Raw genomic sequence first — 57,671 nt, forward strand, 5'->3', positions numbered from 1 at the left:
TGAATGTACTTCTTCACTTGATTCCCAAAATGTAGCTGATAGAGATTCCCGCCGCCGAAATCAATTGGCGTCGAGGGAGCCATTATCCTTCAGACTGAGCATTGTGAAACGGAAATGCTGGTTTTAATTTCGCAGGCCCAGTACATATAGGTCCAAACACTACTTTGTCGTGGAATCCCTTTTGCGCTACGCCCCGCAAGTCCTGCCGAATCGGCAGGAACAAACCAGAAATGATCGGCCATATCTTTAAAGAGACCGAGTAGTAGTGGCATTTGACTTGCTATATGGGAGTAAGGGTAAGACGCGAGGGGAGTGAGTTGGCGGGAACACGCGTTCCGCCGGGTGGAGAAATCGGGCGGAGAAATGAAGGAAGTGGAGGGGCGGAGAAGAATTTCCCGCGCCCCAAATTCTGAGTCCAGACTTTTTAGTTTTGCGGAGGTGGACCACCGCGCATCATCATGCCGGGGCCGCCTTGGCCGCCGAACCCCTGGCCGGGGGCCATGCCCATGAATCCGCCGCGACCGCCGAGGACCGCTGTATCCAGCAAGCCGAACTGCATAAGTGCACCGGCGCTGGGCGCGAGCTTCAAGGCAGCTTCGATTGCGATAACTTTATCGCGCTGCGTGGCGGTCAGCAGAGCCAGTGAGCCAATGTGGTAGGCCTCGTTCTCCTGCTGGATCATCTGGGTCAGCGCGTCCTGGCGCAGGGTGATGGAGCCGATCTTGACGGGATCGGCGCCGGAGGCCTGCATGATGGCGCGCTTGCTCTGCTCCAGAGTGCGATTCTCGTCGCTGTACTCCTTGAGCTTGGCCTGGTGCGCGTCGCGCAGCTCGGTCATCTCGGCGAACTGACGGTCGCTGAGATCGAGGACAGTCTTAATGGCGTCTTGGATGCGCTGCTGCCCGCGCTGCTGTGGCGCGCCGGTAGGCGGCTGCTGCGCCCAACCCGCGGCGGCCAGCGTCAGCACCAGCGCCAGCGCTGCGGATAAAATGTGTTCTGTCGCCTTCATGTTATTAGCTCCCATTGGTTCATCAAAATGGACCGGCGGTCGCACGTCCTGGCAACTGAAAACAAGTGGAAACCAGCCGTGTACGTGAACATTAGACGCGACCGCCACGCCAACCGTTGCTTGATCGCTCGACTACTACACGATCGGCAAACATAAACATGGCGTGGGCGGACACACGACTACTATCTTCATTATGAACCCTATGGCCCATGGAAAGTTGCGGAAAGAGTGAGAATCGCGAGCGCGATCAATCGGCATGGGGGGAGCCGATCAGACGACGGGAGATGGCCTCGGCCTCCGCGCCCTTGCCCTGCGCGCGGTAGAGGTAAGAGAGCAACATCAGACGCTTGGTAATTTTGGGATGTACCGGGCCGTATTTCTCTTCCACCAACGCGAGAGATTTCAAATACAGCGGCTCGGCATCGCTGTAGCGCTTCTGATCCGTAAACAGTCCCGCCAGATTGTTCAGAATGCTGGCCACTTCGCCCTGGTCAGCCTGGCCCGCTACCTCCGCGGCGGCGACTTCGAGAGCCTGCCGGTAGAACTTCTCGGCGGCGGCGAACTTAGCCTGCGAATGATAGAGTACCGCCAGCTTGTTCAGCATTCCCGCCGTGCGCGGCAAGGACTCCAGCATAGCCAGCGAATCCTGCTCCGGCAGCAAAATGACCAGTGCGTCGGGACGGCTGACGGAGGAAAATTGTGAGGAGAGCCAATGCAGAGGGCTGGTGGTAACGGTGAGTTCCTGTTTGCCGCCGGATTTGCCGGAATCAGAGGATGCGTCCAGCGGATCGCCGGCTTGCTTCAGCACCAGGATGTGGATGTCGTTGCAGGCTTCCACCAGCAACTTGCGAATTAAACCGGTGCCCGCCGCGCCGATGCGGGCGTCGGACAACACCAAATCAAAACGCGGGGTTCCCACTTGGCCCGCTTGGCGCAACTGTTGCATGGCGGAGTGCAGGGTGGCGGCCTCGGCGCAACTGTGGCCAGCCATCTCCAGCACCAGCGCCAGGCCCTGTCGCTCAACCGGGTGATTACCCAAAACAAGAATCCGCGCCACGACTGATTCCCCCCACACATTTGCTATGTGAGTCCAAGATACAAGAGAGATCGATTGAAATTCCTATCACGCCCAGAGGTGGGTAGCGGGTCCGATGAATATTTGGGAGGAAGGCCGTTTCAGCGAACGTAGAGTTTCTTGACGTACTCGGCAACCTCAGCGTTCAGGTCCGCGTAGGACAGCCGCAGCACGGTGCGCAGCGCCGCCTCCAGCGTCTGGCCATCGCGCAGGGCTTTGAGCAGCTCGGGAATCTGGTGCTCGCCGTATTTTTCGCGGATCATCTCCACGGTGGCCACGGACTGGCCATAGGCGACGATCGCGGTCGCCGAATTAAAGCGCGTGAAGCCGCCCTCCAGCGCCTGCATGGGCAGTTGCCGCGAGGCGGCGAAGATCCTCGACAGTGAACGGGCGTACTCGCTCGACCCTCTCCCCGACTCGGCCTCCGCGATGCCCTCATTCAACCATACCGGGCAGTTTCCCTGGACAAACAGATGGACGAAGGAATGCACTAACTCGTGCTTCAGCACCCGGGACAGCTCGGCGGTCATGCTGGTCAAGCCCTGCACGGGGACGCGAATCTTGCCGTCGTTCAGAGCCCCGGCCCAGCTCGGGGCCTGGGTGATGTCCTGGAACTGCTGGGCGGAATAGAGGATCACCGAGACCGGCTCGCGCGGCGTGAAGTTGAGCGAAATTTCGAGCGCGGTGTAATGTTGCTCCAGGGTCTCCAGCACCTGCTTGCCAAAGCGCTCCGACTCACCCGTGCCTTCCCACTTCAGCATGAAGTGATAGCTCTCCGCATCGCGTTGACCGCCCTCGACGGCGGCCTCCTTCTCCACTTGGTCCATCAACGCGCGCAACTGCGCATCCGGCCTCAGAGCATAAGCCTGCTTCCAATAGTAGTTGGCTTTTTCGGCGCTCTCGGAGTAGTAGGCGGCGTAGCCCAGATAGGCGAGTATCTCCCACGATTCGGGATGATTGGCCTGCGCCACCAACAGATGCTCGCGCGCCTCGGAGTAGTTGCGACCAAGCAAGTCGATCTGCGCGGCCAGCAGGAGCGCCGTGCGATCCTGCGAGGAAAATACCAGCGCCTGCTCGGCCAATTTATTGGCCACCGCCGTGCGCCGCTGCCGGACTTCATACGCCGCCGCCAGCAGGTGCGCGTTCAGCGCGCTCTGGCGCTGCACGTCGCCGCTCCACGCCTCGCGCGCCAGATCGGAGAGCAGTCGCTCATTGATGGCGCCATTGAGCAGGATGGTATTGTCATTGCCCGTGGGCAGCCATAGCGTCATCGGCAGTTGGTTAGTTATACGCGGCGATTGCGCATTGCCGAAGGCGGCGAACGATCTGGGACTGGATGAAGTCGCGCTGGGCCGCGGCGGCAGCGACCCGCCGCGCTCGATACGTTCCACCTGCGTGCGCGGAATGGTAACCGAACCGTACGTGCCTTCGTAGGTGATTTTATCGCCCTGCTCGACGATGGATTCGGCCACAATGCGACTACCGTTCTTCAAGACGATGGTGTCGGCCCGGGCGGGCAGGACCATGAAGACAGGCTCGGCAATCAGAGCCGCCAGCAATAGCAGGGGCACGGCGGAAAGCGAGCTACCCAGCGACACCCCATGTTGCCGCCGGTTATTTTGGCATGAATGACGCAAGCGCGGAAGCCCCTCTCCCTGACCCTCAATCCCTGATGAGAATCAGGACGATCGCTCTACAGAAAGCATACCCCAATCTCCTCACCTCGCGAGGAAGAATCGGCTCCTGTGAACCGCGTCGGTAACGGCATCTGTCCGCTGACTGTTTGGTCCTTGACATCGCCGGGGAAAGCACGATAATGGGCGCGAGAAGTCATATTGTGTTGGGTCAGTAATTATCAGGAATCGCAAGGAGATGGGAGCAGGTTAGTCGGCGCGCTGCCGCTTTTCCCGCCCATAAGTACTCTCCTTCCAGCCATGTCCCTAGCGAGTTAAGCGAGAGTCAGGCGCGAGTTATTTAAGAATGCGAATTGAGTTCCGTACCGCTCCCAAAGGAGGGAATATGCGTCATCGGATTAACGTACTTCGGGTGATTAACGTACTTCGGCGCGGTGCATCAGCCTTGCTGCTGACGGCTTTGGCCACAGCACTGTTTTCCATGTCGCCCGCCTATAGCCAGTCCACCACGGCGAACGTTCTCGGCGTGGTGACGGATGATTCCGGCGCCGTGGTGCCCGGCGCGAACGTGGTGGCGACCAACACCCAGACCGGCGCCTCGCGCGCCGCCGTCACCGACACCGCGGGACGCTATCGCCTGCCGGGCTTGCAAGTGGGCGAATATAGAGTGGACGCCTCCTTCGCCGGCTTCAAGACCGTTACGCGCAGCGGCATCACCTTGGTCATCGGCCAGGACGCGGTGGTGGACATCGCCCTGCAAGTGGGCGCGGTTACCGAGATGGTGGAAGTAACCGGTGAAGTCCCTCTGCTGGAGACCACGACAGCGGTACTCGGCAGCGTGGTCGAGCAGAAACAGATTCTCGAGTTGCCGCTCAACGGGCGCAGCTTCACCGAACTGGCCACCTTGCAGGCCGGCGCGGTGGTCTCGCAGACCGGCGGCGTCAGCGTCTCGCAGGGCTATGGTTCAAAGATCAGCATCGGCGGCGGACGATTCACGTCGAACCTCTTTATGCTGGACGGCACGGTGTTGAATGACAGCTACAACTCGGCTGGCTCGGCCGCGGGCGGCGTGGTCTCCGGCGTCGAGGCCATTCGCGAATTCAAGGTGATCACCAACGCCTACAGCGCCGAGTACGGCCAGCACACCGGAGGCGTGATCAATGCCATCTCGAAGAGCGGCACGAACAACTTTCACGGCTCGGTGTACGACTTCCTCCGCAACGACAATCTCGACGCGCCGCGCTGGGAAGACAACGCCTTCAACCGCGGCGAGAAGCCGGAGTTCCGCCGCAATCAGTTCGGCGCAGCCATCGGCGGACCGATCAAGCATGACCAGACTTTCTTTTTTGCCAACTATGAGGGACTGCGCTCCAACCTCGGCAACATCTCCATTGTCGGCGTGCCCGATGCTCAGGCCCGGGCAGGCATTTTTAACGGCCAGAATTATGCTGGTACGGCGGGCTTCGCGGTGGTCAAGCCGTTGATTGATAAGCTGTGGCCGTTGCCTCCGGGAACCGGGCGTCCAGCGGCAGCCGGCGTGGTGGAATTTACACGCGTGGAAGATCAACCCTCCGAGCAGAATTACCTGACCGGCCGCGTGGATCACAAGCTGTCCGACAACGACTCCATCTTTGGCCGCTACACGGTTGACCGCGGCAGCACGCAGCCGTATGCCAGCATGAACGCCTTCTTCAACCAGTCCACGAGAAATCAATTCGTAACTTTCCAGTACGACAAGGTGGTCTCGCCCACGGTTCTAAACACCGTGAATCTCGGCTACACGCGCGCCCACACGGCCAGTCTTGGATTGATTGCGCCGGGCTTTGATCGCGTCAGCTTTACTGATTCCCCGTTCGGCATCGGCGTGGTTACTGTGGCCGGCGGCGTCCGCTCCACCGGCAGCGGCAACAGCGATCCGCGCACCTTCATTCTGAACAATTATCAGGTGAAGGACGACCTGAGCTGGTCGCACGGCAGCCACTCGATGAAAGTTGGATTCAGCGTCTCGCGGCTGGTGCACAATGACAATGCGCCGCGCCAGCCCTCCGGACAGTTTGATTTCCCCAACATGTCCGCGTTGCTGCGCAATGAGCCCAGTAACGCGCTGATCACTTTTAACGAAGACGCTTCGCGCTACATCCGCCAGAATGTCCTCGGCGCGTACTTCCAGGATGATATGCAGTTGAGTCCCACGCTGATGCTGAATACCGGCGTCCGCTGGGAGGCCTTCAGCCTGCCCCGCGAGCTTCGTGGCAAAGGGCACATCGCGCTGGAAGACAATTTCTACGCGCTGAATGCCGCCGGCACAAACGCTTTCGGACCGAGTGACATCGCCATCCAGAATTCGAACTTCACCTCCAACCCGTCGCTGAACAGCTTTTCGCCGCGCATCGGCCTGGCCTGGACACCCGGCAACGGCAAGACCACTTTCCGCGCCGGCACCGGCTTCTTCTTCGAGCCGCTGGTTTACTGGACCTATCGCATCACCATCCTGACCACCGCGCCTCTGGCCATCGAGAACCGCTTCCAGGATACCGACAGCACCAACGCCACCACTCCGGCGCTGGGCGGCGGCGCGGCGCTGATCGATTTCCCCAACGCCTACTTCTCGCAGAGGGCCGCCATTCAAGGCTCGTTGGCCGAACCGCGCTACGAATCCATTGACCCGACGCCGAATCATCCCTATTCCATCAAGTACAGCTTTGACATTCAGCATCAGTTGAGCAACTCGTTCCTGCTGCGCGTCGGCTATTCGGGCACGCACGGAGTGCATCAGGGCATCGTCTATGAGAACAACGGACGCCGCCCCGACATTCGCAATGACGGCGTACTGTCCTTCGTGGGCGCCAACGCCAATCAGAACACGCGCTTTGGACGTTCGCGCCATCGCGAGTTTTTCGGCAATCAGTTTTACAATTCGCTGCGTCTGGAAACCGAGCAGCGCGTGACCCGCGGCCTGCAATTCCGCATGGCTTACACCTGGGCGAAGAACATTGACGACGGCACGTCCATCACCGGCGGCACCGATTTTGACAGCGACGGCGCAGCGCGTTATTGGACGCTGCGCGAGCGCGGCCCCTCCGCGCTGGATACGCGCCATGCTTTCACCTTCAACTCTGTGTATCAACTGCCTGGTGAGAATGTAGGAGGCGTGGCGGGCAAAGTACTTGGCGGATGGAGCCTCAGCGGACTGATGCGCCTGTCCTCGGGCCAGCCTATTACTCCGGTGATGGGATTTGACCGCTCACGCACCGTGGTGGGCACGCGCTACCCCAGCCTCGCTTCAAGCGCCGACAACAATCCCACCAGCGGGACTTCGGCTGGCTGCGGCATCATCGCCCCCGGCACCACGCTGGGCACGCCGGACCGTTGGTTTGATCCGTGCGCCTTCGCAATGCCTGCCAACGGCTTCCTCGGCAACCTGGGTCGCAATACGGTTTCCGGTCCGGGAATCGCCACGGTGGATTTGGGCCTGTCGAAAAACTTCAAGCTGGCCATGCTCGGCGAATCAGGCGGCCTGAATTTCCGCGGCGAATTTTTCAACGTCCTGAATCGGCCCAACTTCGATACCCCGGGGGTGAGCCTGTACAACTCCGTCGGCGCCACTGTGAACGTGCCCTCGATTCTGCCCAATGCCGCGCGCGTAACCGGCACGGCCACCTCGGCGCGGCAGGTGCAGTTGGCGCTCAAGCTGGTCTTCTAACTGAACTCACCAACCAACCAAGAAGGCTCCCGACAACGGGAGCCTTCTTGCATTTTGTTTTGCTTTTGTTGTGATCCGAGCCGCGACAGTCATGGAGCGTCCACCATGCGGATGAACGCGCCCAGGTTGGTATCGCCGGAATGCAATATTGCGATTGGGCTTATCGTGAACGCCGACATTGTCGCGTTATCGAGCATGGTGGTCGCTCCATGACTGTCGCGGCTCGGATTAAATTAACTCGCGCCGTTGTCGACGCTGGCCCACAGGTACCACGAAGCGATGGAACGATACGGCTGCCAGCGCAGGCCGTGCCGCGCGACGGTGCTGAAGGCGGGCAGGGATTTGTATCCGTAGGCGCGCTGCACGGCTTTGCGGATGGCCAGATCGCCGGTCGAGAGCACGTCGGGGCGACCGAGCGTGAAGATCAGGAACATCTCGGAGGTCCAGCGGCCGATGCCCTTTACTTGGGTGAGATGCGTGATCACTTCCGCGTCCGCCATGCGCGAGACGCGGCGCAGCGGAAAGGAGCCGTCCTCCACGCGCTCGGCCAGATCGCGGATGTAGGATATTTTCTGACGCGACAGTCCCACCGCTCGCATCCGTTCTAAAGGCATGGCCAGAATCTGCTGTGTAGTGGGAAATCGGTGTGAGGGAAACAGTTCGCGGAAACGGCGCAGGATGGTTCCGGCGGCCTTGCCGCTCAATTGTTGATAGATGATGGCCTCAACCAGCGCGCGAAAGTAGTGGCTGCGCCCGGGCTTTCCGCTCTGAGTGAGGCCGAGCTGGCAGGGGCCGATCCTGGCGATCAGCCCCGCCATGACTTTGTCAGCGCGCGATAGCTCCGTGACGGCTTCGTCGAGCAGGCCTTCCATCCGAATGTTGCGCCGCGTGTCGAAGATCATATTCGTGACAGAGCCGCGTGACAGTGCCGCGCGCGTCAGCAAGCGGGCCAATGGAAAAACCAAACCCCGGCCGCGATGCTTTCTACACGCACGAACAGAACAGCAGATCGTAATCCAACCGTCCTCGTCCGGGGCGGTGTGTTCCGTCGGCCCGCTCGCTGACGCGCGCGGCACTGTCACGCGGCACTGTTAATTTATGGCGATGGTCACCGTATTGCTCACCTGGCCTTCGGCGGTGGTGATGGTCAGCGGGACGGCGGCGCCGAGCGTGGCGCCCGCCGGGACGCGCGCGTTCACTTGATACAAGCCTACAAACCCAGGCGCGAGTCCGGCGAAGTCGAGCGGCGCGACAACGCCGCCGATGCGCACGGTGGGATTGCCGGCCAGCACGGGTATCGACGTGCCATTCACGCCCGCGGGCAATCCGCTGGGCAGCGCGGGAGTAACCCGTCCCAGTCCAGAAGCAAAGATGATGACCACATCGCCGCGCCGGGCGGGCCGCGCTACGCTTAGGGGCACGCTGCCCGCTGGAGCCGCGAAGCTCGCATCGGGATTCTGTACAGCTCCCTGCCCGGAACCAGCCTGGTTCAGAGCGAAAATGCCTGGAGCGGACGGACTCAACGGAACGATCACCGTGTTGCCCGCCGCGCCCGGTCCGGCAAATACGGTGATATTGGCCGTGGCGCCCGTGGTCTCAAAGGGAATCATGGCGTTAATCTGGCCGGGGCCAGCAAAGAATAGCGGCGCGTAGCGGTCATTCACCATCACGCTGATCGACGACAGATCCGTCGGCAGAGGCGTGGCCACGGCGACATTGGATCGGGGCGCGAGATCCTGTGTGGCGGTGGAAAAGATGGACACGAACGCCCCCGGCGCGAGAGGGGTCCAAAATCCCGCTCCATCGCGTAGCGGCGTGGCCACCTGCGGATTGACGGTAATAACCGCGCCGCCCACCATGGTGGTAAATCCAGTGGCATTGGAGAGTGTCATGTTGGATGTTCCGGGCGCGGCGGTGGCGGGGATACTGATATCCTGCCCACGAACCGGCGTGCCACCCACCGTGGCTCTAAAAGTGGCGGCGGTGGGAATATCCGGAGTACTGAAGTTCAGGTTGGTGTCGGTGAGTCGCGTGGTCTCCGAAGCAACGATCGTGTGGAGCCTGCCGCGAGGCAAGAACAGGGGATCACCGGAGAGCCTTACCAGACCGTTAACCACTGCTCCCACGCGATCAAAGTTCAGCAGCGCCAGTGGCTGCGGCGGCAGCGCCAGAATGGCCAGGGCAGACTGACCAGCCACCAGATTCAGCGTGACGGGAGTGGTTTGCCCGCCAAAGAAGGTGCTGGAAAAATTAGCCACGCCAGCCTCATAGAACCCGCCGATATCCGCGAGAGCTACCGGGCCGTCGAGCGATTCGACCAGAACGCGGTAGCTACCCGACGGCAGTCCATCGATACGATAGTTTCCGGTTGCGTTGGTCAATTGCGAAGCCAACGGCGTGCCGCCCGGAACGCTCACCGCCACCACATGCGCCGACTGCACCGGCCCTCCCCCTGAATTGGTGATGGTCCCCGAGATGCTGGCCGTGGACGGCGCGAAGGTGGGCAGAGGATACAGCGCCGCCATGCTGATGGCGTCATCGGAGGATAGCTGACGGTTGGACACCGAGCCGACACGCGTTACCGAGGACTTCATAATTGACGCGCTGACGCCGCTGTGATCCAGGCCCAGCAGGTGGCCAATTTCATGCACGGCCACCGCGACGATATCGAAGGAGTTGGGACCAGCCACCGGCGAGAATACAAGGCCCGGAAAGGGCGTAGGATTAAATGCGATGTCAGAATCCACGATCTGCCCCGTGGACGCAATGAAGCGTGTCGCGGTGCTAGCCAGCACGCCCGGAGGGCTGTTGAATGTAGTGGGCGAGAAGCTCACATGGCTGATACCATCAGCCCCCGCCGCCGGATCGGGGCTGGCGGTCAGCCCCAGATCGCTGAAGTTGATCGCCGCGCCGGGTATCTGCGTCCAGACGCGGAAGGAATCGCGCACCACGCCGGCTACCACCAAGCGCTCCAGCTCTCCCGTAAATCCGGGCACTCCGTTGGGATTGATGATGAATCGCAATGACGTTCCCTGCGGCCAGCGTAGCGGCGTGCCCGCGCTGGTTACCAAGTTTGTGCCCGCCTGCAGATTCCTCGGCGCGAACAGAGTGAGGCCGACGAAGAAATTAATAACCAAAATGGCAGTCGCCATCAAGAACTTTGGTGATACGCGGGTGGGTGAAGAGTGAGTGGATACCGATGTGTTTGTATGTTGAGTCATGGTCATCTCCTGCTCCTCTTCTATTCGTTCGGCAGGGCCGGCTGCGTGCGGGCCACCGAGATTCGTATCTGATTCATCAGCAAATTCAGAGAGCGCTCCGAAAAAGTAACCTGCGAATTTTGCCGGAGGGCGGAGGCCTCCACGGAGCCAACCGAGTCCACCAGCGTATGCGCGGTCTGGCCCGCCGCCGCGGTGCCCAGCGGAATGGAGCGGGCGGCCACCTTGGCTCCGCTCGCCGGATCAGCCGCTACCGCCACAGTGCCCTGCTCGAAAGCAGTCACTTGATGCTGTCCCGCGGGGTCGGTCCAGACAAACAGAATCGCTTCCTGGCCCACCTGGAACTTTGGCACGGAGGCGATGGACATGCCTTCGTCGCCGATCTCCCCGCCGGGTTCGCGCAACTCGAACGAGCCGCCCAGTCCGCCCTTCAGATATCGCAAAGGCTGCACGCTATAAATGGTGTAGATCATGCGATGCGCGGAGTCCCACTCCACGCGCTTGGCGATAACGGCGCCATAGACCACGGTCTGCGACGCGCCCGTCAGGTCATCCATATACATGGGGGCCATTACCGTGGCGTGTTGCGGCACGGGGAAGGCCAGCAAGAGAATTCCCAGCAAAAATATCACATGTGTTCTCATCATGCTTTTCTCCAATACTTGAAGGATCGGCTTGCCGTTGTTAAACCTATGTTGAACCTATGTTGAATAAAATAACAGCATCCAGGATGCGCTGGCCAGGGGGGAGCACCAAACTTATCACAGTGGCCACAATTTGTTGCCAACCAACTGAATGTCTGTTCTTCTTTTGACACGCACAGGACTGCCCCGGCGCGCCGTGGGAGCAAGCCATCTGCTCGATTCATTGAAAAGTCTGCTGGATGGTGTAACTGAGCCACAACCGATAGGGAGAGATCGCGGCTCGGTTACGGTCCGCCGTCAATCATTTGGCTCTAGTTCGTTGCGCGGGCGTCGATCCAGTCCTGGGCCATGTTGCCGGCTTGAATGATCTGTGCCTGGGTCATGCGCTCTTTCAAAATCTCCATGCTGCGCTCGGCGTTGCCGCGCGCGTTCTCATCTCCGGTGGTCTTGGCCATGATGGTGAACCATTTATAGGCCTGCGTCAGATCAGCAGTTACCCCTTTGCCGCCGATGTGGAGATTGCCCAGCACATACTGCGCGACAGCGGAGCCCTGGTCGGCGGCCAGACTGTACCACTTGGCCGCTTCGTTCTGATCGCCAGCCACGCCCTGCCCCTTCAGATACATGTCGGCCAGCATAATCTGCGCCTGTAGATACCCGGACTCGCCCGCCATTTTGTACCAACGCACGGCCTGCGTGAAGTCGCGGGCCACGCCCTTGCCCTCCATGTGCGCCAAGCCCAGATTAAACTGCGCGTCGGGATAGCCCTGCATGGCCGCGATGCGGTACCAGCGCAGCGCCTCCTGATAGTTGGGCGCATCGAGGCCGCGGCCCTGGTAATACATCACGCCGAGATTAGTCTGCGCGCTGGGATTGCCGTCCTCGGCGAGCGGCTTCCACTTCTTCATGGCGGTGGCGAAGTCGCCGCGCGCGTAAGCGTCCATGCCCTCCTGAAAGTCGGCCTCGGTGACGTTGCTGCAACCGGTGAGGAGGACCGCCAGTAGGAATGCAAAAAATGAGTGCGCCAAAGGCCAAGCGGGCCGGCAGGCACGGCGAATCCCTGAATCGGAATTAGGTTTTACTCTTTTCATGCCAGATCAATATACCGCCTTCCCGGCCAATTCTAAAGCCTCTCGTGGCCCGTGACCGGGCGGCTGGGGGATGCCAACAATAAGATGGCTGGTTTTTTGTGTCGTTCGTCGCCCTACTCACCGTCGTGAAATTGCTCTACACTGGATGTCATGCGCATGGATACTTTATTGAAGCAGGGAATTGAACAACTGGAGAAGGCGGGCGTGGGCTCGCCGCGCTTGAATGCCGAGCTGCTCTTGATGCACGCGGCCGGGTGTGATCGCACGGCGCTGCTGGCGCATCCCGAACGCGAGCTGACGGCGGGGCAGTCGGCGACTTACGAAGCCTGGCTCCATGAGCGCGCGGCGGGCAAGCCGGCGCAGTACATCACGGGGCATCAGGAATTCTGGGGCCTCGAGTTTCTGGTCAATCCCTCGGTGCTGATCCCGCGGCCCGAGACGGAACTGCTGGTGGAGACGGCGCTGGAGTTTGCGCGCGCCGCCGGAAATTCCGGCAAGGAAATCAACATCGCCGATGTGGGCACCGGCTCCGGCTGCATCGCGGTGGCGCTGGCCAAGGAGTTGCCCGAGGCGCGCATCTACGCGCTGGACAATTCTCAGGAAGCGCTGGCCACCGCGCGCCGCAACGCCGAGAGGAACCTTAATTCCGGGAACATTGGCGGAAATAATGGCGCACGTATCAACTTCCTGCACTCTGATTTATTGAAGCCCGTCTCCGGCGAAGTGCTGCCCACTTTCGATCTGATCGTCTCCAATCCGCCCTACGTCTCCGAGCGCGATTTCCCGTATGTGATGGTGGAGGTGCGCAAGTACGAGCCGCCCTCGGCGGTCTTTGCGGGCGAGTCGGGCGTTGAAGTGTACGAGCGGCTGATTCCGCAGGCAGTGCAAGCGCTGCGCAAAGATGGGCTGATGATTCTGGAACTCGGCTACGATGTGCGCGAGCGCGTGCGCAGTCTTCTGCTGCCCGAACACTGGACCGACATCGACTGGCGCAAGGACCTGGCTGGGATTATTCGCGCTGTGATTGCACGGCGGAAGTGAGTTAGGGATTGGGGGATGGGGATTAGGGGATGGGAAAACCCAGGATCGGACCACTTTGCCCTAATCCCCAACCCCTAATCCCTACTTTTGTGGCTTCGGAAGATGACTGACCAGCGGTTCGGGCGCCTTCTTCCCTACGCGCAGGCCCAGCAACCACTCGACGCGCTCGAAGACTTCCTTCTTGCGTGCTTCCCCCAAAATGCGGCTGAAGACTCGGCCCTGCTGGTCGATGATGATCGTACCCGGCAGGCTCTCCCCCATTGCAAATTGAGTCATGTGATCCAAGGTGGTGCCGGTGAGGATGGGGAAACTCATCTTGAGTTTCTTCGCGAAGGCGGGAATGTTCGGCTGAGTTTCCGGCGCGTCGAGCGAGGCGGCCAGGACCACTACTCCCTGAGCCTCGTACTTCTTGGTTAGCTCGACGAAGATGGGCATCTCCTTAACGCACGGTCCGCACCATGTGGCCCAAAAGTTCAGCACGACAATCTTGCCGGAATAATCGGAGAGCTTCTGCTCTTTGCCCGATTGGTCGGAGAGTTCCAGCGGCGGCGCGGCTTCCTGCGCGCGAACGGCACTGGCTAGTGCCACAATCAACAGCAAGGACCGCGCGGCGGAAACTGCGCTGAATTTCAAGACTGGCCGATAGATCGCATACATTCGGCGAATCCTCCTCATTATAACCAGGGCTGCCGGTACAGTGTCCCGTGAGCACTGTGAAAAACCCTCACGACGTTGTCATCCTGAGCGGAGCGAAGGACCTGCTTTTCCCCGCAGGAAAACTAAAGCAGGTCCCTCGCTCCGCTCGGGATGACGACGCAGCGGGAGTTTCAAGTAATTCCAGACCACCCCTAGAATGAACGTGAATAACCGACCAGCATCAGCCAGTCAGCAAAGGCGGCGTCCCCGTGCGAGTTGTTCCGAACGTCCGGCACGCTGCGGGTGCGGTCGCGGTGTACCGCGATGGGAGCGCTGACCGACCAAGTGTCATGACCGCGCGAGTACATGATTCCCGGGGCCAGCGAGACCCCGTAGCCGGGACGGCGAAAGCCATCTTCGCGTCCGATCAGGTCGCGCGCTGGCACGCCTTCCATGCGAGCGGTACCGGTAAACGCCAGACCCACCAGCTTGGGAACGGCGTAGCCCATTCCCGTCTGCCACAGATATTGGTCCGAAACCGAGAAGATCGTTCCCGGCTGCGAGAATCCCTGATAGCCGATGCCAGGCGTGGGTGGACCGTTGCGTACCCAACCCTCGGGGACGTAGCTGTTCTTCGGATTGAACAGGTAGACGCCGGCGGAAAATACCGTGAAGCGCCGAATGGACTTGTAGGCCATGTAGTCGAGAGAAACGCCCGTGCCGGAGTCGCCTTGCTGAATGGATTGGTCCACATTAATAGTGTTGGGCGCCACGAAGGCGGTCACATTAGGATTGCCCGTGGGCAGCTTCAACGAAAAACCAAACTGGATGTTTTGATGGTTCTCCGAAGGCGGACGGAAAAGCCAGAACTTTGCGCCAATCGACATATCCCCGATGCCCGTGCTATTGGTAACCGTGTCGTTGCGATGCGAGGTCCGCTTAACGTCCATGAACGGGGCGCTGACGCTGACACTCCAGCGCGGGTTGATTTGATAGCTCAACCCGAAGTCAAACAGGTTCAGGTTGTTCTCCACCTGCGTCTCTTCCGCGAGACGATCCGTTTCCTCATGGTCGCCGCGGAAATGGCGGAATGAATTCTGGTAGCGATAGCCAAACGAGACGTTCCATTTCGAAGCCCCGGTTAGTGTGGACGTGACCACGCCGCCACCTTCGCCGCCATCTTGCCCCGCACTACAGATCGCACCAATCACGGGCGCGCCTTGCCGGGCCGCCACTCAGCCTTGACCAAAGGACTCGGCAAGGTGCTCAAGCTCGGTTCGATTAGGATGTCACGAGCGCAGCCTGGCGATGCAACTTGCGATATGATGGTCTCGATTCAATGAATGCTCAGACGGACAACTCGCGCCAACGGCAGGCGGAATCGCCGCGGCAGCTTGCCGCCAGCATCGCTCTGCGGCTGCGCGACAACGGATATCAAGCCTACTTCGTCGGTGGTTGCGTCCGGGATATCATGCGCAGCCAAGCCCGGGAAGATGTCCGCGAAGAGTTCCCCATCAAGGACTACGACATCGCCACCGACGCGCTTCCCGAACAGGTCCAGAGGATATTCCCGCACTCGCTCGCCATCGGCGCGCAGTTCGGCGTAGTGATGGTGATTGAGGGCGGGCAGCGCATTGAGGTCGCCACCTTTCGCAACGATGGACTCTACACCGATGGCCGCCGTCCCGACTCAGTCCGCTACAGCACTGAGGCGCGCGAGGACGTGCAGCGGCGCGACTTCACCGTGAACGGGCTGCTCATGGACCCGCTCACTGGCGAAGTACTCGACTACGTGGAGGGCCAGCGCGACATCCAGCGCCGCCTGATCCGGGCCATCGGCGAGCCTGCTCGTCGCTTCCGCGAGGATCGCCTGCGTATGTTGCGCGCGGTGCGCTTCGCTTGCACACTAAACTTTGAGCTTGACCGCGAAACCTTCGAGGCCATCCCGCCGCTGGCCGCACAGATCGCCTCGGTCAGCGCCGAGCGCGTGCGCGACGAACTGCTGCGCATCCTCACCAGCGGACACCCGCGGCGCGGCTTTGAGTTGCTGGACTCGACGGGCCTGTTGCCGCACATCCTTCCCGAGATCGCGGCGATGAAGGGCGTGGCACAGCCGCCGCAGTTTCATCCAGAAGGCGATGTCTGGACACACACGCTGCTCATGCTGGAGATGCTGCCAGCCAATTGCGCCAGCACGCTTGCGCTCGGCGTGTTGCTGCATGACGTCGGCAAGCCGCCCACGTTTCGCGTGGCCCAGGATCGCATTCGTTTTGACCAGCACGTTCCCGTGGGCACGCGCATGGCCGAAGTTATCTGCCAACGGCTGCGGCTGGCCAACGACGAGCAGGCGCAGATCTCCGCGCTGGTCGCCAACCATCTGCGCTGGATGGACGTGCCTCAAATGCGTCCGAGCACGCTGAAACGATTTTTCCGGTTGGATCGCTTCGAAGAACATTTAGAATTGCATCGTCTCGATTGCCTTTCCAGCCACCGCGATCTGGAAAATTATGAGTGGGTGCGGACGCACCTAGCGCAGATGTCCGCCGCGGAGATCCGTCCGGAGCGGCTGCTCAGCGGAGAAGACCTGGTAGTGCTCGGCCACGCGCCAGGCCCGCTCTTCCGCGAGATTCTGCAAGCGGTGGAGGACGCGCAACTCGATGGCAACCTGGATTCGCGCAACGCAGCGCTAAACTTTGTTCGTGAACACTATCCGACTTAGTCCCCGCGTAGGAATATTATCGACCGGCCGAACCGGGAAAGTATCGATACTTTAATGTTAATGCCTGAATCTCCCAATCGACTTGTTCCGCTTGAGCAGATGCTCGAAGACGCAGCGCGAAGTCTCCGCGAATTTCGCGAGCTGCGCGCGCGGGACGCACTGTGCGTGGAAGGCAACGAACTACTGTCCAGCACCGCCGCCGAGACCTTCCTCGCGGCATACAACATGCACGGCGAGTACCTCAGCGACGCCATCACTCTGCTGACGGAGATATCCACGCTGGACGATCCCTGCCTGGCCGAGCCCGGACAGCGCGCCACTTTCCCTCGCTTAATCGAACAGCTCAGCGACTCCTTCGATCCAGATTACGGATTGCTCTACGACCGCGCCTTCGCGCAGATGATCGACATCACCCGGCGTCTGCCCAAAGCCGCCGCGCTGAACGCCGCGCTGCTGCGCTTCGAGACCGGAGACGCCCGCAGCCTGCTGCTGCGCAAGGCCCGTCTGCGCGACCCTGGCAAACTTCTGACTGCGTCGGCACGCGGGGGAGTCCGCAAAGTATTGGTGCTTTCCCGTGTGACGATCGGTGCCGATGTAGCCATTACCAGCGTGGTCCTGCACAAAACCGGCAGGATATTCTCCAACGCCGAGCGCATCCTGATCGGCCCGGCCAAAACCGTCGAGCTCTTCGGCGGCGACCCCACATTGCGCTTCCTGCCTATCTCCTACAAGAGCAATGGCGGCCTGATTGATCGTCTGCTGAATTGGCTGGCGGTCCTTGACGCGGTGGAGTGCGAAATCGCGGGCCTGATTGAGGACGCGTACGTCATCATCGATCCGGACTCGCGCCTGTTGCAGCTCGGTATGCTGCCCGTGGTGAAAGGCGATGCGCGCTATTTCTTCTTTGAGAGCCGGCGTTGGGAGGACACCTTTAATGATCCGATGGGCGTGAACACCGCCAAGTGGCTCGGCCAAACCTTCGGCGACGAGATCGCCATTCTGCCCGCGGTGTGGTTGCGCGAAGCCGACCGACGACTGGGCAGCGACCTGGTTCAGCGGATGCGGGACAGCGAAGGAGCATCCGCCACTTCCCGTCGCCAGATTGCCGCGATCAGCTTCGGCAACGGCGGCAACTCCGCCAAGCGCGCCCCCGATCCCTTTGAGTCCGCCTTGCTGCTGCGCCTGCTCTCGAGCGGCGTGAGCGTTGTGCTCGACAAGGGATACGGCGAAGAGGAGGCGCAGCGCGCCGATCAGCTCATCGCTGCGGCCCGCGAGAAGGGTTATCCCGTAACGGTGGCCTCGGAGACGTCAGCAGCAGACATCACCCATACGGGAGCACACGGGAAGGCTTGGATGCTGGTGTGGCAGGGCGGCATCGGCGTATGGGCGGGACTGATCGCGGCTAGCGATGAGTTCATCGGCTACGACTCGTCGGGACAGCACATCGCCGCGGCACTGCGCGTCCCTCTGACGGACATCTTCATCGAACCCTCCACCGCCAAGTTCCGCAGCCGCTGGCGCCCCTCCGGACGAGGCCTGATCCGGATCATCGACCGCGCCAGCCAGTCTGTTGACCCGCACCAGTTGGTCGAAGATGTGATGAGGGCGCGCGCCACCCCGGATACTAAAACCGAGTAGCGAAGTCGGTTGCTAGCTGGAGAAATTGGGGCCGAAAATCGCCCCTCGCCCCCAGCACAAAACTCGCGGAATTCGCGGTTCCGCCCAAAGTGCAAACGTTCGCGGTTCTGACCACCCTGACCAGATTGACAAACCGGAAAATCGGCCCGGGGTTGGTTCGAGATTAGCCCAGCAATGGGAGTCGGCGGTGGGCAGTCGGGCAACCCCGGAGCGCCAACCTAACCACTCTGCCCACAAATTCCACAGCATCCAAATTTTCCAATTAATCAGGGCGATTATCCCCTTGACAAAAGCTGCGCGCGGGTGCAATTATCGGATAGCGAATTACAGGAGCCGCCGTGGATTTCAATCCGCCGAGTATTCAGCGGAGTTCCGAAGCACCGGCGCGACAAGAGAATTGTGATTGTACTGCAGGCTTTCGCGGATGACAGCGGTAGCGATAACGGCTCCGAGGTTTATGCTCTCACTGGATACCTGCTCCCTTCGCATACGTGGGACGATTTTTCAGTCGCGTGGGAGGCTACATGCCGCGCGCCACGCGGGATTCAGTATTACAAGACCAACGAGGCCATCGCATTAAAGCGTCAGTTTGCTGGCTGGACACATGCACAAAGAGATAAGAAGCTAATTCAACTTGCCAATGTAATCGCTGAGTTTCGACCGATAGAAATTGGGGCAACGATACGCCGGTCGTTGTTCGAGTCGGCGCTATCTGAATCGAACTTCACGGACCAATTTATGTCCGATCCGTACTATCTTCTCGCGACGTATCTGTGTGCTCGTACCGATGTTCTAGCCCTTCGCTTTCAGAACAATTCTGGATTAAAAGTGGATAAGGTCGACTTTTTTTTGACAATCATGGCGCGGTTGGCTATCACTTCAAACAGCACTTCAACTCGCATATTAAGCAACACATGGACCTTGCCGGTGAATGTTTCCATGTCGATGACAAAGACTTCTTGCCGCTTCAGGCAGCAGACATGAGTGCCGGGAGGAACAGGCGGGATGCGCAAAAGATCGCCCTATGGACTGCGGCGGATCGTGTTCTTGGTTCGTTGCCCTCGAAGGTTTTTTCTATCGATGCCAGTTGGTTGAGGGAAACTGCTCTTGGTGCCCGCCAAGCTGCGAAGGGTATGCGTCGGCCTAGTGGCACAGGTTCAAAACCCGATCCATCATGTTGAACTCATCACGGTTGTTAAAGCGGAAAGAGAATTCATTCAAATAGAGAGGTAGATATTTCGCTGAAACCTTATGGAATACTCCAACAATCCCACGCTTGAAGAGGGACCAAACATTCTCCACGCCGTTGGTATGAACAGCCTTCCCGTCCTCATAGCGAACATACGTTTCACCATGATTGACGGCGCGGTGCGTGAACTGGGAGCTATCCAACCACAAGTAGGAAGAGAATTCGTCTGTGTGAATTTCGCTTCCGGGTTCCGCGTGTTCTCGGATGAAATTCTTGAGGACCGATGCTGAACAATTCTCAACAGCCTGCATCCGAATCTTCCCAGTGGTCCGCTCTTTTATGCCAACTACGGGAACTTTATTGGCGGCTCCTCTGCCGCGGGGACCTTTTCTTGATCCGCCTACATAAGTTTCGTCAACTTCGAGGACACCGGAAAGTTTCCCAATCAAAGCATCATCCTCTTTCATAGCCAGACGAATACGATGAGCCATGTACCATGCAGTTTTGTAAGTAGTATCAAGTTGCCGCTGAAGTTCTTTCGCAGAGATACCTTTTTTTGCAGAGCACATGAGGTAGATTGCCAAAAACCACTTAGTGAGCGAAAGGTGCGAATCGTGAAAGATCGTTCCCACAGTCACAGAGTATTGATAGTCGCAATCGGCGCAATAGTACAGATGCCGCTCTTTGCCGGTTTTCCCTTGAGATGCGAGCCGAGACACGCGGTCTCCATCGCAGCGCACACATCGCAAACCCTTCGGCCAGCGGATGCGCTCAAAGTGAGCGGTGCAAGTTTCCTCAGAGTTGAACTTAGAAACGATCGCGAAAATACTGGGCTGCTGTTTCATGATTCCCCCTACTTACAACCCAATCATATCAGCCTTTTGGGCTTTTGTCAAGGGGATAATCGCCAAGTTTTTTTGGCAGTCACTTTCTAGTCATTTGAGTACCGCAAGTTGTTGACTCTTCGTTCGAGCAACTACCGCAATTGTCAATTTGAAGGCTCTGGAAATCATTTTTCAACAAGCTGCTAAACATTGCATCGGCCCAGTTCGCGTGGGACTACGCGACTCGTAAGCTCAGTTCCTGGGATGTGTAAAGTGGAAATCGTATTACTTGTTCCACTCAAACAGGTTCTTCCAGGGACTGGCGGAGCGGGACCCTTGCGGAGCGCGATGTCGGCGCACGCGCAGCGCATAGTGCAGAAGGCTGAGCAATACCGTGTACTGTGGGGCGTCGAGCGATTCGGGCAGGCCCAGCACGCGGGGCGGCAGGCCGATGCGGGCGGGCATGAGCAAAACGCGTTCGGCCAGATCACACATGCCCGGTAGATTGGCGCCGCCGCCGCACAGGACAATCCCCGCCTCCAGATGGTCCTCCAACTTCTCGGGTAGGGACGTGTGGCGCAACTCATTCAGGACGAGTGAGAACAACTCCATGCCGCGCGCTTCGAGTATCTCACGCAACAGACTTTGCTGAATGAGTCGCGAGGTGGGCCGACCGAGTTCGGGCACTTCAAAAGTTGTGCCGGTGTGTCGCCATCCGGCGGTAACCGCGCCAAAGGTCTGCTTGATGCTCTCGGCGTCGACGCGGGCCGTGTGCAGGCCGATCATCAAGTCACTCGTGAAGTGATCGCCACCCACGGCAATCGATGCACTCATGACCACGCCACCGTGGCGATATACAATCATCTCCGAGCTGGCGCCGCCGATCACCACCACCATCACGCCGCTGGCACGCTCGTCCACGGAGGTGGCCGCCTCGCCGACGGCGTAGGATTCGGCGGCCATGGTCTCCACCATGACGCTGGAACGATTCACAGCGGCAACGAGATTCCGTCCCACCGCGGCGGATCCAGTCAGCACGTAGCCGTGCACAGCCAGTTGGATGCCGAGCAGTCCTACCGGATCGCGGATGCCGCCGCGCGAGTCGAGCACAAACTCACGCGGCAGCACATGGATGATTTCGCGGTCGGCGGCGAGCGGCACGCCGCGGACCTCGTCCATCAATTGCACCACATCGTTGTTGGCAACTTCGCGCGGCTGTGAGTGCGAGAGAAACATGCCATCATGGCTGCCGATGGAGTGCAGGTGCGACCCACCTGTGCCAATAACGGCGGACTCGATGACCAGCCCGTCGGCCATCTGCTCAGCCTGGGCGACGGCTTCGCGCACGCTGGCGACGACGGCTTCCATGTCCACGAGATTGCCTTTGACCCAGCCATTGGAGGAGGCCTCGCCGACGCCGAACAGACGCAGGCGCGTGCCGTCATCCGTGCCGCCCGCGGGTGCTTCGGCGATGGCGGCGCGCGTGTGCGCATGGCCGAGATCGATCGCGGCTACGTACTCCGCTTTGTTGCTCATTGTGCTCCGCCTTGTTGCCTATTGTCCGATGACCGGGGCCATGCCGGCTTCCTGCATGGGCGCGGAGGGAGTCGGCGATCCTGCGGCGCGAGTAGCGGGTGGCGATGGGGGCTTCAACGGGCGCGGGGACTGCGTGGGTTTGTCAATACGTACAGTCTGCGGCTCACCCGAGTGAATCACGGCTTGCCCTTCGTAGCGCAGATCAATCGATTGAATTTCCGTGAACTGCTGACGCCAATCATCAATGTGAGTCAGGTAAGTTTGGAAGCGCTCGGCGTAGCTCTCCTCACCGAAGTGCAACAGCACCGAGTGATCGCCATCGGTGGCGATGGCGCGAAGATTGCGGGGATCGGCAAGATTCACTTCGGATATTTGCTCGACAGCCGTCCGTCCGGAATTCTCAATGGCGGCGGAAAACTGGACCAGTCGCTGAAGCTTTTCGCGCCGGTTCGGCTCCGGCTCGTCGAGTGTAACGCCGCGCAAAACAGGCAGCGATAATAGCGTCTCCGGCGGTGCGTCCAGCACGACGCCTTCGGCGTCAATCAGGCTGACACCCTTGGGCGACCAGAGAAATGCCACCGGCTGGCGCTCCTCGACGCGAACCCATATCTCACCCGGCAGCACGCGCGTAACGCTGGCGTGATGGACCAAGGAAATTTCCTCGATCTGACGCCGCCTCTCGTCAAGAGGAATGTCATAGATGCTGTGGCCCTGGTCAGCGCGAAAAACTTCGTTCACCTCGCTGCGTCCCAGATGCTTTTCCCCGCGCAACTCAATCGTCGCCAGGCGATAGCGAGAATTACTTTTGAAGTAATTCGCGAGCAGCCAGGCGGCGGCTCCGACGATGGCCAGCGCCATCGCCAGGGTAATCGCGCTGCGAATCATATGGGCGCGCCGCGTGATGCGGGCTCCACGCAGCACGGCCGTGTTGCGACGGCGAGGCGTTGACTCACTCGACGATTCGGGTGCGTCCGTGTCGGGAATTACATCTTCAAACGGGTTGTTACTCTTAGTAGCCAAGTTGTTTTCCTAGTTCTTCCAGACGATCACTTCTTCCTCCAACTCGATGCCGTGCGCCTTGCGAATACGGTCGCGGATGCGATCCATCAGGCGAAAAATGTCCGCCGCGGTGGCGTGGTCGCGATTGACGATGAAGTTGGCGTGCCGCTCGCTGATGACCGCGCCACCTTCGCGGGTTCCCTTCAGGCCGAGGTCGTCGATCAATTTACCCGTCGAGAGTCCCGGCGGATTCTTGAAGATACAGCCCGCGCTTTTTTCCTTCACGGGTTGCGACGCGCGGCGCTTCTCGTTGCAGCGCTTGATGTCCTCCATGATCTCCGCGAACGGCCGCTCGTTCAGTTCGAGGCGCACGGCCAGCATGATGTCATCAGGCGCAAAGCTCGAGTGGCGATACTGGAAACCGATGCGATCGGCAGTGAGTTCCTCGATCTTTCCACTCACTCCGCGAAAAACAGTAACCGAGCGAACCACCGCGCCGATCTGCGTGCCATAGGCTCCGGCGTTCATGCGCAGCGCGCCACCGACTGAGCCGGGCACGCCGGCCAGCCCCTCGATGCCGCCGAGATTATTCTTGGCGCAGCAAGTAACTGTTCGGCCGAGCGACGCGGCGGCGGAGACACTCACATTGCGTCCCTCGATAATCACATCATTCTTACTCGGCGCAAGCTGGAGAAAGACGCGCGTGAACGGCTCGTCCACGGGAAGGATATTCGTCCCACCGCCGATCAGTTGCCAGGCGATGCCGCGCTCGCGCAACGCTGCTGCCAGCGGCTCCAGTGAGTCATGCTGGCGTAGTACGATCAAATCAGCCGCGCCGCCCACGCCGAGCGACGCGTAATCAGCGAGCCGCTCGTCAGGCTTGTACTCCGCCTGCCAGCCGGCCATCCGGCGTAGAAGCTCGGGATCGTTGCGTAGTGTTGAGTTACTCACTTCGCTTTACTCACTTCCTGACTCACTGACATCGTAGTTACAGTTGCCTGGTTCCGGGAACGCAGCCGTGTCAGTAACTCCTCACCCACCTGCCAGACATTGCCCGCGCCAAGAGTGAGTACTAAGTCACCGGGTTGAGTGAATGCAGCCAGCCGATCCATCAGCGCGGGGACGGACGGCGCGTACTCGACATTGCTCTGCGCTTGGGGTTGGGAAACCGCGCGGATGCGCTCCACAATCTTCGATGCCGTGATGCCCTCGATGGCCGGCTCGCCGGCGCCGTAGATGTCCAGCACGAACAGTGCATCGCAATCGGCGAAGCACGCGGCGAACTCGTCCATCAGCGCGGCACTGCGCGTATAGCGATGGGGCTGAAAGACGACGATGACGCGACGGTAGCTGCACTGCTTCGCGGCGCGCAGGGTGGCGCGAATCTCGGTGGGATGGTGGCCGTAATCGTCCACGACGGCAACGCCGGCCTCTTCGCCGCGCAACTGGAAGCGCCGTTCGACGCCGCCGAATTCACTGAGTCCCGCGCGAATCGTCTCGATGGGAACATTGAGTTCCAGACCCACGGCGACGGCGGCCATGGCGTTCAGCACGTTGTGCTCGCCGGGGATGCGCAGATTAAACTCACCCAAGTCCAGGTCTTTCCGGCGCAGCGAGAAACGTGACTCATGGTGGCCGCAGGTCACTTTCGAGGCCGCCAGGTCCGCGTCGGGTGCGCCGTAAGTAATGATGCGGCGGCGCAGCGCGGGCAGCATCGCGCGCACATTCTCATCAGCGATGCAGACGATGTCCGCGCCGTAAAACGGAACCTTGTTGGCGAACTCCGCGTAGGCGTTCATCAGATTGCCGAATGTCCCGTAGTGATCGAGATGCTCGTGATCAATGTTGGTGATGACGGCGAGAATCGGCGCCAGCAACAGGAAGGAGCGGTCGCTCTCATCCGATTCGACCACCATGAAATCGCCTTTGCCGAGGTGCGCGGAGGAGCCTACGCTGTTGAGCTTGCCGCCCACTACCAGCGTCGGGTCCATGTGGGCCGCGCCGAGCACGGCGGCGACCATCGAGGTGGTGGTGGTCTTGCCGTGGCTGCCCGCGATGGCGATGCCAAACTTCAGGCGCATCAACTCGGCCAGCATCTCGCCGCGCGGGATGACGGGAATCTGCCGCCGCCGCGCTTCGATCACTTCGGGGTTGTCAGCCGTTACGGCGGAGGAGACCACCACGGCTTCGGCTCCATCAACGTGGCGGGCCTGATGACCTTCCCAAATTTTTGCTCCCAGCGATTGCAGACGCTCCGTTACTGCCGACAACTTCTGATCGGAGCCGGAGACTTCATAGCGCAGGTTCACCAGCACCTCGGCGATACCGCTCATGCCGCTGCCGCCGATGCCGATGAAGTGAACGCGCCGTGCCTGAAAAAACATAGTGAGTAATTACCTGCTCCGATAAGCGCTGTACATCGCATCCGCACTGGTAGCCACGGTGAGCGATCTTCTCGCCGTGGGCCTTCCCGTGAGATCGCAAGCCCACGGCGAGAAAATCACTCACCGTGGCTACCCAGGCATGGCTGCCAGTTTTTCCAACTCATTCACGATGCGCTCGGTGGCGTCGGGATGAGCTTCCTGCCGAATGGCGTTTTCCATGGACGCCAGCCGCGCAGGATCATTCAACAATTCCGTGATCAGCTCGCAGATGCGCTCACCGCTCAGATCACGATCCAACAATAAGCGCGCGGCTCCGAGTTGTTCGAGCGCCTCGGCGTTGCGCAACTGGTGCTGATTCGCGGCGGTGGGAAACGGCACCAGCACGGCAGCGCAACCTGCCGCCGCCAATTCGGCAACCGTAGTCGCGCCCGCGCGGCAGATCACCAGATCGGCCTGCGCGTAGGCATCCCACATGCGATCCATGAAGGCGGAAACTTCGTGGCCCGCGCCGGCCAGGCCTGGATGCCTCTCCACCGCTTCTCTCACTCGATTATATTCGCTTTGTCCGGTCTGGAGCAGCAGGCGCACGGGAGTTTGCGCCGAAGATTGCGAATGATCCAAAAGGGGCAACGCCTCCACCATCGCACGGTTCAATGAGCGCGCGCCCTGACTGCCGCCAAAGACCAGCACGGTAAACGGCGGGGCGTGCGGTTTCGCAGGGATGGCGAAGAACTCATCGCGCACGGGAATTCCAGTATGCAGAGTCTTCTCCGTCCCGAAGAATTTACCCGCCTCGGCGAAGTTGACAAATGCCCGCGCGACAAATCGCGCGACCCAGCGGTTGACCAGGCCGGGGTAGGCGTTCGGCTCGTAGACGGCCAGCGGCACTCGGCGCCGCCCGCCGGGCAGCAGCGTCGCCAGCAGCGTCGCTAACATCATGGGGCCAGCCGCGTAGCCACCCACGCCGAGCACGACATCAGGCCGAAACTTTTTCAGGATTTTCAGGGATTGCAGAATCGCCAGAGGTAGTCCCGCCAGTGTTTTCAAACGAGCGACGGCGTTCTGCCCTTGCAACGCGCCGACCTCCAGCAGTTCCAGCGGGAAGCCCGCGGCGGGAATCATGCGGGATTCAACGCCGCGCGCGGTGCCAACGAAGAGCACTTCCCGGCCCGGCGCGCGACGGCAGAATTCGCGCGCCAATACCAGCGCGGGAATGACATGGCCTCCCGTGCCGCCGCCGGCGACCAGGAGCTTCAGTGGCGGGTTTATTGGTCGCCCTCGATCGAGCGTAGTTTCTCGCCCCATTGTGCACGCCGGGAAATACTGAGCAGAATGCCTGTAGCCGCCAAACAGAAAAACAGCGAACTGCCGCCGTAACTCAGGAACGGCAGTGGAATACCTTTGGGGGGGATGAGCGCGAGTACGACGCTCATGTTGATCAGACTCTGACAGAAGATCATCAGCGTCAGCCCGGCGGCGAGATAGCAGCCGTAATCATCGGGAGCCATCATGCTGGTCCGCCAACCGCGCCAGAAGTAGAGTATGAAGAGGCCGATCAGCAACAAGGCTCCCCACAGACCCAACTCTTCAGCGGTAACCGCGAAGATGAAGTCGGTGTGCGGAGCGGGCAGGAAGAAGAGCTTCTGCCGCCCATTCATCAAGCCCTGTCCGGCAACGCCGCCGGTGGACACCGAGATCATGGATTGAATCACCTGAAAGCCGCTTCCGAGCGGGTCCGCGTAAGGATCGAGAAACGATTCGATGCGCGCGCGGCGATAGGGAATGCGCCAGACCAGCAGGTAAAACGCGGGCGCGGAGATGGCGGCGAGCGCGCCCAGGTACCGTATAGGCAGCCCCGCAATGAAGAACATGGCCACGGTTACCAGACCGATGGCGATGGGCGTTCCCAGGTCCGGCTCTTTCAGAATCAGCAGAACAACAATGGTGATAACGGAGAGCGGTGGAACGATGTCCTGCCAGAAGTTGGCCACCCTACCCGAGCGCTTGTCCAGCCAGTAAGCGAGAAAGATGATCACCATCAGCTTGGCAAATTCGGAGGGTTGGAACGAGATGATCCCGAAGCGTAGCCAGCGATTGGTATTCTGCACGGGCGCGGCAAACAGGACCGCCACCAGCAGCACGATGGCGATAAAAATTCCGGGAAACAAAACGGCGGGATGACTCAGATATCGATAGTCCATGCGCATCAGCAGGAGCATCATGCCGAGCCCCAAAATGGCCCAGGCGACTTGCCGCCAGAAATAGGCCGTGGAGCTGCCCAAGTCTTCGCTGGCCATGGGGGCGGAGCTGGAAAAAACCATCAACAGCCCGAAAAACACCAGGGTAAGCGTCACGCCAAACAGCACGCGATCAGCGGAAAAGCGGCCTATGTTTGATCCCTGCACGCCTGTCGATGTCCCCTTAAAATTTGCGGACCGAAATTCGCGGAAGCCGCCAGTGGCCTCCCCCATTTCAGGATCGCATCCCGCTTAGCGCAGCTTTAGAGTCGAGAGCGAAAAAAGCGCCAGGATCAGCGCCGAAATCCAAAACCGGATGATGACCTTGGACTCGCTCCACCCCAACAACTCGAAGTGATGATGCAGTGGCGCCATCTTGAAGATGCGCTTGCCACGCAGCTTGAACGAGGCCACTTGCAGGATCACCGAAAGTGCCTCGGCGACAAACACCCCGCCGATGGAGATCAGCAAAATCTCCTGCTTGATAATCACTGCCACGGTGCCGATGCCGCCGCCCAGAGCCAGCGAACCGACATCCCCCATGAATACTTCGGCAGGATGTGCGTTGTACCAAAGAAAGCCCAGCGAGGCGCCCACCATGGCGCCGCAAAAAATCGTCACCTCGCCCACCTGCGGCAGATACTGAATCTCCAGATAGCGCGCGAATACAGCGTGTCCGGTAACATAAGTCAGCACCGTGAGCGCGCCGGCCGCAATGATGGTGCAGCCGATGGCCAGCCCGTCCAGACCGTCCGTCAGATTCACGGCGTTGCTGGAGCCGACGATTACCAGAATAACGAATAGAAAAAAGAAAACAAAGGCCGCCGGGTAAGTATAGGGCGAATTCATCAGACTATCGATAAGCAGATCGGGCGTGAACTGTTTGAAAAATGGTACGCTCAGGTGCGTCGAGTAACTCTCCGTGGCTGTCAGCGCCAGCAAACTGACGCCCACGCCTAGGCTAATCACCGCCTGCAATCCCAGCTTGCCGCGCGTCGAAAGACCCTGATTGCGGCGGCCGGTGATCTTGCGATAGTCGTCGATAAAGCCCACCGCGCCGAAGGCCAGCGTGGCCAGCATCACCAACCAGATCAGGGAATTGCTCAGGTCGGCCCACAGCAGCGTGGGAACCAGAATCGCCACGTGAATGAGCAAGCCACCCATGGTGGGCGTGCCGGCCTTTTTTTGATGCGATTGCGGCCCCTCTTCGCGGATGTACTGCCCAATCTGAAAGTCCTGTAGACGCCGAATCAGCCACGGGCCCAGCACCAGGCAGATCACCAGGGCGGTGATCGAAGCGAACGCGGTGCGAAAGGTCAGGTAGCGGAATACGCGGAACGGGCTGAACAGCGGAAACAACTGCTCATAAAAGAGATAGTACAGCATGGCGTTTCTTCCCTTAATTAATACCCTGTCTAATTAACTTAATCTAATGACATTGCCTATTGACTCACTCAATTAGTGACTCAATAGTACCGTATTACAGTAACTCACTAGTTACTATTAATGATCTCCCAGACCCGCTCCAGCCGCACCGCCCGCGAGGCTTTCAGTAGCGCTACGTCGCCCGCGCCGAGCATTCCGCGGAGACGCTCACCTGCTTCCTCCGGTGTCTGCATCATCTCCACGGCATTGGTCGACATACCCGCCGCCACTGCGCCGTCCCGCAGCGAACGCGCATCTTCGCCAACCACGATGAGATGATGGATGCCGGCTTGCTGCACTCGTTCACCACAACGGAAATGGAGCGCCGCGCTGGACTCGCCCAGTTCCTTCATGCCGCCCAACACTGCGATGCGGCGCTGCGCGGGCAACTCGGCGACGGCCTCCAGCATGGCCTCCAGCGCGGTGGGGCTGGAGTTATAGCAATCCAGCACAACACGCGCGCCATTCGCCAGCACAGTCACTTCGCCGCGCATGGGCAAAGGCTGCAACTCACTCACCGCCTGCTCCAGCGTTTCCGGCTCAATCCCAAACAGACGGCAGACCGCCGCCGCCGCCAGCACGTTGCTAATATTATGGCGGCCCAGCAGAGGCATGTGAAATACCGCATCACGCGGCTTGCCGGAAACCGGCGGCGGACCGCCCTTATGACCGTTCCAGACGGCGCCGCAAGGCATGTCCTTCATCGGCGCGACGGGCAGACGGAAGCGGTATCCGCCCGTCTCGATTGGTTTAATTTCACGCGCCTTCACATGGGCGTCCTGATTCGTTCCGTAGTAAATGACTTGTGCCCGCGCCAACGGCCCAAATCCACTTACACGGTAGTCATCGGCATTGAGTACGGCCCAGGCGGTGGAGTCCAGTGAGTCAATCAGTTCGAACTTGGCCTCGGCAATCTCCTCAACGCTCGAAAAGAATTCGAGATGAGCTTCGCCGACGTTAGTAACTACGCCGACGTCCGGACGAGCCAGGCTGGAAAGAAAACGGATCTCGCCCGCAGCCGACATGCCCAGCTCAAAAACACCAATCTGGGAATCGCCCTCCAGCTTGAGCAGAGAAAGCGGCAGCCCAAATTGATTATTCAGATTCCCCTCGTTCTGATGCACACGGAAGCGCGTGGAAAGCAGCGACGAGATCATCTGCTTCGTGGTGGTTTTTCCGGTACTGCCGGTGATGGCCACTACAGGCCCGGCCCACTTGCGGCGCACGTGCGCGGCCAGACGCTGCAAGCCCAGGGCGGGGTCGGGGACAGCGATCAGCCGGGCGCGCAACTCCTGTGGATATTCGCTGAGTTTTTCCGAAGCGATCACGGCGGCGCATGCCCCTGATTCGAGCGCCGCGCGGACAAACTCATGTCCGTCAAAGCGAAGGCCGCGCACGGCGAAAAAGCATTGGCCCGAGGTGATGGTGCGCGAATCAATCGAATAACCCTTGGCGACAGCCAGCGATGAATCACTGGTTGCAGCGCCGAGCGTGGCCGAGATTTCCTGTAGGCTAAGTTGCATAATTCTATTACCAATTATCAGCGATGGGATGTCATTCCGAGCGTAGCGAGGAATCTGTTTTCCGCGGCATGATTACCGCAAAGCAGATTCCTCGCTACGCTCGGAATGACATACGTGGAACTTTTGCAGCCAACAGCTAAAATCAATCTCCTCGCAGTATCGCTCTGGCGACTTCGCGGTCATCAAACTTAAGCCGGTCGGAGCCGATGATCTGATAGTCTTCATGACCTTTGCCGGCGATCAGCACGGTGTCGCCGGACCGGGCCTCGCGCAGCGCGCGGGCGATGGCGACGGCGCGGTCCGGCTCGATCACATATTTCGCACCGGCTTTTTGCAGGCCGACCTGCACGTCATTGATGATCTGCAAGGGGTCCTCCGAGCGCGGATTGTCCGATGTCAGGATGACTTGATCCGCAGCGGCGGCAGCCTGACCCATAGCCGGTCGTTTCGAGCGGTCGCGATCACCGCCACAACCGAAGACCAGGCTTAATGAGCCTTCCTTCGTCATCTCGCGGGCGGCGGCAACTACGGAGCGCAAGGCCTCTTCGGTGTGCGCGTAATCCACCAGAACGGCAAACGGCTGGCCCTCCTGAATGGCCTCCAATCGTCCGGGCACGGTAACTTCGGCCAGGCCGGCATGAATGGCCTCAGGCGAAATTTCCATTGATGTCGCGGCGGCTATGGCCGCCAACAGATTGCTGGCGTTATGCCGGCCAGGCAGACGCGATTGAATTTCCATTTCTCCGAACGGCGTTTTTACGGTCATTTTGATTCCTTCGGCGGAGGATATCCAATTGCGTGCGCTGACATCGGCCGGATGATCCATGCCGAAGGAGATGATCCGCGCAGTGAGTCCTTCACGCATTTCGTTGAACCGCGGATCGTCGGCGTTCAAAACCACTACCTTTGGCGCGAGCCAGCCGCTGGAATCCCCGGCATCCCGTGTATCCGATGATGCGGGCTGAAATAGTTTTTTCTTAGCCATAAAGTAGTCGTCCACGGTGGGATGAAAGTCCAGATGGTCGCGCGCGAAATTGGTCCAGACCGCGGTGTGAAAACGCGATCCGGCAACGCGATCCATCGCCAGCGAGTGCGAGGAGACCTCCATCACGGCGGCCATCGCGCTGGACCGTCCGCCCAGATCGAGCGCCTCGCGCAGCCAGCGTTGCAGGTCCAGCGATTCCGGCGTAGTCTGCAGCGCGGCAATTTTCCTGGCGCTATCGCTGAAGCGCAGGCGATTCTCGATGGTGCCAAACAGCGCGGGAGTGCGGCCGGCAGCTTCCAGAATAGAGGCGATCAGGAACGCAGTGGTGGTCTTACCGTTGGTCCCGGTTACACCCATCAGATCCAGTTCCCGCGTGGGATGCTGGTAGAATTCACAGGCCGCTTGCGCGAGTGCAAAGCGGATGGCGGGCACCTGAATCCAGGCAATCGCGGAAGGAAGTTCAAATTGCTCGCGGGGCAGCTCGGAAACAATCGCCACGGCTCCGCGCGCGATGGCGTCGGCAATGTACTTTGCGCCGTCGTCGCGGTATCCGCGGATGGCGAAGAATAGGTGTCCGGCCGCAACGCGACCGGAGTGATAGGCCAGCCCGGCGGCCTCGCGCCGCAGGTCTCCGGTCACGATGGTTCCCCGCACATGGTGGAAGAGTCTCGGCAGCGCAATGGGCATGGGTGGCACGATCAACCGCTCGCGGCTTTGGCCAGTACGCCAGGCGAGGGCTTGCTGGAACTTTCAGGCGCCGGCGAGGACTGCGCGGCCGAGCCAATGCGAAACTTGACGAGTATGGAAGCACCCTCCTGGATAACCGTGCCCGGAGCCGGGTACTGGTCAAAGGCCACGCCGCTTCCCACCAGTTGAACTTTCATATCCTGCGCCAGCGCTTGGGATGTAACCGCGCGCACCGAAGAGCCCAAGAAGTTCGGGACCACTCTTCTCGGCACGTCCCCCGCGGAAAGGTCGGCCGGATCGGAAAGATCCAAATCCACGGATCGAACTGCCGGGCTACGATTCGCCTCGGTACTCTCCTCATTGAACTGGGCTGCTTCGGATTTCCCCGTGGCGGGCTTGCGCAGCGCGGCACGTTGCGAAGTCGACAGAGGCACGGCAGTGCCGGGCAGATTTCGATAGGCGAGAATTTGTTCGGCGATGCGGCCAAACACCGGAGCGGCAATCGATCCACCGTGATTGAGCCCGCGCGGTGAGTCCAGCACCACCAAGATGGCGAACATGGGATCTTCTACTGGAGTGATGCCCACGAAGGATGCGATATTATCCGTGCGGGAGTAAGTACCCGTGGCCGGGTCCAACTTTTGCGCTGTCCCGGTTTTACCACCGGCAGAGTAACCCTTCGGCAATGCGGCCTTGCCCGTTCCGGCAATGACCGTCTCAGCCATCATGCGCTGCATTTTGCTGGCCGTCGCGGGGCTAATCACGCGGCGCATATCCCCGGGCTTGATATCCGGCTCCGAGGTAGATGGCTCGCCCCTTCCCGCAACAAAGTTGCCGTTCCTGATGGCGGCCGCGTTGTTGGCGGGATCATCGAGCAGGATGCGGGGACGAATCCAAACGCCGTCATTGGCTATAACCGACGCCGTGGAAACGATCTGCAACGGAGTAACGCCTATCTCCTGACCCATGGCGATGGCGCCAATCGAGGCCTTCCACCAGCGCTCCGGCGGCTTGGTTAGGCCGCGGGCTTCGCCGGGCATCTCAATGCCGGTGGGAACACCGAAGCCGAAGCTGCGGATATATTGATAGAACTTCTCATTGCCCAGGCGCAGGGCCAGCTTGATGGAGCACACGTCGCTGGATTGCTGAAAGGTCTCCGAAACCGTCAGGATGCCAAATTTCATGTGGTCGCGGATGGTGTGCCCGGCAATATTGATGGAGCCCATCTGGCAGTCGATACGCTCGCCAGGTTCGGCCAGACCGGCCTCGATGGCCGCGGCAATCGTGACAATCTTGAAGGTGGAACCCGGCTCATAAATACCGCCAATGGCTGTGTTGCGGTGGGCTTCGGCATGAGCTTCTGAAAACTTGTTGGGGTTGAATGTGGGCCGGTTGACCATGGCCAGGATTTCGCCGGTGTGGGGGTCCTGCACAATGACGGTGCCGGTCTTGGATCGGGAGAGAGCCATGACCGCGTCCAATTCTCGCTCAGCGATGAATTGGATATTCTCATCGAGTGTCAGCACCAGATCGTGTCCCGGCTGCGACTCGCTGCCTTTGCTGGAGTAGCGTCTGCTGCGCGCGTCGCGCTCAATCAACAGCTTACCCGGAATGCCGCGGATCAGGTCGTCGTACTTCATCTCCAGGCCGGCCAGGCCTTCGCCATCCATGCCCACATAGCCGAGAACATGCGCCGCCAGCTCGCGCTTAGGGTAGAAGCGTTTGTTTTCCTTCTGAAAGTAGATGCCTTTCAGATTCAGTTGGCGGATTCTGTCCGCCTCGCGCGCGGTTACTTTGCGCTTCACCCAAGCGAAGGAGTTTGTGCCCGTCAGTTTTTTTTCCAACTCCGCCCGCTTCATGGCCAGGACCGGGGCCAGCAGACGAGCCGCCGGCTTGGGGTCGCCCACCTCGGCCGGGTCCGCGTAGACGGACTCCACCTCGACGGTCATGGCCAGGGGACGGTGGTTGCGATCATAGATATTGCCGCGCGCCGGGCTCACTTCAATGGTGCGCTCCTGCTGGCGACGGGCCTGCTCGGTGAAGTTGCGATACTGAAATACCTGGAAATAGAAAAGGCGGGCGATGACGACGAGGGTCCAGCAGCCTAAGGCGATGGTCAGGTAAAGCGCGCGGCGGGCATAGAATGGCGGTTTATGATTGGGCATCGGCTCTCGCTGACCTCCAGTGGTTCAAAGCTCGGGCCTTGCATTCTTGCAACGAGACTCTTGCAACGAGATTCTGGCAATAAGCCGCGACCGAAAGAGGGCGGTTGCATTAGGCACTGCATCAGCAACAGACTGCTAGCGAGCTGCGGATACAGGCTGAATTCGTGCCGTAAGGACCAGGGTGTTGCCCGGACCAACCGGGGCGGCCAACGTCGCTGGGGGCAGCGGTTCGGCGCGGAAAATTTGATTGGGAGCCAGCGTCCTCATGCCCAGCTCATTACGCGCGATCCAGTCGATGCGCAGCGGGTCGCCCAGCGAAGCCTCCTCCAACTGGAGTTTGCGGTTGGCTTCCAGAGCAATTTTCTTCTCGCGTTCCAGCCGCTCGATCCTGTAGCCGTTCTCAAGGGTCTGGAATCGCCCCATGGCGGAGAACAGCAGGGCGCCGAGCAGCACGACTCCCAGCAGAGTGCTTATGAGATATTGACGCGGCTCGCCGGGCCGTGCCAGCGGCACGAGTCTCGAATTATCCACCGATTTCACGTAGTAAATGGCCTGCATGGGATCTCCGGACCTCGAAGTGATCTGATTTCTTATGAATGTAAACTGCAAAACTTTTATTGCGGCTGGTCCGTATGGTCCGCCATCGGCTTCATGGCCGCTCTTAATTTTGCGCTGCGGGAGCGACGATTGGCGATGATCTCGGGGTCTCCCGGCTTGATCACCTTACGCGTCAGATTCTCCATGACGCCATCGCGATCCCAACGCTGCATCTGCTGTTTTACGATGCGATCTTCCAGTGAATGAAAACTGATTACCACTAATCTGCCGCCCGGTGTCAGGCATTCCGGGACTTGGTTCAGGAATTGAGTGAGCTGCTCCAGTTCCTGATTCACGGCGATGCGCAGGGCCTGAAACACGCGCGTCGCGGGATGCACAAAAGTACCAGTAGTCCGGGCACCGTCCCAATGAGCCGAGTGGCGCCGTCTTGCATTGCTCCGCTCGGCCTCGCGTCTGCCCCCCAGGCAAGCCGCGATGATTTCAGCCAATCTCACCGTTGTGGTGATGGGCCGGGCCCGAACTATCGCTCTGGCGATTCTCTGTGACCTCCTTTCTTCTCCATATTCGTATATCACGCGGGCCAGCTCGCGCTCGTCCCAGCGATTTACAACCTCGTCTGCCGTCAGCTCCTGATCCGGGTCCATGCGCATGTCCAGTGGCCCGGCGGCCTTCAGGCTAAATCCTCTTTGCGGATCATCCAGCATCATTTGAGAGAGGCCGATGTCCGCCAGTATCCCGTCCACCGCCCTAATGGGCGGGGAAAGGGATAACTGCTGCAAACCTTGTGCGATTCCGACGCTCAGTCCGGCGAAGTCCTGCCGCACTAACGTGAAGCGTCCGGCCAAGCCGGGACCGCGTAGGCCCGGTAAGGACGATAATTTTTCGCGCGCCAGTTCGAGCGCCGACGGGTCGCGATCCATCGCGATCAGACAGCCCCTCGCCGCTAATGTCAGCCGTTCCAGAATCGCCCTGGAATGCCCAGCGCCCCCAACCGTCGTGTCGAGGTAGAGTCCCCCGGGCCGCACCGCCAGCCAGTCCATGATCTCGGCGGTCATTACGGGGATGTGCATCTGGCGCCCCTGCGGTCATGGTGATAACTGATTTAGATACCAAGTTCATCGAGCACCTTCCCATCTTCCGCCGTCATGGGATTGCTGTTCATTTCGGCCAGGAACCGTTCGTTGTTCCAGACCGCCAGCCAGTTCACGTGCCCCAACACGGCCACCTCGCCTTTGATCTCTGCTTTGTCGCGTAAGACTGAAGGAATAAGAATGCGGCCCTGTTTATCCCAGTTCACCACTTGGCCGTAATAGTTCAGGCGATCCATGAGTTTGCGGCGGGAAGTGTTGAAACTGCCCCCTTGGGCCAGCTTTGCTTCAACTTGGGCCCACTCTTCCATGGGATAGATCCGGGCATATTGGCCGTCCAGGCTGGTCACCCAGAATTCGGCGCTGCCATAGCGATCTTCGAGACCCTTCTTGAAGGTCTCGGGAACCTTCAGACGGCCCTTTTCGTCGATGCGAGCTAGGTGGTTGCCTCTAAGCATATCGAATCACGGTAACAACTGCGCTCCACAGTCCTTCACAGTAGGCCACTGTCAGCAAAAAAACTCTACTAATTTCCACTTGGCTCCACATTTTTACATTAAGAGCTGAATCCTTGTCAAGAACTTTGTGATGGAAAGTGAAGATAACTATGAAATATTTTTAGTGGACTGGTTGGACCTAACCACAATCTGTTGTGGCCATAAATTGGACAGCCGCATATATGGAGGTATTAGTAGAAAAGATACAATTTAGTCCAGGGCAGCGGTGCGGAGTTTGGCCATTTCTGCAAAGGCGATGCCTCTTACGATGACCCCTAACCGAGCCGCGACAGTAATGGAGCGTCCACGATGCCCGAAAACCTGAATGTTGCTCAACGCGGGACAGAGTCGCGCGCTCGCCTCTATGGACGCTCCATCACTGTCGCGGCTCGGATACACCATCGGGGAAATACCTGGCTAACTCGAGGAGAGTGAATAGCTTCCGAGAGGAATGGGAGCGATGTCCACCCAATGGTCGGGGGTGTCCTGACCGACCAGCACTAGCGAATCCACGCGGAAGCGAATCGGCTGGGGCAGCTCAGTCCAGGCCAGCGAAACTTCCTTGAGTGCATCTTGAGTGGCGACCTCGTCAAGGGCCTGAACGACGGTCACATGAGGAACGTAGGCATACGGCTCCGCGGAGTACATTCCGTTATGGTTCAACAGACTATGCAGCTCAGCAAGCTGCGTCAGCCCTTCGGCGACTCTCAGGTAGACCACCCCGTTCACAGGCCAGAAGGTGGATACTCCATCAAGGGAAACTTCGAATGGAGCGATCTGGCGGCATCGCTCGCGTAGATGGGCCAGCCGGTTATCGCGGTCGCCGACCGTCCATGACAATAAGCGCGGCGGCAGGACGCTTACGTGAGCTAGCCAGTCCCCATAGATCGGATTCAAACGTCGGCGCAAGCCGCTCACAAAATCCGCGATGGGTCCGGTGAGATACGAAACGACAGCGTAGGTGGAATCGAGCATACTGCTTCCAGACTATCCAATTCATTCGCAAAGGTTCAAGTCCCAAATAAGGAGAAGACAGAAGTCAGCACATTTGCGGAAGCTAATGTCTCTAGTTCTGTATTCTGCCTCCTGAATTCTGCCTTCTTTCTCCTTCAGCCCATAAATGATACTTATGATGTTAGAATATTTATGAACTTTACAAATAGCTGTTTCTGTCGTCTAATGTACGATGCCCTTGGGCGTGGCAGCGGATTATCAGGCTGTCCGGGCATATGTGGAGATCAGGAACTGGCGGTTTGCCGGCATTCACCTGGCATGCGTTTCGTGGGCAATTTCCCGCGCTGGTCTCCCGCCCATCAAGCCATTTTAGGATCAGGAGAGGAACGATTTCATGGAGATCTTTTACGAACAGAACGCCAAGCCGGAACTGCTGAAGGGCAAGACCATTGCCATGATCGGCTACGGCAGCCAGGGCCACGCCCAGGCGCAAAACCTCCGCGACAGCGGATTCACTGTTGTGATTGGACTCGACCCCGGCCGCGGCTCGGCCCAGCAGGCCACCGCCGACGGCTTCAAAGTTCTGCCCGTCCCCGCAGCCGTGCGCGAGGCCGACTTCGTGCAGATTCTGGTGCCAGATGAGCATCACCGGAAACTGTTCGAGACAGAAATCCAGCCCAACCTGAAGCCCAACGCCATTCTCTCCGTCTCCCACGGCTTCTCCATCCACTTCAAGCAGATTGTTCCCCCGTCCACCATCGACGTGGTGATGATCGCGCCCAAGGGGCCGGGCCATTTGGTGCGCCGCGTCTACACGCAGGGCGGCGGCGTGCCCGCGCTGATCGCCGTGTCGCAAGACGCCTCCGGCAAGGCGCAGGATTACGCATTGGCATACGCCTATGGCATCGGCGCCACACGCGCCGGTGTCGTGAAGACCACCTTCCGTGACGAGACCGAGACGGATCTATTCGGTGAGCAGGCTGTGCTCTGCGGCGGACTTACCTCGCTGATGAAGGCCGGCTACGAGACACTGATCGAGGCCGGCTATCCGCCGGAGATGGCCTACTTCGAGTGCATCCATGAAGTGAAGCTGATCGTGGACCTGATCTATGAAGGCGGCTTGGCGCGCATGCGCTATTCGATCAGCAATACCGCCGAGTACGGCGACCTCACCCGCGGCCCGCGCGTGCTGGGGCCGGAAGTGAAAGAGCGCATGAAGAAGATTCTCAGCGAGATTCAGTCCGGCCAGTTCGCCAAGGAATTCATCGACGAGAATGAAAAAGGCAAGCCGAACTTTGATCGCCTGCGCGAGGCCGAGAAGCATCACCCGGTGGAGGCTATCGGCGCGGAGCTGCGCGAGATGATGTCCTGGCTCAAGCAGCCCAAGAAGAGCTAAGGCGCAACTGCGAAACCCGTATTGAGCCACCGTCAGGGCACGGTTTCAACCGTGCCGTCACGACGGCTCAATACCAGCGGTTTTTACCGCTGGGGCACGGTGAACGGACCACACCATGCGCTCGACATGGCTGGGAACCTCAGGGGTTAAAACCCCTGACATTTGGGGCGACTAACCGGCGCGGTTGAAACCGTGCCCTGACGCAAAATTGAAGTTGTCGCACAGACTCTGCAGTCGTGCCCTGACGGTGCTCCGAAACGCTTTGCAACAGAGTCTAAGGCGTACCAGAAAAATAAAGGAGACAGAATGTCCATCACTGGCGCTGAGATTTTGCTGGAAGCGTTGAAGCGGGAAGGCGTGGAGGTCATCTTCGGCTATCCCGGCGGGGCCAACATCCCCATCTACGATGCGCTCTACAACAGCCCCATCAAGCATGTTCTGGTGCGCCACGAGCAGGGAGCGGCGTTTGCCGCCGAAGGATACGCGCGCGCCAGCGGACGCGTAGGCGTGGCGCTGGCCACCTCCGGCCCCGGCGCGACGAATCTGGTAACCGGCATCGCCGATGCCAAGATGGATGGCATCCCTCTGGTCTGCCTGACCGGACAAGTGCGCCAGAACGTGATCGGCACTGACGCGTTTCAGGAGACCGACGTGGTCGGACTCACGCTGCCGGTAACCAAGTGGAACGCCATGATCACCTCCACACGCGACATTCCCACGCTCATCGCGCAGGCGTTCTACGTAGCCCGCAGCGGACGCCCCGGCCCTGTGCTGATCGACATCCCAGTCAACTTTGTCCGCGAGAAGATTGACGACCCCGCTTCCATTCACTATCCCGATTCCGTTTCCGTCCCCGGTTACACGCCAGATAAACCGACTGCACGTCCCATCGCCAAGCTGATTGAGATGTTGCAGCACGCAAAGCGGCCCGTGGTCATGGTGGGCGGCGGAGTGAAGTGGGCCGGCGCGGTGAAGCAGGTACGCGACCTGCTCGACACTTTGAAGATTCCGGTGATCTCCACCGTCCACGGACTCGGCACCGTTTCCGAGGACCGCGACTACTACCTCGGCATGGTCGGGATGCACGGCACGCGGCAGTCCAACATGGCCGTGAGCCACTCGGACCTGCTCATCGTCTTCGGCGCGCGTCTCGATGACCGCGTTACCGGCGACGCGGCCAGCTTCGCGCGCCACGCCAAGATCGCGCACTTCGAGATCGACACGGCGCAGTTGAGCCGCGTGCGCCCCTGCGATCTGCCCGTGGTGGGTGACCTGAAGTTCACCGCCGATGAGTTCCACGAGTCGCTGCCAGCCAATCTTCCTGACTGGTCTGAGTGGCGCAAGGAAACCACGGCCACGCCAAACCCGGCGGAGAAGGTTCACGTCGGCACGGGAAAGCCTTCGCCGACCAAAATATTGGAGATGCTGTTCGACATGATGGACCCTGACGCGCTGATGACCACCGACGTCGGCCAGCACCAGATGTGGGCCGCGCAGCGCGCCAGCGGCATCGCCAACCCGCGCCAACACATTACTTCGGGCGGCCTCGGTGCGATGGGCTTCTCGCTGCCCGCCGCGATTGGCGCGCAGATGGCCTACCCACATCGCCAGGTCATCTCCGTCTCCGGCGATGGCGGCTTCCAGATGAACATTCAGGAGCTGGCCACCATCCAGCGCTACTCGCTGCCGATTAAAGTCGTCATCATCGACAACAAATATCTGGGCATGGTGCGCCAGTGGCAGCAACTGTTCTGGGATCGCCGCTACTCGGAAGTCGATCTCTACGACAACCCGGACTTCATCAAGATATCTGAAGCCTACGGCATCCCCGGCGTCCTGATGAGCAAGGCCGAGAGCATGGAAGCACAGCTCAAGGAATTCCTGGCCATGCCCGGCTCCGCCACGCTGGTGGTCGAGTGCCCGGCGGAAGCGAACGTTTACCCGATGGTGCCCGCAGGCGCGGCGCTGACCGACATGGTATGGGAAGAGAAAAAGAAGTAGACAGAAGTTAGGAGTCAGGAGCTAGAAGTTAAGAGTTGGAAGGTCCGGAATATTCTGGCTCCTAACTCCTTCTCTTCTAACTTCTGTCTTCTAACTTCCACTTTTTAAGGAGTTGAAAATGACCGCAACCGCAGCACCGGCACTGACCGGCCTGACCGTGGACTTCCACAACATTCCCGGCGCGATGATGCGCGTGCTGAACTCCTTCACGCGCCGCGGCCTGGTCATTCAGGCCGTGCAGTGCGGCCCGGCGGGCGATCACCACCGCGCGCACGTCGTCGTCGAGGCTCTGCCCATCACCATGGAGCAGACTATCAGAGAACTCGAGAGCACCGTCGGCGTGGACTCCGTCGCGCCCATCGAGACCGCGCAGATCACCAAACTTCTCAACGCCACCCGCTAATCTCACTCCTGAAATACCGCGGCATTCCATCGCACGTTTAACAATTGCGTCGGGCGTAACCGAGATGTGTCCGCGCTAATCAATTTGCGTTGCGCGCCGATGAACTTCAGTGAGACGGCACGCGCGCACGCCGGCACTCACCGTGGACCAATTCCCCCCAATTGGCTTTGTCGGCATTTTGACGAAACCCCTGTCAATAGACATTATATTGACGATTTTGTGCTTGCCTCAAACACCGATTTGCCCCTAATCAACTGAATCCAATAGACCCCGCTGTTTGGCCTTCCCCTTGCCTTTAGTAGGCCGTGCGCTGGCGAAAAGACAACGCCGGACATGAGCAAGACATGAGCAAGCGAAAAAATCCACGCCGGTGAATCCGGCAAAGTGCGACGCAGGGGGAGATCATGACGGTAGCGGAACCAGCAGTTTCCTGGATGATGCGGCAGGACGAAATTCCGGTGGACATCCAGAGCGCGAGCTTCATGGAGAATCTGGTAAACGAAGCAAAGGATAGTGTGCGTTATCTCGCCAAACGGTTGGCCTCGCGCCTGCCTGCGCATGTGGACGTGGAAGACCTCTACCAGATGGGCATGATCGGCCTGCTGCAATCCGTCGATCGTTTCGACGACTCGCGCGGCATCAAGTTCCAGACCTACGCCAACCGCCGCGTGCAGGGCGCCATGCTGGACTATCTGCGTTCGCTCGACTGGCGCCCGCGCTCGGTGCGCCGCCGCAATCGCGAGATCGCTGTGGCCGTCTCCACCGTCGAGCAACGCCTGGGCGGCTCGGCCAGCACCGAAGAGATCACCGCGCAGATGGACATCAGCATGGACGAGTATCACCAGTGGATGAGCGAAGGCTCCATCCCGCGCGCCGGCGAGTTCATCCACGCCGACGCACACTCCAGCAGCAGCGTGGATGACTTCATGAACACCATCGCCGACACCGCCGCCACGCCGGAACAGGCCGTGCTCAGTATTGACGTGAGCAGGAACTTCGGCGGCGATCTGGCTGCGGCGGTCCTTCGGGACATTCCTCCACACAAGATCAGGTCTTCACAGAAGAACGGGCCATCGCCAACGATAGGGACGAAATTGGGTCTGATGCTTTGGGGGATCGATACTCTCCTCTACCAAGATAAGCGAGACTCTATATCGGGCCCACGCCAGCGCCCTCCGTTTGCTGCCCAATTGAACTTTGATCGGGAACGACTGGCGGAACTGCTTCCCTATCCGGTGGTGTTCTGGGTAGCCGATGAAACTTATGCGCTGCTCTTGAAGCAGGCTCCTGATCTGATCCGCTGGGTGTCGGCGAGTTTCGTATTTGATGCGCCAACGCCTGCCCGGGAATTGCTCGGACCAGTCGTTTCGAGCTTCGACGCCGGTGGCGAGGCGACGAAGGAAGCGAAGCCCGGGCCGGATCGCAGTACAGCGCTGCTCCTGGAAGAGTTGAAAATAACTCCGGCATCGGGTGGGCCGGAATCTGCCGCAAAGCGCCTCTCCCTGCTCACCGCAATTGTCGAGCGTCTGTTGGACGCGGCGAATTTCCGCCAAGGCAAGTTGTTTGCTCAAGAAGGTCTCGAACTATCCAGGCTGCTCAACAACCGCCGCGGTGAAGGCAACGCCCTCGGCAACCTCGGCATCGCCTACGCAGCCCTCGGCGAGACCCGCCGCGCCATCGACTTCTACGAGCAACGCTTGGTGATCGCGCGCGAGATCGGCGACCGCCTCGGTGAAGGCAACGCCCTGGGCAACCTGGGCATCGCGTACGCCGGCCTGGGGGAGACACGCCGCGCCATCGAGTACCACGAGAAGGCGCTGGTCATTGATAGCGAGATCGGCGACCGGCGAGGCGAAGGCAACGGCCTGGGCAACCTGGGCATCGCCTACGCCGACCTGGGGGAGACACGCCGCGCCATCGACTTCTTCGAGCAACGCCTAGTCATCGCGCGCGAGATCGGCGACCGCCGCGGTGAAGGCAACGCGCTTGGGAACATGAGCCTGGCGCTGGACAAGCTTGGTGAGCGCAAGCAGGCCATCGAACGTGCCGAAGCTGCGCTGAAAATATTCGAGCAGACCGAAGACCCGAACGCCGCCAAGGTGAGCGACGTGTTGGAGCAATGGAAGAAGTAGAGTTTCCGAGTTCCAGTCGCAGCCCCGGAGGGGCGATAGATAGTAGCCCACGGCGCGAGCCGTGGGTGGCGGACACAACGGTAGCGCCAGCCCCGGAAGGGGCGAAAGAAAACAGCGCAGCCCTCTTTCGCCCCTGCCGGGGCTGCCTGTTCTTCACTTACGTAAACCACGGGCTTACGCCCGGGGCTACTTTCTACCGCCCCTGCCGGGGCTGAGCAACCGGGAGGCGCTCGCGGCGCGCGTGATATAATTTTTGACGGAAGCGAAACTGGTCTGGTGACTGGCCCGGCCTTCAAAGCCGGTGGTTCTTCTCCTTGGAGGGGAACGATGGGTTCGATTCCCATACGCTTCCGCCAATTTTCAACCAATTCCCCAACAGTGCCGCGCGCGTAAGCAAGCGGACCTGCTTCGCGGGCAAGCGGACCTGCTTCGTGAGCGGCTTGACCGTTGAACGGGTCCGCTTGCATACGCGCGCGGCACTGTTAATCCATCGCGGCGCGATTCATTCGTCGCGGCGCGGTGGCGCGTTTATTATTTTTGATTTTGTGAGCGGATCAACAAGTTGGCGTATTGGTAGCTCTCCACCAGCGCCTGCCAGCTTGCTTCCACGATGTTGTCGTGGACGCCGACGGTGCCGAAGCGCTTGCCCTTCACCGAGGACTCGATCAGCACGCGCACTTTCGCCGCCGTGCCGCTCTGCTCGGGACTCTCGACGGGGATGATGCGGACCTTGTAGTCTTCCAAGCGCAACCCGGCCAGCTGGGGATATTTGCTGGTCAGCGCCGCGCGCAGCGCGACGTCCAACGCGTTCACCGGGCCGTCGCCGTAACCCATCTGCGTAACTTCCTCGCCGTTCACGCGGATGCGCACCACGGCCACCGACTCGCCGACTGCGGCGCTCTTGCGCACCACTTCGCTGCGGTACTCGATCAGCTCGAACAGGGCCAATTGCTCGCCGCGCAGCGTGCGGATCAATAGTTCCAGCGACCCTTCGGCGGCCTCGAAGGCATAGCCCTGGTGCTCGAGCTGCTTGATGCGGTCCACGATCTGCCGCGCAATGGGGTCTTTCTTCTTGATGCCGAAATTCTCGAGCGACTCGACGTGCGCCGTCCCCGCAAGATCAGACACCAGGAAGTGCCGCTGATTGCCGAACGTCTCGGGCTGGATGTGCTCGTAGAGCCGGGGATTCTTCAGCACCGCGTCCACGTGAATGCCGCCCTTGTGCGCGAAGGCGGCGTCGCCCACGTAGGGCTGGCGGATGTCGGGCGGCAGGTTGGCCAGCTCGTAGATCAGGCTCGACAGCGACTTGAGTTGCGCCACGTCAATGTTGCCGCGCGTGGGATATTCATTCTTGAAAATGTTGGCGATGATGGTGATGAGGTTGGCGTTGCCCACGCGCTCGCCGATGCCGTTCACGGTGCCCTGCACCATGTCCACGCCCTCGAAGACGGCAGCCATCGAGTTGGCCACCCCATACCCCATGTCGTTATGCGCGTGGATGCCCAGCCGCGCGTTGGGAAATTCCTGGCGCACCTCGCGCACGATCTCCTGCAGGCGCGGGAAGTCGGTGCCGCCGTTGGTGTCGCACATCACGAGATAATGCGCGCCATTGGCGAACGCCGCGCGCAGCGTGCACAGCGCGTAGGCGCGATCCTCCTCGTATCCGTCGAAGAAATGTTCAGCGTCGTAGATCACCTCGCGGCCATTCTTCTTGAGAAAGCCGACCGAGTCGCCGATCATGCGCAGATTTTCTTCCGGCGTGGTCTGCAAGGCCTCCTTAACCTGGAAAGGCGAAGTCTTGCCGAAGATGGTTACGGCCGGAGTGTTGGACTCGACCAGCAGGCGCAGATTGGCGTCGTTCTCCGCTGGAGTATCCTTCTTGCAGGTCGAGCCGAACGCGGCGATCTTGGCGTGCTTCATGGGCACTTGCTGGATGCGCTGGAAGAACTCAATGTCCTTGGGATTGGAGCCGGGCCAGCCACCCTCGATGTAATCGAAGCGCAGCTCGTCCAGCTTGATGGCGGCCTTCACTTTGTCTTCCACCGACAGGGTCATGCCGCTGCCCTGCGTGCCGTCGCGCAGTGTGGTGTCGTACACGGCGAGAGTTTTCTTTTTGGCGTCCATCCATCAAGGATACGACAGACAGGGCCGCAGGCTCAAGCCGGTGGCGTGTTGATCCGAGCCGTCCCGGCAAAACCCTTAAGGTTCTGATATTCAGTAAGGGATGGGTCGCGCGAACTAGTCGGTTTGATTGTGCAGATCGCTGCAAAGCGGAAGGCTGCTCAACGGGGCGTCGGTAATCGTCCAACTCCATGTCTTACACAACTGACCCGTCTTGGTATCCAGCGCAAAATCGCGGTCCGAAGTGGCCACTGGAACGAATCGTTGATAGGGCTGTGGCAAGGGCACCGGAGCGGGCGTCTGGGACGAACTAGTGCATCCCTGCAAGATGAGCGCCAGCATGAGCGTAAACGCGACCTTGTTCATAGGCTTTAATTTAGCAAAATACCAAGCAAAGCTCCAGAATAAATAATCCTTGGGTCGTGGTCACTTACCGCGACTCCAGGACGAACTTCACGTTGCGCTCTTTGTTTAACTGCTGCGTCAGAGTCAAATCAAGTTGCGAGATCGAGATCGGTGTGCGCAGGCCGTCCGTTGTCTCATACCAGACTGTCTCGCCCTCCAGCCAATACGACTTCACCAGCACGATGGTGCGATCCTTGAAGACCAGCAGCGTGAGATTTGCGGTGGAGGATTGAGTGGAAGCTCCCGTGGAACTGCTCACCGAGCCATACGGGCCGGGCTGCGGGAGCGGCTGCGCGGCGAGGCCTGTCTGCTGAGCGGGCTGATTCGGATTGCCTACGGACGGTGTCTGCCCCTCGGTGCCCTGCGTATTGATTACGTAAGGGACGTAATACGGAAGCAGATAGTAAGTGGGCGCGTAGCCATTCGGAGGCCAGTGACGTTGATCCCGGCTGGCGCCGCCACGCGGGCCGTTGCGTCCGCCGTCGGGGTCCCACGGGACGATGCCGGGGCCGTCCGATGACGACCAGCCGGGAAATGGTCCGGTGGCGCCGCCGGGGTTATTCACATCGCGATAGCCGCCGAAGGGTGCCATGCGCGGATCGGCGGGCGAAGCCGGGGAAGGTTGTGGCGTCAATGGCAGGGGTTGCTTGCCGGGCATGATGCCGGGCTGGCCCGCCTGACCCGCCTGGCCCGGTTGACCTGGTTGGCCCGGATGATTCACGCCGCGCGCGCCGGGCAGCACTCCCGGCGATGGCTGGATGCGCCAGCCCACATTGTCACCCAGGCGATTGGGAAAGTTGGGCGCAGGGACCGGGGTGGCCGCTGGAGTCGTCGCGGGGGCATCGTCGCCTGGCGGCTTGGCGTTGGGATCGCTGGACACACCGCCGGGCCGATTGATGGCGCGGCCACCGGAAGATTGCGCGAAACCCGGCAGCGCAGCGAGCGCCGACAGCAAGACCAGAATGAGAGCGTAAAATGAAACAGGATGAGTCATGACCAGCACCCCCTTATGGTTCCAGCCTACGCCAGTCAGGACGGCATCTCAATGGCGCGAACCCTGGCGCGAACCCTGGCGCGAACAGAGCCGCGCTACTGCTGCACGGGCGGGGTGGTGGCTTCGTCGCCGTAGGTGATGTTGACGTCGGTCTTGAACTGCTTGTAGTCCTGGTAGCGGACAATCATGCGGATGCGCACCGGACCGGTCTTGAAGTGCAGGGTGTCGTCGGCGCCGGTCCATGTGGGGAACCAGTATTTGCCGTCAATCTGCTCGCGGTAGGTCTCAAAGCGCGGGAAGAGATTCTCCGCGCTGCCGCGAATGTCCGGCACGGCCTTGCCGTAGCTCTTTACGATCTGCAGGTCGCGCTCATCCACCCACACGATGCCGTCAAAGTAGCGCTCGCCCTTCTCCATCACCTTGGGACTGACGCGAAAGGCATAGGTATCCAGCTCGTCCACCTTCTGGCGGCCCTGATAGCGCACGTCGTACTTCAGCAGGTCCGCGGAGTTGAGCACGAAGGGCTGGATGCCGCGCAAGTCGCGCTCATCCTCCGGGCTGATGCTGATGCGGCGCAAAGTGGAGATGGGCGCAAACACCACCTTCTCGGTGCGCCGGCCCTGCGCGGAAAAAATGATGTCCGACTCGACCGTGTACATGCGCCCGCCGCCCTTGCCCTCATCGTCCAACTCCTCCACTTTGATGATCTGGCGGTAGGTGTAGTTCTCTCGCGCGCGGGCGAAGGCATCTTCATGCTCGGCGAACTTGCGGATGATCTCCTGTATCTCGGGGGCCGAAGGCGCGGGACGCGCCTGAGCTGCGGCGGATTTGGCAGGCTCGGCTGGGGGCGTCGCGGCAGCGGGAGCGGCCTCTACCGCCGCGGGGGGCGCGGGTGGGTCCTGCGCGAGCAGCGGCGTGGGCAGCGTCAGGCCAGGCAATCCCACAATCATACCCAGCGCCAATGCGCTGCCAGCTAGAAATTGCTTGCGAATCTTCATCATCCTAATCTTCCTCGACGCCCATCTGCCCCATAGGACGCCGCTACGCTGCCGCAGGTTGCATCAGAGCCGTAGCCTTCTGTCGCCCCTGCCGGGGCTAATCCCGCGATCGCATGTGGTACCCCGGGCTCACGCCCGGGTAGTGTCCTATATTTGATCTTTTTCTCAACAGCTCTATCGCCACAATCATTCCTACACCTACACACATGGACAAAATATTGAACGCGTTTATTGCGGAATATACTTCACAATGAAAACTATCATGTATCGCTTGGTAAGTCCGATATCACAAATCAGACTGATACTGCATACGGCAGTCTGCGAATGCTGACATCCGCTTTATCGTGAGTGCGCCGCCAGCGCCCAAAACAATGGCAATGCCACCAATTAAGAAAATAGTTCCTGATTTACCCACCCATCGCCACCTTCAAAACAGTCCGTATCCATCTTCCTGTAGGCCGCTCCTGCCGGGGCTCCGGCCTGTAAATTCGATCTACTTACTCCTGTCTCCTGCCGGAGCTACTTGCGCACAATGCAGACCATGCGCGTCAGCGAGAAGAAGTACGATTTGTTGTCGTAGGCCTCGCTCAACTGTGCCGTCCAACGCTGCACGTCGGCCTCGCTCCAGCCTTTGCCGCGCAGCAGATAGTCTCGGATCACATAGCTCATCGGCCCGCCATATTTGCGGACCGAGTACTCCGCATTGGAAATGACATACGGGTGCACCTGAATGTCGCGCGCATTGGCCTGGCGGCAGATGGGGTAGAGCTTGCGGCCCATCCAGCCGTCGCCGTGATGGTCGGAGAAGTCCGCCGTTACGCGCCGTTGCAGTTCCTTGTCGGGAATATTGTAGGAGAGCGTGTCCCAGTCGGTCTCTGAAAGAAAGATGCGGCCCGTGGGCCTGACCACGCGGAGCAGCGACTTCAGCACGGCGACGGGGTCCGCCACGTAGTTGAACACCTGCGTGCAGACGATGCCGTCAAAGGTGTTCTCGGCAAACGGAATGTCCTCGACCGCCAATTGTTGATACTCGATATTGGGAGCCGCGGCTTTCTCGCGCGCCAGGGCCAGCATGGCCGGACTGGGGTCAATGCCGATGATCTTGCCGGCCGGCCCCACCAGCTTGCTCAGCGCATGGGTGTTCACGCCGGTGCCGCAGCCTACATCCAGCAACACTTCCTCGGACCGCGGATCAAACCACACGCGATACTGCCGCTGCGCTTCCTTAATATCGTCCGTCTGATAGATCATGCTCATCTGCCGCGCGGTCTTCTCGTCAAACCGCACTTCAGATGGCCGCACCGCTGCCGTGTTACTGACTGCATTCGCCATCGCCGACTCCCGCTTATGAGTAAATCGCCATCGCCGAAAACATAGCACGGTTGCGCATGGAGCGACAAGCCGCGACAGTGCCGCGTGACAGTGCCGCGCGCGTCAGCAAGCGGGCCAATGGAAAACCCACCCACCCCCCCCGATCACTCTCGCGCTCTCGCGCTCGAACACATTGTCGGATTGCAATCCGGGGCGGCACAATCCGGGACGTTGTGTTCCATCGGCCCGCTTGCTGACGCGCGCGGCACTGTCACGCTACGACCGGGCATATTCCCAAATCCGCGCACAGCGTGTATACTGCGGCGGATGGAGTCCCTGCCGGGGCTCCGTGAGCAGGCAGCGATGGAGGATGGCAATGAAGCGTTATTTATGTGCGATGGTGTTGGTAACGGCAGGAGTGATCGCGGCAGGCCGGCTGCAGGCCGCCGACGCCGCCATCGCCGCGCCGCTGCGCGCGCAGTATGAGACCACCAGCTCGCTGATGCTGGGCATGGTCGAGGGCATTCCCGAGGATAAATATGACTTCAAGCCCACGCCCGAGGTGCGCAGCTTCCGCGAGCAGATGCAGCACGTCATCGCCGAGAACACCAATTATCTAAACCTGATGAACCAGCAGCCCACCGGCGATCAGGCGCGCTTTGCCGCCATAAAAACCAAAGCGCAGATCGTCGCGGCGCTCAAGGAGAGCATCGAGAACATCAAGAAGTCGCTGGCCACTATGACCGACGAGACCGGCGCACAGGTCATCGCCATCCCCCCTGACGCCCCCGCTGGCATTCGTGGCAGCACGCGCCCGCGCTGGTCCGTCATCATGGCCGTGCTGCTCGACAACATGGACCACTACGGCAATCTGGTCGTCTACGCGCGGCTGAACGGCATCACCCCGCCGCGCACGGCCGCACGCCAGCAACCCGCACCGCAAAAGTAACGTCTAATCCACAGATTCCGCGGATTGCTCAGATGGTTTTCTATCTGAGGAATCTGCGTAATCTGCGTAATCCGCGAATTGATTTCCCGCGACGTTCCCCGGGCATTAATTCGTCCGATGAAGTATGATGAATGAACCCGGAAAAAACTATTCTCGAAAGGACTGACTATGCACCGTAACTACCGCGCACTGCTTGTGCTATCCGCCATTTTGCTTGTCTCCTCGCTGACCCCCGCTCAGGCCCAAGCCCAGGAGGAGGAAAAGATCCGCGCCGCTGCCGGAGGGGGCATCACCGTTGCCGGCTGGCAGGGCCAGGTAGACGCCGGCGAGGCGGCCAAGGGCGCCAAGCTCACTGACGCCAAGTTTTCCCAGGACGGCTCGACCATGCACTTCATCACCGGCCCCGCCGTTACCTACTGGAACCCGGCCAATACCGCCAGCGGCAACTACACCGTGAAGGCAAAATTCACAGAGCCGAAGTACATGAACGTCAACGACCACCCGCACCCGTACGGCATCGTCATCGGCGGCAATGACCTCGGCACTCCGCAGATGAGCGCGCTGTACTGCTCGGCCTACGGCAGTGGAACATACATCGTCCGCGGCTTCGGCCCCGCCCCGTTCCGGCTGAGCGACGGCCGACCCGTGGCCCACGCCGCGGTGAATAAGGCCGCCGCACCCGGCGCGTCGGTAACGCAGGAGATCGCCATCGCGGTGTCGAGCGACAAAGTAGAGTGCATCGTCAACGGCACCGTCGTCGGCAGCTACCCCAAGTCCGACGCGATCGGCACGGGTAAACTGAAATCCACCGATGGCGTCTACGGCCTCCGCTTCGCCCACAACACCGAAGGCGAAGTCACTAACTTCACCATGACCAAGCAGTAACCAAGCCAGCACCAACGCAAAGCGTAATCCGCAGATTTCACAGATGTTTTTTAATCTGAGCAATCGGCGGAATCTGCGGATTACTTTCTCCTCGCGCGGCCCACGCAACATCCTGCAAAAACTCGTAGCCACCTGGGAAGTTTGCCGAGTCGTTACCCAAAGAAATTGGGGTTGTCAAACCATCTGCATGGTGTGCTACTTCGAGTTGCTAGTCAGTTGTTTCAAAAATACAATTTAAGGACTTCATATGCGGACCTCCCTGGATCTACTCCGCACAGCTGAAGTTCCCCCGACAGACGTATTCCCCCCGCAGCTAAGCGGCACGACGAGTCTCTCCCCACGCGAAGAACAGGCATTGCGCCTGATCACGTGCGGCAAGTGCAACAAGGAAACCGCCACGGAGATAGGCATCACCCCACGGACCGTGAAATTTCACGTGGCTAACCTGCTCACGAAGTTTTCCGTGACCAGTAAGCTGGAATTGTTCGCGGTTCTCCTGCACACCCTCAGGTAACTTAGCACCCCCACTTGTGTCGTCCTGTCTGACTGCCGCCGCGCAGCTCTGGATCGGCTTGCAGCAATGCCCACCAGTGCAGCATCATTGCCCGCCCCAACAGCTGTACTCGGGTACAGATGTCCCTCTGTGCCGTTGTTTCCCCGCAGCCATGGAAATAGCATGGGCGGGTAGTTGGGAAACGCGGGAACAGAAGCGCAGCAGGAGTTGGCGATTGGCTACAAATCCGAAGGAATCAAGCCACGCATCCTCAGGACCACACCCTGGAGTGGGCCCATCGCTTCATTTCAACAATTGTTCCCGCGGGAAATTTGCCAATCATTTGCGCTAGAAAGGCCATCACCATGCAGCGATGAGAACGGGCATCCGATCTTCGCGATGCCCGAAACAGAAAGCGATGCGAGGACTGGATACGGAAGCGGTGCTTTCGCGGATGATTAATCCTTCCCACCACCGTGTAATGGCTGAAGTCAGGCAAATCAAAACGCAGCACAAAGGAGAAATATTTATGCACAAGACCACATCAATCATAGCAATCGCATTTTCACTGATCTGCTACACGTTAAGCTGCCACACATTGAGCGCGGAGACATCCGTGCCGCTGCTGGTGCATGTCGAGAGCGGAGTTGTTCAGTTCGAATCTCCCACCAATCTTCCGGTGACAACAGTCCATGGAAAAGCCTTGAGCCTCCACGCGGAGGTGCGAGCGAATTGCACGAGCGAGGCTCTGGAAATCTCGGACATTCAAGCCAGGGTGTCGGTGAAATCGATCACCACAGGCATGGGCCTGCGCGATGAACACATGCGCAAGCACATTTTCACCAAGACCGATGGCTCGCAACCGGGTGATGTATCGCCATACGACGGAGCTGGGCAAAGGTTTTCGCGCTTCCGTGGTGGTTACGGGCGAAACACGCAGCCAGCCGCGGCCAAATCGCAGCTACGACCCTGCACTGGTTCCCGGCCAGATCACGCTGAGTTCTGCACTAGTGCAGTACAGGCCGAGAGAAGGTTTTGAGTTGGCTGCGGGCAAAGACCTGTTGCCCACGACAGGTCTGGCGATTCAGCTCTCCTTACCAGCCGCCTAGCCAAGCTGGCGCCTCGCAGGGCATCTGGCAGAATTGGGATGATCGAGTCGAAGGTCCCAGGCCCGGGAAATCACTGCCGGCGAAGCCCGGGGCGACTGCAAAAAAACAATCCGCAGAGCACCCAGAGTGAGGGGTGAGGTTGGATAACTACAACGAGCAGCAATATGCTCTCGTGGCAGCTAGCTGTCAAACACATCCTGCGAGTCATGCGGGGGAGATAATGGGGCGGAGATACCCGGAAATATCGTTGCCAGGCGGCAAGAAAATCCCGCAGCCAGGAAAGCACTGACTGTGGCAACAAAATCGGCAGGTTACTGCTGAGAGACTCGTGGAATCTGGTGTGCGGGGCTGGCGACCGCGCTAATCTATAGACATGGCAGCGATCTCGACCAAGTTGCAGCTCCAGTTGATTGGCGCGGGCTATGCGGTCGTGTTGTCTTTTGCGGCGGTGGTGATCTACCAGCGCTACGCATGGGCGGCGGCGAATCCTGAAATCGTTTTGGCGTCGAGCGGCATGTATGCCGGCGGCGACGGGATACTCGCTTTTTTCATCACGATTTGCCTGATGGTTCCCACTCTATTTCTGGTTCGCGTCGTGTCGCAGTTTGAAAGGCCCGCGACGATCTACGCCAAAGTGCTGGCGGCCATCGGGCTGACCACGCCGCTGTGCCTCGCCCTGTTCCGCCTGGGTTCTCCCCCCGTTCCAGAGTTGCTCTTGGCTGCCAGTTTTTTTCGGCTGGTGTGGTCACCATTCACTCTGGTGCTTATGATTGCCAGCCGCTTCATGGCCAAATATCCGCAGACGCGGCGGCTAACCAACTATGCGCTGTTGGCTGAGGGCGCGACGATTGCTGCTGCGATCGTGATGATTGTCCTTGCGATGAATTCTCCCAAGCCATAGGAAAATACCCACGGCGAGAAATTCGCTCACCGTGGCTACCAAAGCAACACCAAAGCAAATCCGCGGATTGTCTTTTCGTTCGAGGTTCTCGGGCGTTGGGTTCCATTGGCCCGCTTGCTGACGCGCGCGGCACTGTCACGCGGCACTGTAGCGCACACTGCTTGAGCTAGTCGCGCCAGCTTCCCAGCTCGAGGAAGGCGCGGAGCTTGCGGCTGCGCGAGGGGTGGCGCAGCTTGCGCAGCGCCTTGGCTTCGATCTGGCGGATACGTTCGCGCGTGACGGCGAAGCTCTGGCCGACTTCTTCGAGCGTGCGCTCGGAGCCGTCTTCCAAACCGAAGCGCATCTTGATGACCTTCTCTTCGCGCGGCGTCAGCGTCTTCAGCACGCCGGAGGTCTGCTCTTTCAGGTTCACGTTGATGACCGCCTCGGCGGGCGAGATGGCGCCGTGATCCTCGATGAAGTCGCCGAGATGCGAGTCTTCCTCTTCGCCAATGGGCGTCTCCAGCGAGATGGGTTCCTGCGCGATCTTCATCACCTTGCGCACCTTGGAAACAGGGATGTCCATGCGCTTGGCAACTTCTTCGCTGGTGGGCTCGCGGCCGTATTCCTGCACGAGCTGGCGCGAGGTGCGGATCAGCTTGTTGATGGTCTCGATCATATGCACCGGGATGCGGATGGTGCGCGCCTGATCGGCGATGGCGCGCGTGATGGCCTGGCGAATCCACCAGGTGGCGTAGGTCGAAAACTTGTAGCCGCGCCGGTATTCAAACTTGTCAACGGCCTTCATCAGGCCAATGTTGCCCTCCTGAATCAAGTCGAGGAACTGCAAGCCGCGGTTGGTATACTTCTTGGCGATGGAGACGACCAGGCGGAGGTTGGCTTCGGTGAGGTCCTTTTTCGCGGCCTCGGCCAGCTTATCGCCCTCCACGATGATCTGCATGATGCGGCGCATCTCGGCGGTGGTGGCGCTGGCGACCTGCTCCATCGTCTGAATCTGCACGCGCAGCTTGGCGAAAGTTTTCTTGAGATCGCTGGCGGTGGCGCCCTTGGCTGTCTTGAGCTTGTCCTCCAGCGATGCCCGCTGCCGCGTCATCTCTTCCATCTTGCGCGCGACATTGGGGACCAACCCAATCAGGCGCTTCTTTTCGAGATTCGTGAACTCAATCGCGCGAATCTGCCGGGAGAGCAGAATGCGCTGACGCGCCAGCCCAATGCGGGCCTTGCGGTATTCCTTGGGCTTCTTGGTGCGCGGCACGGCGGTAAACTTCTGCCGGAACAGGATCACCTTCTTGTGCTGCTTGGCGATCTCGTCCATCTCGCCGCAGAACTCCTCAGCCTTCTCGCGCAGCATCTCTTCGCCCAGCTCTTCATCGCTGAATACGATGATTTCTTTAATGGAGCGGTCGCCGGCGCGGACTGCCCTGCCCAGGCTGATCATCTCGGCCACGATAATCGCCGAGCGCGACATGGTCTTGAGCACTGCGAGCTGCCCGCGCTCGATGCGCTTGGCAATCTCGACTTCACCCTCGCGCGTCAGCAGCGGCACGGTGCCCATCTCGCGCAGGTACATGCGGACGGGATCGGTGGTCTTTTCCAGAACGCCGGTGGGCACCTCGACTTCGCCGTCCTCCGACATCTCGTCCAGGCGATGGTCGTGGCTTTCATCCCCGGCGGCGCGCGGACTTTCATCCACCACTTCAATGCCGGCGGTGCCGATGGTGGCCAGAATGTCTTCAATCTCGTCGGAGTTCTGCACGTCGGGCGGCAGCAGATCGTTCACGTCGTCGTAGAGCAGGTAGCCCTTCTGCTTGCCGAGGTTAATGAGATCCATGAGCGGATCATCTTTTTCATCGCCTCCAGCATCGGCTCTGGCCGCGCCTTCCATCACGCGCATCTCGCCGTCGGAGTTCTTCTTTGCCCCGGCAGCTTTGCCCTTCGCGATCCACTTAGGCGCAACTCCGCCGGCTTTCGCGGTGGTTTCTGTAGCCGCCGCAGCATGATTTAATTTCGCAACCGGCGCAGCCGCGGGTGCTGCGATCTTCTTGCCCGCTGGAGCCGGAACGGGCTTGGCCACCAGCTTATTGGCAACGCCAGCAGTCATCTTCGAACTCTTGGCGGGGGATAACTTTACGGCGGCCTTCTTAGGAGCCTTTGCGGATTTCTTTAGAGCAGTTTTCACAGTCACCTTGGAAGTCTTGCGGGACGCCCCGGAAGCTACTTTTGATTTTTTCTGTTTTGATTTCATCGTTTGCATCCGGTACGAGTGCGTCGTCGGCCCAGCGGAATCGTAAGCTAACTTATTTGCCAGCCTATTGTTTGGATGATTCCAAAGGCTGCATGGATTCACAACAATTTTATAGACATGCGAATAAAGCGGAACGAAATCTTCCTTTTATACTAGTTCTGTGAGTTTTCTGTCAAGTTGCTGCACCGCTTCCAGCAGTTCGCGCAGCGGCTGGCCAGCGGATTGGCCTTGGCTTTCCCGGATCGTTTGCAGTAACTGCTGACGCTGCTTCAGGAGCCGCTTGCGCTTCAAGGCGTTCAGGTAAACGCTTATTTCTTCATATGATACAGGTCTCGCCTCGGGGTCAAAGGCGATCTCCGCCAGCATCCGCTGCCGGGCTGAATCGAGCTTTTCAGAAAGCCCCGCATAGTCCAGCGCCCCTCCGGAATCGAGAATTCCCACCAGCTCCGCGACGATTGAGGCTGCCTCCATCTCACTGACCAAGTCCTGCTCGCCGTGCAACTGTTCCAGCACCTGCTCGCGGGCCTCGGCATCATCGAGCAACAACCGGATCAGCATGGTTTCCGCGGCGGGTAACCGTTGGATGGTCGCCTGACGGGTCCCACCGCCCGTGACGTGCGTCGTTGGCCCAACGGTTATGGGCAATGATTCGCGCCGTCCCAGCGTGGCCTTCTGGAAGCTGTCGCCGATCACTCCCATATTTACATCGAGCTTCTGTGCTATATCGGCCATCAGCTCGGAACGTATGAGGGCGTTGGGAACTTTGCTCAAATAAGGCAGCACAAAATTCACCGCCGCCAGCTTCGCCTCCGGAGAACTCTTGCCGTGAATCTCCAGCGCGCGCGTGGCAAGATAGCGGAAGAAGGGGGCCGCCGCCGCCACCGCGGCCTGATAGGCCTCTGCCCCACGCTGCTTTACGAACTGGTCCGGGTCCAGCTTGTCCGGCAGGCGCACGATGCGCACGGCGAGATTTTCTTCGAGCAGCAGGACCAGCGAACGGTCCGTGGCATTTGCTCCCGCCGTGTCCGGATCGTAGCTGACCACCACTTCCGTCGCCGAGCGCGCCAACAGCTTCACCTGCTGCGCCGTCAGCGCCGTGCCGCAACTGGCCACCACGTTCACCACGCCGGCCTGGTACGCCGCGATGGCGTCCATGTAGCCCTCCACCAGCACCGCTTGATTGGACTTGCGAATCGCCTCCCGGGCCCGCGCCAGATTGTAGAGCACGCGGCCCTTCGAGTAGATGGGCGTCTCCGGCGAATTCAGATACTTCGGCTGATCGTCGCCCAGCGCGCGCGCGCCAAAGGCCACCACGCGCCCCGTGTCGGAGGCGATGGGGAACACCCAACGGTGGCGGAAGCGATCATGCAATCGGTCATTTTCAGAATGGGCATCGCGGCGAATCACCAGTCCGCTGGTTTCGAGCAGCGCGGGATCAAAGCCTTCCTTGCGCAGCACATCGGCTAACGCGCTTCCCCGCCCCGGCGCATAACCCAGGCCAAACTCCTCGACCGACGCGCCGGTTACGCCGCGCTGCTTGATCAACTCGCGCACCGTCGCGGCCTCCGCCGACTGCAACTGCTCGCGGAAGAACTTCGCCGCGCGCTCATGCAATTCGTAGAGCGCGCCGCGCTGCTTCTCTTCAGGCGAGTCCGGCTGGCGCGGAACGTCGGCTGGAATGGGAATGCCGCTGCGCGTGGCCACTCGACGCACCGCTTCGGGAAACTCGACGCGCTCGGTCTCCTGCACGTATTTATACACGTCGCCCTTCGCGCCGCAGCCGAAGCAGTAATAAAACTGCTTGGTTTGATGCACGTTGAACGACGGCGTCTTCTCCTGATGAAACGGGCACAGCCCGATCCAACTGTT

At 60.0% G+C, this 57,671-nt stretch carries 45 protein-coding genes and 1 tRNA gene (1 of these 46 running past the window's edge); 14 read left to right on the plus strand and 32 right to left on the minus strand.

Going from position 1 to position 57,671, the window contains the following annotated elements:
• Positions 1-424 precede the first annotated feature (424 nt).
• From EXQ56_05655 to EXQ56_05665, 3 genes are all read right to left on the minus strand, one after another.
• Complete coding sequence (locus tag EXQ56_05655) at positions 425-1,009, minus strand: periplasmic heavy metal sensor (protein ID MSO19940.1); 585 nt, start codon at positions 1,007-1,009, stop codon at positions 425-427.
• 247 nt (positions 1,010-1,256) lie between these two features.
• A complete protein-coding gene (locus EXQ56_05660) occupies positions 1,257-2,066 on the minus strand; it encodes a tetratricopeptide repeat protein (GenBank protein MSO19941.1) in 810 nt (269 codons plus the stop codon).
• Between the two features lie 119 nt (positions 2,067-2,185).
• The gene (locus tag EXQ56_05665; GenBank protein ID MSO19942.1) at positions 2,186-3,721 is read right to left on the minus strand and encodes a hypothetical protein; all 1,536 of its coding nucleotides are present in this window, start codon (positions 3,719-3,721) and stop codon (positions 2,186-2,188) included.
• A 343-nt stretch (positions 3,722-4,064) separates the two neighbouring features.
• Here EXQ56_05665 and EXQ56_05670 point away from each other — a divergent pair, with 343 nt between their 5' ends.
• Positions 4,065-7,421, plus strand: a complete 3,357-nt coding sequence (locus tag EXQ56_05670) for a TonB-dependent receptor (protein MSO19943.1) — start codon at positions 4,065-4,067, stop codon at positions 7,419-7,421.
• A 233-nt stretch (positions 7,422-7,654) separates the two neighbouring features.
• Here EXQ56_05670 and EXQ56_05675 read toward each other — a convergent pair whose 3' ends face one another.
• The 4 genes from EXQ56_05675 to EXQ56_05690 form a co-directional block, all read right to left on the minus strand.
• The gene (locus tag EXQ56_05675) at positions 7,655-8,323 is read right to left on the minus strand and encodes a DNA-3-methyladenine glycosylase 2 family protein (GenBank protein ID MSO19944.1); all 669 of its coding nucleotides are present in this window, start codon (positions 8,321-8,323) and stop codon (positions 7,655-7,657) included.
• Between the two features lie 189 nt (positions 8,324-8,512).
• Positions 8,513-10,648 (minus strand): matrixin family metalloprotease, encoded by a 2,136-nt coding sequence (locus EXQ56_05680; GenBank protein ID MSO19945.1) that lies wholly within the window; start codon positions 10,646-10,648, stop codon positions 8,513-8,515.
• Between the two features lie 14 nt (positions 10,649-10,662).
• Positions 10,663-11,286 (minus strand): hypothetical protein, encoded by a 624-nt coding sequence (locus EXQ56_05685; protein MSO19946.1) that lies wholly within the window; start codon positions 11,284-11,286, stop codon positions 10,663-10,665.
• Positions 11,287-11,594: 308 nt separating this feature from the next.
• Positions 11,595-12,374, minus strand: a complete 780-nt coding sequence (locus EXQ56_05690; GenBank protein ID MSO19947.1) for a sel1 repeat family protein — start codon at positions 12,372-12,374, stop codon at positions 11,595-11,597.
• A 150-nt stretch (positions 12,375-12,524) separates the two neighbouring features.
• Between EXQ56_05690 and prmC the strand changes: the two genes are divergently transcribed.
• On the plus strand, positions 12,525-13,415 hold the full coding sequence (gene prmC / locus EXQ56_05695) for a peptide chain release factor N(5)-glutamine methyltransferase (GenBank protein MSO19948.1): 891 nt from the start codon (positions 12,525-12,527) through the stop codon (positions 13,413-13,415).
• An 81-nt stretch (positions 13,416-13,496) separates the two neighbouring features.
• Here the strand turns inward: prmC and EXQ56_05700 are convergent, their stop codons facing one another.
• Positions 13,497-14,090, minus strand: coding sequence for a TlpA family protein disulfide reductase (locus EXQ56_05700; protein ID MSO19949.1), 594 nt, complete (start codon positions 14,088-14,090; stop codon positions 13,497-13,499).
• Between the two features lie 173 nt (positions 14,091-14,263).
• Entirely contained in the window at positions 14,264-15,262 is a 999-nt protein-coding gene (locus tag EXQ56_05705) for a hypothetical protein (GenBank protein ID MSO19950.1), read from the minus strand.
• Between the two features lie 128 nt (positions 15,263-15,390).
• Between EXQ56_05705 and EXQ56_05710 the strand changes: the two genes are divergently transcribed.
• Both EXQ56_05710 and EXQ56_05715 read left to right on the plus strand, forming a co-directional pair.
• Positions 15,391-16,770: a CCA tRNA nucleotidyltransferase gene (locus EXQ56_05710; GenBank protein MSO19951.1), complete on the plus strand. Its 1,380-nt coding sequence runs from the start codon at positions 15,391-15,393 to the stop codon at positions 16,768-16,770.
• 54 nt (positions 16,771-16,824) lie between these two features.
• A complete protein-coding gene (locus tag EXQ56_05715) occupies positions 16,825-18,408 on the plus strand; it encodes a hypothetical protein (protein ID MSO19952.1) in 1,584 nt (527 codons plus the stop codon).
• 806 nt (positions 18,409-19,214) lie between these two features.
• On the opposite strand, the gene EXQ56_05720 is transcribed toward EXQ56_05715, so the two are convergent.
• The 16 genes from EXQ56_05720 to EXQ56_05795 all read right to left on the minus strand — a co-directional run bounded on the left by EXQ56_05720 (position 19,215) and on the right by EXQ56_05795 (position 37,480).
• Positions 19,215-19,421, minus strand: a complete 207-nt coding sequence (locus EXQ56_05720) for a hypothetical protein (GenBank protein ID MSO19953.1) — start codon at positions 19,419-19,421, stop codon at positions 19,215-19,217.
• Between the two features lie 130 nt (positions 19,422-19,551).
• Positions 19,552-20,442, minus strand: a complete 891-nt coding sequence (locus tag EXQ56_05725; protein ID MSO19954.1) for an IS1595 family transposase — start codon at positions 20,440-20,442, stop codon at positions 19,552-19,554.
• 264 nt (positions 20,443-20,706) lie between these two features.
• The gene (gene ftsA / locus EXQ56_05730; protein ID MSO19955.1) at positions 20,707-21,957 is read right to left on the minus strand and encodes a cell division protein FtsA; all 1,251 of its coding nucleotides are present in this window, start codon (positions 21,955-21,957) and stop codon (positions 20,707-20,709) included.
• An 18-nt stretch (positions 21,958-21,975) separates the two neighbouring features.
• Positions 21,976-22,977, minus strand: coding sequence for an FtsQ-type POTRA domain-containing protein (locus tag EXQ56_05735; GenBank protein ID MSO19956.1), 1,002 nt, complete (start codon positions 22,975-22,977; stop codon positions 21,976-21,978).
• Between the two features lie 9 nt (positions 22,978-22,986).
• Positions 22,987-23,907 (minus strand): UDP-N-acetylmuramate dehydrogenase, encoded by a 921-nt coding sequence (gene murB / locus EXQ56_05740; GenBank protein ID MSO19957.1) that lies wholly within the window; start codon positions 23,905-23,907, stop codon positions 22,987-22,989.
• Positions 23,904-25,340, minus strand: a complete 1,437-nt coding sequence (locus tag EXQ56_05745; GenBank protein ID MSO19958.1) for a UDP-N-acetylmuramate--L-alanine ligase — start codon at positions 25,338-25,340, stop codon at positions 23,904-23,906. The genes murB and EXQ56_05745 overlap by 4 nt, the downstream gene beginning before the upstream one ends.
• Positions 25,341-25,469: 129 nt before the next feature.
• Positions 25,470-26,645, minus strand: a complete 1,176-nt coding sequence (gene murG, locus EXQ56_05750; protein ID MSO19959.1) for an undecaprenyldiphospho-muramoylpentapeptide beta-N-acetylglucosaminyltransferase — start codon at positions 26,643-26,645, stop codon at positions 25,470-25,472.
• Positions 26,606-27,811, minus strand: coding sequence for a putative lipid II flippase FtsW (ftsW, locus tag EXQ56_05755; protein MSO19960.1), 1,206 nt, complete (start codon positions 27,809-27,811; stop codon positions 26,606-26,608). The genes murG and ftsW overlap by 40 nt, the downstream gene beginning before the upstream one ends.
• Positions 27,812-27,829: 18 nt before the next feature.
• Complete coding sequence (locus tag EXQ56_05760; protein ID MSO19961.1) at positions 27,830-28,963, minus strand: phospho-N-acetylmuramoyl-pentapeptide-transferase; 1,134 nt, start codon at positions 28,961-28,963, stop codon at positions 27,830-27,832.
• A 107-nt stretch (positions 28,964-29,070) separates the two neighbouring features.
• Positions 29,071-30,525 (minus strand): UDP-N-acetylmuramoyl-tripeptide--D-alanyl-D-alanine ligase, encoded by a 1,455-nt coding sequence (locus EXQ56_05765; GenBank protein MSO19962.1) that lies wholly within the window; start codon positions 30,523-30,525, stop codon positions 29,071-29,073.
• Between the two features lie 142 nt (positions 30,526-30,667).
• The gene (locus EXQ56_05770) at positions 30,668-32,206 is read right to left on the minus strand and encodes a UDP-N-acetylmuramoyl-L-alanyl-D-glutamate--2,6-diaminopimelate ligase (GenBank protein ID MSO19963.1); all 1,539 of its coding nucleotides are present in this window, start codon (positions 32,204-32,206) and stop codon (positions 30,668-30,670) included.
• 2 nt (positions 32,207-32,208) lie between these two features.
• Complete coding sequence (locus EXQ56_05775) at positions 32,209-34,362, minus strand: penicillin-binding protein (protein ID MSO19964.1); 2,154 nt, start codon at positions 34,360-34,362, stop codon at positions 32,209-32,211.
• Between the two features lie 135 nt (positions 34,363-34,497).
• Complete coding sequence (locus EXQ56_05780) at positions 34,498-34,920, minus strand: hypothetical protein (GenBank protein ID MSO19965.1); 423 nt, start codon at positions 34,918-34,920, stop codon at positions 34,498-34,500.
• Between the two features lie 56 nt (positions 34,921-34,976).
• Positions 34,977-35,990 (minus strand): 16S rRNA (cytosine(1402)-N(4))-methyltransferase, encoded by a 1,014-nt coding sequence (gene rsmH / locus EXQ56_05785; protein ID MSO19966.1) that lies wholly within the window; start codon positions 35,988-35,990, stop codon positions 34,977-34,979.
• A 32-nt stretch (positions 35,991-36,022) separates the two neighbouring features.
• Positions 36,023-36,466: a division/cell wall cluster transcriptional repressor MraZ gene (locus EXQ56_05790; protein MSO19967.1), complete on the minus strand. Its 444-nt coding sequence runs from the start codon at positions 36,464-36,466 to the stop codon at positions 36,023-36,025.
• Between the two features lie 456 nt (positions 36,467-36,922).
• On the minus strand, positions 36,923-37,480 hold the full coding sequence (locus EXQ56_05795; protein ID MSO19968.1) for a 2'-5' RNA ligase family protein: 558 nt from the start codon (positions 37,478-37,480) through the stop codon (positions 36,923-36,925).
• A gap of 373 nt (positions 37,481-37,853) precedes the next feature.
• On the opposite strand from EXQ56_05795, the gene ilvC reads away from it, so the two are divergent.
• From ilvC to EXQ56_05820, 5 genes are all read left to right on the plus strand, one after another.
• The gene (ilvC, locus tag EXQ56_05800; protein MSO19969.1) at positions 37,854-38,855 is read left to right on the plus strand and encodes a ketol-acid reductoisomerase; all 1,002 of its coding nucleotides are present in this window, start codon (positions 37,854-37,856) and stop codon (positions 38,853-38,855) included.
• A 306-nt stretch (positions 38,856-39,161) separates the two neighbouring features.
• Positions 39,162-40,856 (plus strand): biosynthetic-type acetolactate synthase large subunit, encoded by a 1,695-nt coding sequence (ilvB, locus tag EXQ56_05805; protein ID MSO19970.1) that lies wholly within the window; start codon positions 39,162-39,164, stop codon positions 40,854-40,856.
• Between the two features lie 118 nt (positions 40,857-40,974).
• Positions 40,975-41,259: a hypothetical protein gene (locus tag EXQ56_05810; GenBank protein MSO19971.1), complete on the plus strand. Its 285-nt coding sequence runs from the start codon at positions 40,975-40,977 to the stop codon at positions 41,257-41,259.
• 404 nt (positions 41,260-41,663) lie between these two features.
• Positions 41,664-43,391, plus strand: a complete 1,728-nt coding sequence (locus EXQ56_05815) for a sigma-70 family RNA polymerase sigma factor (GenBank protein ID MSO19972.1) — start codon at positions 41,664-41,666, stop codon at positions 43,389-43,391.
• A 258-nt stretch (positions 43,392-43,649) separates the two neighbouring features.
• A tRNA-Sec gene (locus EXQ56_05820) sits at positions 43,650-43,747 on the plus strand.
• A gap of 175 nt (positions 43,748-43,922) precedes the next feature.
• Here the strand turns inward: EXQ56_05820 and EXQ56_05825 are convergent.
• The 5 genes from EXQ56_05825 to EXQ56_05845 form a co-directional block, all read right to left on the minus strand.
• The gene (locus tag EXQ56_05825) at positions 43,923-45,515 is read right to left on the minus strand and encodes a citramalate synthase (GenBank protein MSO19973.1); all 1,593 of its coding nucleotides are present in this window, start codon (positions 45,513-45,515) and stop codon (positions 43,923-43,925) included.
• Between the two features lie 114 nt (positions 45,516-45,629).
• Positions 45,630-45,878 carry a hypothetical protein gene (locus EXQ56_05830; GenBank protein MSO19974.1) on the minus strand — a complete coding sequence of 83 codons (249 nt, stop codon included), beginning with the start codon at positions 45,876-45,878 and terminating at the stop codon, positions 45,630-45,632.
• Between the two features lie 64 nt (positions 45,879-45,942).
• Entirely contained in the window at positions 45,943-46,911 is a 969-nt protein-coding gene (locus EXQ56_05835) for a hypothetical protein (GenBank protein MSO19975.1), read from the minus strand.
• A gap of 95 nt (positions 46,912-47,006) precedes the next feature.
• On the minus strand, positions 47,007-47,912 hold the full coding sequence (locus EXQ56_05840; GenBank protein ID MSO19976.1) for a hypothetical protein: 906 nt from the start codon (positions 47,910-47,912) through the stop codon (positions 47,007-47,009).
• A gap of 516 nt (positions 47,913-48,428) precedes the next feature.
• Positions 48,429-49,241, minus strand: a complete 813-nt coding sequence (locus tag EXQ56_05845; GenBank protein MSO19977.1) for a methyltransferase domain-containing protein — start codon at positions 49,239-49,241, stop codon at positions 48,429-48,431.
• A gap of 349 nt (positions 49,242-49,590) precedes the next feature.
• Between EXQ56_05845 and EXQ56_05850 the strand changes: the two genes are divergently transcribed.
• The 5 genes from EXQ56_05850 to EXQ56_05870 all read left to right on the plus strand — a co-directional run bounded on the left by EXQ56_05850 (position 49,591) and on the right by EXQ56_05870 (position 53,557).
• Positions 49,591-50,169, plus strand: a complete 579-nt coding sequence (locus EXQ56_05850; protein MSO19978.1) for a DinB family protein — start codon at positions 49,591-49,593, stop codon at positions 50,167-50,169.
• Between the two features lie 168 nt (positions 50,170-50,337).
• Positions 50,338-51,054, plus strand: coding sequence for a hypothetical protein (locus tag EXQ56_05855; protein MSO19979.1), 717 nt, complete (start codon positions 50,338-50,340; stop codon positions 51,052-51,054).
• A 247-nt stretch (positions 51,055-51,301) separates the two neighbouring features.
• Positions 51,302-51,568: a LuxR family transcriptional regulator gene (locus tag EXQ56_05860; GenBank protein ID MSO19980.1), complete on the plus strand. Its 267-nt coding sequence runs from the start codon at positions 51,302-51,304 to the stop codon at positions 51,566-51,568.
• Between the two features lie 397 nt (positions 51,569-51,965).
• A complete protein-coding gene (locus EXQ56_05865) occupies positions 51,966-52,586 on the plus strand; it encodes a hypothetical protein (GenBank protein ID MSO19981.1) in 621 nt (206 codons plus the stop codon).
• A 464-nt stretch (positions 52,587-53,050) separates the two neighbouring features.
• The gene (locus EXQ56_05870) at positions 53,051-53,557 is read left to right on the plus strand and encodes a hypothetical protein (GenBank protein ID MSO19982.1); all 507 of its coding nucleotides are present in this window, start codon (positions 53,051-53,053) and stop codon (positions 53,555-53,557) included.
• Positions 53,558-53,723: 166 nt separating this feature from the next.
• Here the strand turns inward: EXQ56_05870 and rpoD are convergent, their stop codons facing one another.
• Together rpoD and EXQ56_05880 are read right to left on the minus strand one after the other, a co-directional pair.
• Positions 53,724-55,802, minus strand: coding sequence for an RNA polymerase sigma factor RpoD (gene rpoD / locus EXQ56_05875; GenBank protein MSO19983.1), 2,079 nt, complete (start codon positions 55,800-55,802; stop codon positions 53,724-53,726).
• A 147-nt stretch (positions 55,803-55,949) separates the two neighbouring features.
• Positions 55,950-57,671, minus strand: partial view of a DNA primase gene (locus tag EXQ56_05880; protein MSO19984.1) — the 3' portion only. Its footprint extends 93 nt past the window's final position; only the last 1,722 of its 1,815 coding nucleotides appear in the window; the start codon falls outside the window, past its right edge; the stop codon is at positions 55,950-55,952.

This window comes from Acidobacteriota bacterium (genome assembly GCA_009691245.1).
Classification (GTDB): domain Bacteria; phylum Acidobacteriota; class Terriglobia; order 2-12-FULL-54-10; family 2-12-FULL-54-10; genus SHUM01.

Coding starts and splice junctions, on each gene's coding strand:
- EXQ56_05655 (MSO19940.1), bottom strand. CDS start 1,009: ATGAAGGCGACAGAACACATTTTATCCGCAGCGCTGGCGCTGGTGCTG.
- EXQ56_05670 (MSO19943.1), top strand. CDS start 4,065: ATGCGAATTGAGTTCCGTACCGCTCCCAAAGGAGGGAATATGCGTCAT.
- EXQ56_05675 (MSO19944.1), bottom strand. CDS start 8,323: ATGATCTTCGACACGCGGCGCAACATTCGGATGGAAGGCCTGCTCGAC.
- EXQ56_05680 (MSO19945.1), bottom strand. CDS start 10,648: ATGACCATGACTCAACATACAAACACATCGGTATCCACTCACTCTTCA.
- EXQ56_05685 (MSO19946.1), bottom strand. CDS start 11,286: ATGATGAGAACACATGTGATATTTTTGCTGGGAATTCTCTTGCTGGCC.
- EXQ56_05690 (MSO19947.1), bottom strand. CDS start 12,374: ATGAAAAGAGTAAAACCTAATTCCGATTCAGGGATTCGCCGTGCCTGC.
- prmC (MSO19948.1), top strand. CDS start 12,525: ATGCGCATGGATACTTTATTGAAGCAGGGAATTGAACAACTGGAGAAG.
- EXQ56_05700 (MSO19949.1), bottom strand. CDS start 14,090: ATGAGGAGGATTCGCCGAATGTATGCGATCTATCGGCCAGTCTTGAAA.
- EXQ56_05710 (MSO19951.1), top strand. CDS start 15,391: ATGAATGCTCAGACGGACAACTCGCGCCAACGGCAGGCGGAATCGCCG.
- EXQ56_05715 (MSO19952.1), top strand. CDS start 16,825: ATGTTAATGCCTGAATCTCCCAATCGACTTGTTCCGCTTGAGCAGATG.
- EXQ56_05725 (MSO19954.1), bottom strand. CDS start 20,442: ATGAAACAGCAGCCCAGTATTTTCGCGATCGTTTCTAAGTTCAACTCT.
- ftsA (MSO19955.1), bottom strand. CDS start 21,957: ATGAGCAACAAAGCGGAGTACGTAGCCGCGATCGATCTCGGCCATGCG.
- EXQ56_05745 (MSO19958.1), bottom strand. CDS start 25,340: ATGTTTTTTCAGGCACGGCGCGTTCACTTCATCGGCATCGGCGGCAGC.
- murG (MSO19959.1), bottom strand. CDS start 26,645: ATGGGGCGAGAAACTACGCTCGATCGAGGGCGACCAATAAACCCGCCA.
- ftsW (MSO19960.1), bottom strand. CDS start 27,811: ATGGGGGAGGCCACTGGCGGCTTCCGCGAATTTCGGTCCGCAAATTTT.
- EXQ56_05760 (MSO19961.1), bottom strand. CDS start 28,963: ATGCTGTACTATCTCTTTTATGAGCAGTTGTTTCCGCTGTTCAGCCCG.
- EXQ56_05765 (MSO19962.1), bottom strand. CDS start 30,525: ATGCAACTTAGCCTACAGGAAATCTCGGCCACGCTCGGCGCTGCAACC.
- EXQ56_05775 (MSO19964.1), bottom strand. CDS start 34,362: ATGCCCAATCATAAACCGCCATTCTATGCCCGCCGCGCGCTTTACCTG.
- EXQ56_05780 (MSO19965.1), bottom strand. CDS start 34,920: ATGCAGGCCATTTACTACGTGAAATCGGTGGATAATTCGAGACTCGTG.
- rsmH (MSO19966.1), bottom strand. CDS start 35,990: ATGCACATCCCCGTAATGACCGCCGAGATCATGGACTGGCTGGCGGTG.
- EXQ56_05790 (MSO19967.1), bottom strand. CDS start 36,466: ATGCTTAGAGGCAACCACCTAGCTCGCATCGACGAAAAGGGCCGTCTG.
- EXQ56_05795 (MSO19968.1), bottom strand. CDS start 37,480: ATGCTCGATTCCACCTACGCTGTCGTTTCGTATCTCACCGGACCCATC.
- ilvC (MSO19969.1), top strand. CDS start 37,854: ATGGAGATCTTTTACGAACAGAACGCCAAGCCGGAACTGCTGAAGGGC.
- ilvB (MSO19970.1), top strand. CDS start 39,162: ATGTCCATCACTGGCGCTGAGATTTTGCTGGAAGCGTTGAAGCGGGAA.
- EXQ56_05810 (MSO19971.1), top strand. CDS start 40,975: ATGACCGCAACCGCAGCACCGGCACTGACCGGCCTGACCGTGGACTTC.
- EXQ56_05815 (MSO19972.1), top strand. CDS start 41,664: ATGACGGTAGCGGAACCAGCAGTTTCCTGGATGATGCGGCAGGACGAA.
- EXQ56_05825 (MSO19973.1), bottom strand. CDS start 45,515: ATGGACGCCAAAAAGAAAACTCTCGCCGTGTACGACACCACACTGCGC.
- EXQ56_05830 (MSO19974.1), bottom strand. CDS start 45,878: ATGAACAAGGTCGCGTTTACGCTCATGCTGGCGCTCATCTTGCAGGGA.
- EXQ56_05835 (MSO19975.1), bottom strand. CDS start 46,911: ATGACTCATCCTGTTTCATTTTACGCTCTCATTCTGGTCTTGCTGTCG.
- EXQ56_05840 (MSO19976.1), bottom strand. CDS start 47,912: ATGATGAAGATTCGCAAGCAATTTCTAGCTGGCAGCGCATTGGCGCTG.
- EXQ56_05845 (MSO19977.1), bottom strand. CDS start 49,241: ATGGCGAATGCAGTCAGTAACACGGCAGCGGTGCGGCCATCTGAAGTG.
- EXQ56_05850 (MSO19978.1), top strand. CDS start 49,591: ATGGCAATGAAGCGTTATTTATGTGCGATGGTGTTGGTAACGGCAGGA.
- EXQ56_05855 (MSO19979.1), top strand. CDS start 50,338: ATGCACCGTAACTACCGCGCACTGCTTGTGCTATCCGCCATTTTGCTT.
- EXQ56_05860 (MSO19980.1), top strand. CDS start 51,302: ATGCGGACCTCCCTGGATCTACTCCGCACAGCTGAAGTTCCCCCGACA.
- EXQ56_05865 (MSO19981.1), top strand. CDS start 51,966: ATGCGAGGACTGGATACGGAAGCGGTGCTTTCGCGGATGATTAATCCT.
- rpoD (MSO19983.1), bottom strand. CDS start 55,802: ATGAAATCAAAACAGAAAAAATCAAAAGTAGCTTCCGGGGCGTCCCGC.